The sequence below is a fragment of the Pseudomonas bharatica genome (genome assembly GCF_048586865.1).
Taxonomy (GTDB): domain Bacteria; phylum Pseudomonadota; class Gammaproteobacteria; order Pseudomonadales; family Pseudomonadaceae; genus Aquipseudomonas; species Aquipseudomonas bharatica.
Window position 1 is genome coordinate 286,858 of the sequence record NZ_JBMAWR010000003.1, and the last position, 54,934, is coordinate 341,791.

54 protein-coding genes, 1 tRNA gene and 3 pseudogenes (2 of these 58 running past the window's edge) are annotated in these 54,934 nt (G+C 60.4%); 24 read left to right on the plus strand and 34 right to left on the minus strand.

Going from position 1 to position 54,934, the window contains the following annotated elements:
- Both ACKLLE_RS06205 and ACKLLE_RS06210 read left to right on the plus strand, forming a co-directional pair.
- A protein-coding gene (locus ACKLLE_RS06205) for a 5-oxoprolinase subunit B family protein (protein WP_420057237.1) crosses the window boundary here: on the plus strand, positions 1 to 160 show its final stretch. Its footprint begins 713 nt before the window's first position; the window shows 160 of its 873 coding nt (coding positions 714-873); its start codon lies off the left edge, out of view; it ends in the stop codon at positions 158 to 160.
- A complete protein-coding gene (locus tag ACKLLE_RS06210; RefSeq protein WP_420057238.1) occupies positions 157 to 1,131 on the plus strand; it encodes a 5-oxoprolinase subunit C family protein in 975 nt (324 codons plus the stop codon). The genes ACKLLE_RS06205 and ACKLLE_RS06210 overlap by 4 nt, the downstream gene beginning before the upstream one ends.
- Before the next feature lie 323 nt (positions 1,132 to 1,454).
- On the opposite strand, the gene nikE is transcribed toward ACKLLE_RS06210, so the two are convergent.
- From nikE to nikA, 5 genes are read right to left on the minus strand one after another with little or no spacing between them, the layout of a single operon-like run.
- Complete coding sequence (nikE, locus tag ACKLLE_RS06215; protein WP_420057239.1) at positions 1,455 to 2,270, minus strand: nickel import ATP-binding protein NikE; 816 nt, start codon at positions 2,268 to 2,270, stop codon at positions 1,455 to 1,457.
- A complete protein-coding gene (locus tag ACKLLE_RS06220) occupies positions 2,267 to 3,037 on the minus strand; it encodes an ATP-binding cassette domain-containing protein (protein WP_420057240.1) in 771 nt (256 codons plus the stop codon). Before ACKLLE_RS06220 ends, nikE begins: the two co-directional genes overlap by 4 nt.
- Positions 3,038 to 3,883, minus strand: coding sequence for a nickel ABC transporter permease subunit NikC (nikC, locus tag ACKLLE_RS06225; RefSeq protein WP_420057241.1), 846 nt, complete (start codon positions 3,881 to 3,883; stop codon positions 3,038 to 3,040). It lies immediately after the preceding gene.
- Entirely contained in the window at positions 3,880 to 4,821 is a 942-nt protein-coding gene (gene nikB, locus ACKLLE_RS06230; protein WP_420057243.1) for a nickel ABC transporter permease subunit NikB, read from the minus strand. The genes nikC and nikB overlap by 4 nt, the downstream gene beginning before the upstream one ends.
- 1 nt (position 4,822) lies before the next feature.
- Positions 4,823 to 6,397, minus strand: a complete 1,575-nt coding sequence (nikA, locus tag ACKLLE_RS06235; protein WP_420057244.1) for a nickel ABC transporter substrate-binding protein — start codon at positions 6,395 to 6,397, stop codon at positions 4,823 to 4,825.
- An 87-nt stretch (positions 6,398 to 6,484) separates the two neighbouring features.
- On the opposite strand from nikA, the gene nikR reads away from it, so the two are divergent.
- Positions 6,485 to 6,904 (plus strand): nickel-responsive transcriptional regulator NikR, encoded by a 420-nt coding sequence (nikR, locus tag ACKLLE_RS06240; protein WP_420057245.1) that lies wholly within the window; start codon positions 6,485 to 6,487, stop codon positions 6,902 to 6,904.
- Between the two features lie 33 nt (positions 6,905 to 6,937).
- Here nikR and ACKLLE_RS06245 read toward each other — a convergent pair.
- From ACKLLE_RS06245 to ACKLLE_RS06255, 3 genes and pseudogenes are all read right to left on the minus strand, one after another.
- Positions 6,938 to 7,075, minus strand: a pseudogene (locus ACKLLE_RS06245) (integrase); the annotation flags it as partial.
- A 192-nt stretch (positions 7,076 to 7,267) separates the two neighbouring features.
- Entirely contained in the window at positions 7,268 to 7,882 is a 615-nt protein-coding gene (locus ACKLLE_RS06250; protein ID WP_420057246.1) for a DUF6198 family protein, read from the minus strand.
- Complete coding sequence (locus ACKLLE_RS06255) at positions 7,869 to 8,054, minus strand: hypothetical protein (protein WP_420057247.1); 186 nt, start codon at positions 8,052 to 8,054, stop codon at positions 7,869 to 7,871. Before ACKLLE_RS06255 ends, ACKLLE_RS06250 begins: the two co-directional genes overlap by 14 nt.
- Positions 8,055 to 8,251: 197 nt before the next feature.
- On the opposite strand from ACKLLE_RS06255, the gene ACKLLE_RS06260 reads away from it, so the two are divergent.
- A complete protein-coding gene (locus tag ACKLLE_RS06260; protein WP_420057248.1) occupies positions 8,252 to 8,716 on the plus strand; it encodes an Lrp/AsnC family transcriptional regulator in 465 nt (154 codons plus the stop codon).
- A gap of 45 nt (positions 8,717 to 8,761) precedes the next feature.
- Here ACKLLE_RS06260 and ACKLLE_RS06265 read toward each other — a convergent pair whose 3' ends face one another.
- From ACKLLE_RS06265 to ACKLLE_RS06285, 5 genes and pseudogenes are all read right to left on the minus strand, one after another.
- Positions 8,762 to 8,944: a diguanylate cyclase domain-containing protein gene (locus ACKLLE_RS06265; protein ID WP_420057249.1), complete on the minus strand. Its 183-nt coding sequence runs from the start codon at positions 8,942 to 8,944 to the stop codon at positions 8,762 to 8,764.
- Positions 8,881 to 9,274: pseudogene (locus tag ACKLLE_RS06270) on the minus strand (GGDEF domain-containing protein). Before ACKLLE_RS06270 ends, ACKLLE_RS06265 begins: the two are co-directional and overlap by 64 nt.
- A 264-nt stretch (positions 9,275 to 9,538) precedes the next feature.
- Positions 9,539 to 10,426 carry a hypothetical protein gene (locus ACKLLE_RS06275; RefSeq protein WP_420057251.1) on the minus strand — a complete coding sequence of 296 codons (888 nt, stop codon included), beginning with the start codon at positions 10,424 to 10,426 and terminating at the stop codon, positions 9,539 to 9,541.
- Positions 10,427 to 11,060: 634 nt separating this feature from the next.
- Positions 11,061 to 11,497 (minus strand): annotated as a pseudogene (locus tag ACKLLE_RS06280) (transposase).
- Positions 11,498 to 11,595: 98 nt separating this feature from the next.
- Complete coding sequence (locus ACKLLE_RS06285; protein ID WP_420057252.1) at positions 11,596 to 12,537, minus strand: aromatic alcohol reductase; 942 nt, start codon at positions 12,535 to 12,537, stop codon at positions 11,596 to 11,598.
- A 98-nt stretch (positions 12,538 to 12,635) separates the two neighbouring features.
- Between ACKLLE_RS06285 and ACKLLE_RS06290 the strand changes: the two genes are divergently transcribed.
- On the plus strand, positions 12,636 to 13,085 hold the full coding sequence (locus ACKLLE_RS06290) for a winged helix-turn-helix transcriptional regulator (RefSeq protein ID WP_420057253.1): 450 nt from the start codon (positions 12,636 to 12,638) through the stop codon (positions 13,083 to 13,085).
- A 141-nt stretch (positions 13,086 to 13,226) separates the two neighbouring features.
- Here the strand turns inward: ACKLLE_RS06290 and ACKLLE_RS06295 are convergent, their stop codons facing one another.
- A complete protein-coding gene (locus ACKLLE_RS06295) occupies positions 13,227 to 14,423 on the minus strand; it encodes an MFS transporter (RefSeq protein WP_420057254.1) in 1,197 nt (398 codons plus the stop codon).
- Positions 14,424 to 14,517: 94 nt separating this feature from the next.
- Here ACKLLE_RS06295 and ACKLLE_RS06300 point away from each other — a divergent pair, with 94 nt between their 5' ends.
- On the plus strand, positions 14,518 to 15,411 hold the full coding sequence (locus tag ACKLLE_RS06300) for a LysR family transcriptional regulator (protein ID WP_420057255.1): 894 nt from the start codon (positions 14,518 to 14,520) through the stop codon (positions 15,409 to 15,411).
- 258 nt (positions 15,412 to 15,669) lie between these two features.
- Here ACKLLE_RS06300 and ACKLLE_RS06305 read toward each other — a convergent pair whose 3' ends face one another.
- Positions 15,670 to 16,614 carry a GlxA family transcriptional regulator gene (locus ACKLLE_RS06305; protein WP_420057315.1) on the minus strand — a complete coding sequence of 315 codons (945 nt, stop codon included), beginning with the start codon at positions 16,612 to 16,614 and terminating at the stop codon, positions 15,670 to 15,672.
- A 105-nt stretch (positions 16,615 to 16,719) separates the two neighbouring features.
- On the opposite strand from ACKLLE_RS06305, the gene ACKLLE_RS06310 reads away from it, so the two are divergent.
- The 6 genes from ACKLLE_RS06310 (at position 16,720) to ACKLLE_RS06335 (ending at position 22,029) form a co-directional block, all read left to right on the plus strand.
- Positions 16,720 to 17,514, plus strand: a complete 795-nt coding sequence (locus ACKLLE_RS06310) for an SDR family NAD(P)-dependent oxidoreductase (protein ID WP_420057256.1) — start codon at positions 16,720 to 16,722, stop codon at positions 17,512 to 17,514.
- A gap of 25 nt (positions 17,515 to 17,539) precedes the next feature.
- Complete coding sequence (locus ACKLLE_RS06315) at positions 17,540 to 18,304, plus strand: SDR family oxidoreductase (protein WP_420057258.1); 765 nt, start codon at positions 17,540 to 17,542, stop codon at positions 18,302 to 18,304.
- 38 nt (positions 18,305 to 18,342) lie between these two features.
- The gene (locus ACKLLE_RS06320; protein ID WP_420057259.1) at positions 18,343 to 18,861 is read left to right on the plus strand and encodes a carboxymuconolactone decarboxylase family protein; all 519 of its coding nucleotides are present in this window, start codon (positions 18,343 to 18,345) and stop codon (positions 18,859 to 18,861) included.
- A gap of 180 nt (positions 18,862 to 19,041) precedes the next feature.
- A complete protein-coding gene (locus ACKLLE_RS06325; RefSeq protein WP_420057260.1) occupies positions 19,042 to 20,049 on the plus strand; it encodes a zinc-binding alcohol dehydrogenase family protein in 1,008 nt (335 codons plus the stop codon).
- 81 nt (positions 20,050 to 20,130) lie between these two features.
- On the plus strand, positions 20,131 to 21,228 hold the full coding sequence (locus tag ACKLLE_RS06330; RefSeq protein WP_420057316.1) for an L-dopachrome tautomerase-related protein: 1,098 nt from the start codon (positions 20,131 to 20,133) through the stop codon (positions 21,226 to 21,228).
- A gap of 12 nt (positions 21,229 to 21,240) precedes the next feature.
- Positions 21,241 to 22,029 carry a glycine betaine ABC transporter substrate-binding protein gene (locus ACKLLE_RS06335; protein WP_420057261.1) on the plus strand — a complete coding sequence of 263 codons (789 nt, stop codon included), beginning with the start codon at positions 21,241 to 21,243 and terminating at the stop codon, positions 22,027 to 22,029.
- 39 nt (positions 22,030 to 22,068) lie between these two features.
- On the opposite strand, the gene ACKLLE_RS06340 is transcribed toward ACKLLE_RS06335, so the two are convergent.
- Entirely contained in the window at positions 22,069 to 22,959 is an 891-nt protein-coding gene (locus ACKLLE_RS06340) for a LysR family transcriptional regulator (protein ID WP_420057317.1), read from the minus strand.
- A gap of 394 nt (positions 22,960 to 23,353) precedes the next feature.
- Between ACKLLE_RS06340 and ACKLLE_RS06345 the strand changes: the two genes are divergently transcribed.
- On the plus strand, positions 23,354 to 24,139 hold the full coding sequence (locus ACKLLE_RS06345) for an L-dopachrome tautomerase-related protein (RefSeq protein WP_420057262.1): 786 nt from the start codon (positions 23,354 to 23,356) through the stop codon (positions 24,137 to 24,139).
- An 88-nt stretch (positions 24,140 to 24,227) separates the two neighbouring features.
- On the opposite strand, the gene ACKLLE_RS06350 is transcribed toward ACKLLE_RS06345, so the two are convergent.
- Entirely contained in the window at positions 24,228 to 25,163 is a 936-nt protein-coding gene (locus ACKLLE_RS06350) for a DMT family transporter (protein ID WP_420057263.1), read from the minus strand.
- 138 nt (positions 25,164 to 25,301) lie between these two features.
- On the opposite strand from ACKLLE_RS06350, the gene ACKLLE_RS06355 reads away from it, so the two are divergent.
- The gene (locus tag ACKLLE_RS06355; RefSeq protein WP_313855009.1) at positions 25,302 to 25,805 is read left to right on the plus strand and encodes an Lrp/AsnC family transcriptional regulator; all 504 of its coding nucleotides are present in this window, start codon (positions 25,302 to 25,304) and stop codon (positions 25,803 to 25,805) included.
- Between the two features lie 379 nt (positions 25,806 to 26,184).
- Here the strand turns inward: ACKLLE_RS06355 and ACKLLE_RS06360 are convergent, their stop codons facing one another.
- Positions 26,185 to 26,535 carry a putative quinol monooxygenase gene (locus tag ACKLLE_RS06360; RefSeq protein WP_420057264.1) on the minus strand — a complete coding sequence of 117 codons (351 nt, stop codon included), beginning with the start codon at positions 26,533 to 26,535 and terminating at the stop codon, positions 26,185 to 26,187.
- Between the two features lie 415 nt (positions 26,536 to 26,950).
- Positions 26,951 to 27,841, minus strand: a complete 891-nt coding sequence (locus tag ACKLLE_RS06365; RefSeq protein WP_420057266.1) for a LysR substrate-binding domain-containing protein — start codon at positions 27,839 to 27,841, stop codon at positions 26,951 to 26,953.
- Between the two features lie 112 nt (positions 27,842 to 27,953).
- Here ACKLLE_RS06365 and ACKLLE_RS06370 point away from each other — a divergent pair, with 112 nt between their 5' ends.
- Complete coding sequence (locus ACKLLE_RS06370; protein ID WP_064303034.1) at positions 27,954 to 28,394, plus strand: PACE efflux transporter; 441 nt, start codon at positions 27,954 to 27,956, stop codon at positions 28,392 to 28,394.
- Between the two features lie 120 nt (positions 28,395 to 28,514).
- Here the strand turns inward: ACKLLE_RS06370 and ACKLLE_RS06375 are convergent, their stop codons facing one another.
- The 4 genes from ACKLLE_RS06375 to ACKLLE_RS06390 all read right to left on the minus strand — a co-directional run bounded on the left by ACKLLE_RS06375 (position 28,515) and on the right by ACKLLE_RS06390 (position 32,494).
- A complete protein-coding gene (locus ACKLLE_RS06375) occupies positions 28,515 to 29,513 on the minus strand; it encodes a transketolase family protein (protein WP_420057268.1) in 999 nt (332 codons plus the stop codon).
- Positions 29,510 to 30,358, minus strand: a complete 849-nt coding sequence (locus tag ACKLLE_RS06380) for a transketolase (protein ID WP_420057269.1) — start codon at positions 30,356 to 30,358, stop codon at positions 29,510 to 29,512. The genes ACKLLE_RS06375 and ACKLLE_RS06380 overlap by 4 nt, the downstream gene beginning before the upstream one ends.
- A gap of 18 nt (positions 30,359 to 30,376) precedes the next feature.
- Positions 30,377 to 31,675: an MFS transporter gene (locus ACKLLE_RS06385; protein WP_037060767.1), complete on the minus strand. Its 1,299-nt coding sequence runs from the start codon at positions 31,673 to 31,675 to the stop codon at positions 30,377 to 30,379.
- A gap of 69 nt (positions 31,676 to 31,744) precedes the next feature.
- On the minus strand, positions 31,745 to 32,494 hold the full coding sequence (locus tag ACKLLE_RS06390; protein WP_420057271.1) for an SDR family NAD(P)-dependent oxidoreductase: 750 nt from the start codon (positions 32,492 to 32,494) through the stop codon (positions 31,745 to 31,747).
- Between the two features lie 193 nt (positions 32,495 to 32,687).
- Between ACKLLE_RS06390 and ACKLLE_RS06395 the strand changes: the two genes are divergently transcribed.
- Positions 32,688 to 33,608 carry a LysR substrate-binding domain-containing protein gene (locus ACKLLE_RS06395; protein ID WP_420057318.1) on the plus strand — a complete coding sequence of 307 codons (921 nt, stop codon included), beginning with the start codon at positions 32,688 to 32,690 and terminating at the stop codon, positions 33,606 to 33,608.
- A 46-nt stretch (positions 33,609 to 33,654) separates the two neighbouring features.
- On the opposite strand, the gene ACKLLE_RS06400 is transcribed toward ACKLLE_RS06395, so the two are convergent.
- From ACKLLE_RS06400 to ACKLLE_RS06410, 3 genes are all read right to left on the minus strand, one after another.
- Positions 33,655 to 34,902, minus strand: coding sequence for an OprD family porin (locus ACKLLE_RS06400; RefSeq protein ID WP_420057272.1), 1,248 nt, complete (start codon positions 34,900 to 34,902; stop codon positions 33,655 to 33,657).
- A gap of 116 nt (positions 34,903 to 35,018) precedes the next feature.
- Positions 35,019 to 36,305 (minus strand): CitMHS family transporter, encoded by a 1,287-nt coding sequence (locus tag ACKLLE_RS06405; protein ID WP_420057274.1) that lies wholly within the window; start codon positions 36,303 to 36,305, stop codon positions 35,019 to 35,021.
- A gap of 105 nt (positions 36,306 to 36,410) precedes the next feature.
- Complete coding sequence (locus tag ACKLLE_RS06410) at positions 36,411 to 37,343, minus strand: SMP-30/gluconolactonase/LRE family protein (protein WP_420057275.1); 933 nt, start codon at positions 37,341 to 37,343, stop codon at positions 36,411 to 36,413.
- 389 nt (positions 37,344 to 37,732) lie between these two features.
- Between ACKLLE_RS06410 and ACKLLE_RS06415 the strand changes: the two genes are divergently transcribed.
- The 4 genes from ACKLLE_RS06415 to ACKLLE_RS06430 all read left to right on the plus strand — a co-directional run bounded on the left by ACKLLE_RS06415 (position 37,733) and on the right by ACKLLE_RS06430 (position 42,159).
- Positions 37,733 to 38,674: a hydroxymethylglutaryl-CoA lyase gene (locus ACKLLE_RS06415; RefSeq protein ID WP_420057276.1), complete on the plus strand. Its 942-nt coding sequence runs from the start codon at positions 37,733 to 37,735 to the stop codon at positions 38,672 to 38,674.
- On the plus strand, positions 38,671 to 39,873 hold the full coding sequence (locus tag ACKLLE_RS06420; RefSeq protein WP_420057278.1) for a CaiB/BaiF CoA transferase family protein: 1,203 nt from the start codon (positions 38,671 to 38,673) through the stop codon (positions 39,871 to 39,873). Before ACKLLE_RS06415 ends, ACKLLE_RS06420 begins: the two co-directional genes overlap by 4 nt.
- A gap of 65 nt (positions 39,874 to 39,938) precedes the next feature.
- Positions 39,939 to 41,258, plus strand: coding sequence for an MFS transporter (locus tag ACKLLE_RS06425; RefSeq protein ID WP_420057279.1), 1,320 nt, complete (start codon positions 39,939 to 39,941; stop codon positions 41,256 to 41,258).
- Between the two features lie 136 nt (positions 41,259 to 41,394).
- Positions 41,395 to 42,159 (plus strand): IclR family transcriptional regulator, encoded by a 765-nt coding sequence (locus ACKLLE_RS06430; protein ID WP_064303043.1) that lies wholly within the window; start codon positions 41,395 to 41,397, stop codon positions 42,157 to 42,159.
- A gap of 122 nt (positions 42,160 to 42,281) precedes the next feature.
- Here ACKLLE_RS06430 and fdhE read toward each other — a convergent pair whose 3' ends face one another.
- The 4 genes from fdhE to fdnG are packed head-to-tail and all read right to left on the minus strand — an operon-like array spanning position 42,282 to position 47,761.
- Positions 42,282 to 43,172, minus strand: a complete 891-nt coding sequence (gene fdhE, locus ACKLLE_RS06435; protein WP_420057281.1) for a formate dehydrogenase accessory protein FdhE — start codon at positions 43,170 to 43,172, stop codon at positions 42,282 to 42,284.
- Positions 43,169 to 43,810 (minus strand): formate dehydrogenase subunit gamma, encoded by a 642-nt coding sequence (locus ACKLLE_RS06440; RefSeq protein ID WP_420057282.1) that lies wholly within the window; start codon positions 43,808 to 43,810, stop codon positions 43,169 to 43,171. Before ACKLLE_RS06440 ends, fdhE begins: the two co-directional genes overlap by 4 nt.
- Positions 43,807 to 44,700, minus strand: a complete 894-nt coding sequence (gene fdxH, locus ACKLLE_RS06445; RefSeq protein WP_420057283.1) for a formate dehydrogenase subunit beta — start codon at positions 44,698 to 44,700, stop codon at positions 43,807 to 43,809. Before fdxH ends, ACKLLE_RS06440 begins: the two co-directional genes overlap by 4 nt.
- A 10-nt stretch (positions 44,701 to 44,710) precedes the next feature.
- Positions 44,711 to 47,761, minus strand: coding sequence for a formate dehydrogenase-N subunit alpha (gene fdnG, locus ACKLLE_RS06450; RefSeq protein ID WP_420057284.1), 3,051 nt, complete (start codon positions 47,759 to 47,761; stop codon positions 44,711 to 44,713).
- A gap of 302 nt (positions 47,762 to 48,063) precedes the next feature.
- On the opposite strand from fdnG, the gene ACKLLE_RS06455 reads away from it, so the two are divergent.
- Complete coding sequence (locus ACKLLE_RS06455) at positions 48,064 to 48,411, plus strand: hypothetical protein (RefSeq protein WP_420057285.1); 348 nt, start codon at positions 48,064 to 48,066, stop codon at positions 48,409 to 48,411.
- 119 nt (positions 48,412 to 48,530) lie between these two features.
- Positions 48,531 to 49,433, plus strand: coding sequence for a universal stress protein (locus tag ACKLLE_RS06460; RefSeq protein ID WP_420057286.1), 903 nt, complete (start codon positions 48,531 to 48,533; stop codon positions 49,431 to 49,433).
- A 42-nt stretch (positions 49,434 to 49,475) separates the two neighbouring features.
- Here the strand turns inward: ACKLLE_RS06460 and ACKLLE_RS06465 are convergent, their stop codons facing one another.
- Positions 49,476 to 51,182: an amidase gene (locus tag ACKLLE_RS06465; RefSeq protein ID WP_420057288.1), complete on the minus strand. Its 1,707-nt coding sequence runs from the start codon at positions 51,180 to 51,182 to the stop codon at positions 49,476 to 49,478.
- Between the two features lie 304 nt (positions 51,183 to 51,486).
- A tRNA-Gln gene (locus ACKLLE_RS06470) sits at positions 51,487 to 51,561 on the minus strand.
- Between the two features lie 326 nt (positions 51,562 to 51,887).
- On the opposite strand from ACKLLE_RS06470, the gene ACKLLE_RS06475 reads away from it, so the two are divergent.
- On the plus strand, positions 51,888 to 52,514 hold the full coding sequence (locus tag ACKLLE_RS06475; protein ID WP_420057290.1) for a LysE family translocator: 627 nt from the start codon (positions 51,888 to 51,890) through the stop codon (positions 52,512 to 52,514).
- Positions 52,515 to 52,615: 101 nt separating this feature from the next.
- Positions 52,616 to 53,485 carry a helix-turn-helix domain-containing protein gene (locus ACKLLE_RS06480; RefSeq protein WP_420057291.1) on the plus strand — a complete coding sequence of 290 codons (870 nt, stop codon included), beginning with the start codon at positions 52,616 to 52,618 and terminating at the stop codon, positions 53,483 to 53,485.
- 121 nt (positions 53,486 to 53,606) lie between these two features.
- Here the strand turns inward: ACKLLE_RS06480 and ACKLLE_RS06485 are convergent, their stop codons facing one another.
- Positions 53,607 to 54,902 (minus strand): NAD(P)/FAD-dependent oxidoreductase, encoded by a 1,296-nt coding sequence (locus tag ACKLLE_RS06485; RefSeq protein ID WP_420057319.1) that lies wholly within the window; start codon positions 54,900 to 54,902, stop codon positions 53,607 to 53,609.
- A gap of 14 nt (positions 54,903 to 54,916) precedes the next feature.
- Positions 54,917 to 54,934, minus strand: the end of a protein-coding gene (locus ACKLLE_RS06490; RefSeq protein WP_420057293.1) for a polyamine ABC transporter substrate-binding protein. The gene runs 1,068 nt beyond the window's last position; the window shows 18 of its 1,086 coding nt (coding positions 1,069-1,086); the start codon falls outside the window, past its right edge; its stop codon occupies positions 54,917 to 54,919.

The window sequence follows — 54,934 nt, forward strand, 5'->3', positions numbered from 1 at the left end:
GCAGTTCAAGCCGATGGACCGCGAAGCCTATGACCATGCCGTCGCCGAGGTCGAAGCCGGGCGCTTCGACCTGCGCATCCGTGCAGTGGAGTTCTCGCTCGATGCGTTCCTCGCCGACCCGGTCGGCTATCCCAAGTCGCTGCAGGAGGTGCTGGCATGATCAAGGTACTCAAACCCGGTCTGGCCACCTCGGTGCAGGACCTCGGCCGCGAAGGCTACTACCACCTGGGCATCCCGCCATCCGGCGCGCTGGACCAGTACGCCCTGAGCGCCGCCAACCAGCTGGTCGGCAATCCGGCCAATTCGGCGGCGCTGGAGTGTACGTTGCTGGGGCCGGAGCTGGAGTTCCAGCAGGATGCGCTGGTGGCAGTCTGTGGCGCGCAGATGACCCCCAAGGTCGATGGCGTGGACATGCACCTGGACACCGCGTTCGAAGTGAAGGCCGGGCAAGTGCTGCGTTTCGATTTCCCCAAGGCCGGCGCACGGGCGTATCTGGCGGTGGCCGGCGGCATCGATGTGCCGCTGGTGCTCGGCAGCCGTTCCACCTACGCGCTGGGGGCGCTGGGCGGTTTTCAGGGGCGCCGGCTGGCGATCGGAGATGAACTGCCGGTAGGTGTCGCCAGCGGCAAAGGGCGTGTCGGGGCGAGCCTGCCGATGGCGCTGCGTCAGTCGCTGGGCGGAGAGATTGTCCTGCGGGTGGTGCCGGGGCTGTACTACGAGCGCTTGACTCCGGCGGCGGCGGACAGCTTCTTCGCCGAAGCCTGGACCGTCGGTTCGGAAGCGGATCGCATTGGCTATCGCTTCAAGGGTGGCAGCCCGCTGAGCTTCCAGCCGCGCGAGCAGCCGTTCGGCGCAGGCTCCGATCCGTCGAACATCGTCGACAGCTGCTACCCGATCGGTTCGATCCAGGTACCGGCAGGGCTCGAGCCCATCGTGCTGCACCGCGATGCGGTGTCCGGGGGCGGCTACGCCATGATCGGTACGGTGATCAGTGCCGACCTCGATCTCATCGGCCAGATGCAACCCAACCAGAAGGCGCGCTTCATCGCGGTAACCCTGGACGAGGCGCTGCAAGCTCGACGCTCCTACAAGAAGAAGCTCGCCTGCCTGAGCACGCTGTTCCCTTCCTGATTTGCCCGCCGCAAGTCGCGGATCAACCACAAGGCAAGCCAACGCCGCACTTCGGTGCGGGGGCGGCTGCCCGCGTTTTACCTCTGGCGGTTCAGCCAACGTTATCCGTCCGGGTCGAAACCTTTCATCTGTCATGAGAAACCTCCGCCGCCGGATCTCGCCCATGAACGAACGCCACCCTCATCCATAACGAGGCCGAGCGCCACCGATCCCAAGACACTTGGTCATCATGACCCTTCGACGCTCTCTATTTGCCCGCGGCGCAGTATTTTCCCAATACGCGCTGTTCTGTATCCCTGCCCAGGCGGCAACCCTGTGGTTGTTCAGACGAGAGATCCATTGGGCCGAACGCTGGTCCTTACCGGGCGCTCAGGCAACACTGCCGCTTGCAACTGCTGCCCCACGGGGCCATCGAACGACAGGTCACCGTTCACTGCGCGGTCTTCGGCAATGCGCCCCGCATCGAGCACGACGACCCGCTGACAGAAATAACGCACCAGGCTCAAATCGTGAGTGATCAGCAGGAAGGCTGTGCCGCTTTCGCGACGCAGTGCCTCAAGGCGTTGCAGCAGTTGCAATTGCAGTACCCGATCGAGGTTTGATAACGCCTCGTCGAGCACCACCAGCTTCGGTGAAATCACCAGTGCCCTGGCGATGCTGGCCCGTTGCAGCTGGCCGCCGCTGAGTTGCTGCGGCCGGCGCTCGGCATGCTCGGCGCGCAGGCCCATTTGCTCCAGTAATTCAACGGCCCGTGTGTGCCGGGCTGCCTGATCCAGATTGGTCAAGTGGCGCAATGGCTCGGCAATGCTCCAGCCGATGCTGCGCTGCGGGTTGAAGGCCCCCGGCGCGTCCTGGAACACCAACTGCACGGTGCGCTGGAAGGCACGCGCTGATTCGCCACGTAGTTGGCTGACCGCTTGTCCAGCGAAGGTCACCTGGCCTTGGCTCGGTGTTTCCAGCCCAAGCAGCAGACGAGCAAGCGTGCTTTTGCCGCTGCCGCTGCTGCCCAGCAGGCCGACCGACTGACCTGGCTCAAGCCTCAGGTCCAGACTGTCGAGGACTTGCAACCAGCCGCGTTTGTGCAGGATTCCGCCCGTGCGGTAGCGGTGGCTCACCTGTTGGACATGCAGCAGACTCATGGTTGGCTCCCGCAGAGGATTTGATGGGCTTCAAGCATCGTGCGCGCGGTGGTGCTGATCGGATGGGTGAACAGTGAATGCACCGGTTGCTGCTCGACGATACGCCCAGCCTCCATCACCGCGACCTGGTCGGCACAGCGTGCGACTACGCCCATGTCATGGGTCACCAGCAGCACGCCCAGGCCCTGCCGTTCAACCAGCTCCATGAGCAGATCGAGAAAGCGTGCCTGGCTCAACAGGTCCAGGTCGCTGGTGGATTCGTCAGCCAGCAGAAATGGCGTCTCGGCCATCAGCGCCAGGGCTATCATCATGCGCTGGAGCATGCCGCCACTGAGCTGGAAGGCAAACGACTGGAGTACCCGCTTGTGCTCCTTCAGGCCTACGACTTCCAGGCAATGGGCCAGGCGCTCACGGGCAGCGGCACCGGTCATGCCGCGCTGGCGTAGCGTTTCCAGGCCGTGGCTGGCCATATCGCGTACAGGGTTGAACGCACTGCGCGGGTTTTGCAGGACCAGGCTAGCCAGGCGACCGCGCACCTGGCTGGCGCCCAGCGATTGGCCGTCGAGCAGCAACGCGCCCTGCGTGCGCACAAGCCCCGCAGGTAACAGGTCAAGCATGCCCAGGCAGCTCAGCGACTTTCCTGAACCACTGGCTCCAACCAGGGCGCTGACTTTACCGCGACGCAGTTGCAGATCGACGCCATGCACCAGCACACCGGCATTGGTTTCGATACGCAGGTCACGCACTTCAAGAGTCGATGGGCTCATCTAGTGGCGCTCCCGGGTTGGGTCGAGGCGGTCACGCAGCGCATCGCCCAGCAGGTTGAAAGCCATCACCGACAAAAAGATCATCAGCCCCGGCAACAGCAGCAGGTGTGGGTTCGTCCAGATGAACTCCTTGGCATCGTTGATCATCACGCCCCATTCGGCGGTTGGCGGTGTCACGCCCAGGCCAAGGAAGGAGAGGCCCGAGACGTGCAGCATCATGTGGCCGATGTCCATGGTCGCCAGCACCAGCAGGGGACCGGCGATATTCGGGAGCACGTGTTGGCGCAAACGTGTCCAGCGCGACGCACCGGCCAGTCGTGAAGCCAGCACGTACTCGCGACCACGCTGGGCAATCACCATGCCGCGCACCATGCGCGCGTACCAGGCCCAGTGCGAGAGGGCGATGGCGATGATGACGTTGGTCAGGCCGGTACCCAGCAGGGTGACGAAGAAGAACGCCAGCACCAAGGTCGGGAAGGTCATGAACATGTCGCACAGACGCATCAGCAGCAGATCGGTACGCCCGCCGACGAAGCCTGCGAGTCCACCCACGGCAAGTCCAAGGGCCAGCACCAGCGCCAGGGTCAGCATCACGCTGCCCAGCGACAGTCGGGTGCCGACGATCAAGCGTGAGAGCAGGTCGCGCCCCAGGTGATCGCTGCCCAGCCAGTGGCCGGCGTCGGGAGGCATCAGGCGTTGGCTGAGGTCGACCAGGTCGGGATCGTGCGGGGCCAGCCAAGGGCCGAACACTGCCAGCACAACCAACAGCCCAACCAGAACCAGGCCCAGAATCAGGCCAGCATTGCCAGCAAACGCCGGCCGACGAATTGTCGCGAGAACGGTCATGCGCTTGCGCCCTCCAGGCGGCTGCGTGGATCGAGCCAGGCGTAGCACACGTCCACCAGCAGGTTGCAGACCATCAGCAGGCCGGTCAGCAGCAGCGTGAAACACTGCATCACCGGGAAATCGCGGTTGAGCACCGCCGAAACTGCGAAACGCCCCAGGCCAGGCCAGGCAAAGATGGTTTCGATCACCAGCGCACCACCGATCAGTTCGCCTACGTGCATGCCGGTGGCCGTGACAAAGGGCAGCCAGGCGTTGCGCAGGACATGATCACGCCACACCAGCCGCTCGGGCAGGCCGCGGGCGCGGGCGAAGAGCACATGGCGTTGGCCGCTGACCTCAAGCAGGCTGGCACGCAGCAGGCGAGCATTGATCGACATCGACATCAGTGCGATGGCCAGCACGGGCATCACCAGATGCCCGGCCGTGCCGCGCCCGAGCGGCGGCAGCCAGCCCAGCCACAGCGAGAACAGGGCGATCAGCAGGAAAGCCAGCCAGAAGTTGGGCATCGACACGCCAAGAAAGGTGACCGCCCGCACCGCATGGTCGGGCCAGCGCCCCTGCCAGCGCGCGGCCAACAGTCCCAGCGGGATCGACAGCAACAGCGTACAGGCCAGTGCCAGCCCGCCCAGTTGAAGGGTTCCAGGCAGATAGTACAACAGGTCATCCAGTACCGGCCGACCGGTCAGATAGGAAATCCCGAAGTCCAGGTGCAGGGCCTTCCACAGCCATGTCAGGTACTGCGCGTACAAGGGGCGATCCAGGCCCAAAGCGTGGCGGACTTCGGCGATGGCGGTATCGGTGGGTGGGATATGCGACAGGCGCAGGTAATCCAGTGCCGGGTCTGTGCTGCCCAGGTGCAGCAGGACGAACACCAGCAGTGACACACCGAGCATCACCGGCACCAGCAGTATCAGGCGCAGCAGTATGTAGCGCAGCATCTCAGCGGCCCTGCTTCGGCGTCATGGCCTCGAACGGCACATCGAACAAGGTGCTACCGAACTCGACGTGAGCGACCGAATCACGGCGTACGCTGATGGCGGTGAGGTGCGAGATGGGCAGGTACACCGCTTGCTCATGCAGCGTGCTCAGGATGAAGCGGTACTGCTCGGCGCGTTGTTGCTCGTCAATGCTTGCCAGCAGCTCGCCGATACGTCGATCCAGCTCGTCCTTGATCGCCAGGCCACGCTGGGCCATGTAGTCGGCGTGGCCGGCATAGCGCATGGAGCTGATGAACGAGTGGGGGTCGTAGGGTGCGCCCCAGGTGTCGGCGAAGATCATGCCGAAATCGCCGTCGCGCTGCCGGCGTACCAATGCACCTTCCTCCACGGCACGTAGCGCGATCTGGATGCCGATCTTGGCCAGTTCGCCTTGCAGCACTTCGGCGAGGCTTTTCTGCAAGGCGCTGGTACCAAGGAACACGAGTTCGATCGAAAGCGGCTCGCCGGCCTTGCTGCGCACACTGGCTCCGGGGGCAAGCGTCCAGCCTGCGGAGTCCAGCATCTGCTTCGCTTGGGCAGGGTCGTACGGATAGGGCTCCAGTCCGATGTCGGCATACGGCATGTTGCTGGCGAACAACGTATCAGCCTTGGGTTCAAGGCCGTAGAGGATCTTGTCGATAATTGCCTGCTTGTCCACCGCCTCATTGATCGCCTGGCGTACAGCCAGGTCGCGAGTGGCGCCACGGCCTGTGTTCATGGCCAGCATGCGTGTGGCCAGCGGCGCTGAAAGTGCGGTGGCGTAGCCCTGGTCACGCAGGCGGACGAATGTGCCTGCGGTGATTTCGCCGGCTGCCCCCTGGGTCAGATCGACTTCTCCGGCCTGTAGGGCCAAGGCGCGGCTGTTGGGGTCCGGAATGACCTTCACCATCACTTCGCCGTAGGCCGGCTGTGGCCCCCAGTACAGGGGGTTGCGGACGAAATGATCGTATTCGCCCAGGCGCGACTCGGCGCGCATCCATGGCCCGGTACCGACGGGCTGCCCGGGCTTGGCGTCAGGAGCACCGAAGCGCAGCGGGCGGACCTGGGCCAGCTCCATAAGGGTCGGGTAATAAGGGTGCTTGAGCACCAGGCGCAAGGTCAGGCGGTCGGGGGCTTCGATGTGATCAAGCGTGGTCACCAGCTCCATCCAGCGGTGGCGTTGGCTGTTGGCCAGGACAGCGTCCAGGTTGGCCTTGGCGGCCGCAGCATCGAACAACGTACCATCGCTGAAGCGTACGCCGTCGCGCAGAGTGAATGTGTAGGTCTTGCCGTCTTCGGAGACCTTCCAGCCCGTGGCCAGCCACGGTTGCACGGAGCCTGTGTGGGTATAGCGAACCAGAGGTTCGTAAACCATGGCCTGGGCGTACATCTGGTTGGGTGAATAACCGCGGGGATCAAGGGGACCGGCGTTGACGGGCCAGGAGTACACCAGTGTCGGACCTGGCTGCCCGGTGTCCGCGGCCTGGGCGATGGCACTCGCCACGAGGAGAATAACGCCCCACAGGGCAGGCTTTCGTTTACCAGGCTGCTGCTTCACACTGCGTCCCCCACTTCAACGGAGGCCGTAGGCTAAAGAGTGGGGGGTATGATGTCTATGTAAAATCCTCTTACCGGAAGTTACAAAATGCAACGGATCACCATCACGCTGGATGAAGAGCTGCTCGATCTCATCGATCGGCGAGTGGAAGTGCAAGGCTACCAAGGGCGGTCCGAGGCCATTCGCGACATGCTGCGCAACGGCCTGCGCGAGGCAGAGCCCTTGCCGGATGATGCCCCGTGCGTGGCGGTGGTCAGCTACCTGTATGACCACGCCACCCGCGAACTCCCCAAGCGCCTCAACCAGACATTGCATGCCCACCATGAACTGACGCGCTCGACACTGCACGTGCATCTGGATGCGGGCCATTGCCTGGAAGTCTCGGTACTTCAAGGCCCAAGCGGCCCCATCGGCAAGCTGTCTCGCCAGTTGATGGTCGAGCGGGGCGTCGAGCATGGGCAGGTGCAAGTGATCCCGGCTCCTTGTCACACACTCACGACTCGATGAAGTGGTGTCAGGCTAAGCGCCACCCCTGGCTTGAGCTAGGTCACGGGTTTTCTCTCCAATTTGAAGCCTTACTTGGATAGCCCAGATATCTCTCAGTCGGGGCGGGGCGTTCTGTCCGATCAATTTTCCTGTGCTCCAGGGCTGACGGCCGCAGGTTGCGATGATGTTCATGGCAAATCCTCCACGGTGCGAGAACAAGGATGGTTAGCCAGAGCAGCGGTCGCTCTCGGCCAGGAGCGGTAAGCGGCTGCCGAACACACCCACCGAACCCCACCATCGCCCGGAACAGCTTCGTGCCTTGGCAGCACAGGCATTGCAGTTGCAGTCCCGGGTCGTGGCGTTGGGCAAGAAGATTCAGCTCGCTTACCCGCGATAACGTCCAGGCTTATGCCAGATGATGAGCACGAGGTTCATCGCTACGGTTCCCACCAGAGACCAAATCATCTTATCGACTGGCAGGTAGAAACTCGCAACAAGGAACAGGATGCAGTCACAAGCAAGCTGAGAGATACCCGCGTTAATCCCAAAGCGCTTCTGCACCCAGAGGACGACCGATCCGGTTCCGCCCATGGATGCATCGTGTCTCGCAAGGCACAGGATACCCATCCCCAGGAGTGTCCCGCCGATCACCCAACCGACCGAAGGATCCACACCGGAGACATTGAGAGCCGGTGTGATGAGCTTGACGCCCGCACCTAGGGCGAAACTCACAAGGACGCTTTTGAGGGTGAACGCTCGGCCCATGGTAAACAGAGCAAATAGAAGAAACGGGACGTTGATCGCTGGGACAAGAGTCGACGCAGGATAAGGACTGATGAACGACCCCAACAAGGCCATCCCGGCGATGCCTCCTGTGATAAGTCCAGACTTCCCCAGGATGGCGATTCCAGTTGCGGCCAGGGCGATCCCAGTAAACAGGCCGTAGGCGTCATCAAGGGCCGTGTGTCGAGGATATAGGGCGCCGTCATTGGTGCTCATGTGTCGCCTCCAATGAAACCGAGCGGCGCTTCGTGAGGCCCTCAACGGCTGTCACGCGGGCGATCTCCACGCCATCCCGAGCGATGATGACCTCGGTTCCGTAGATAACTTGTTCAAGGATGAATTCGAGACTCTTCAGAGCCTCTGGCATGTCGTATCTCACTTTGCGCATCTCGCTGTATTCCTTTTGGGAGTCCAGCCCTCACGTGATCGGCCGTCGGTGGATTGCACACGCCGGCGCACCTTATGACGTAGCTTGCTGCGCTACCGGGCTGCGATGAAATTATCTCCCTCCGAGTACAGAAAGTGCTTTCGTTTTGTTCGGCCAAATACCTATCATTCAGAAAATATTTCTTAGGTTTGCAGAGTATGCAGAACAATCAATTGGATGGCATGGACAGGAGGATCCTCGGGGTTCTCACGCAGGATGGCCGAGCGAGTCTTCAGGAAATCGGGAGGCAAGTAGGACTGTCCTCAAGTCCTTGCTGGCAGCGCATCAAGCGCATGGAGGAAGCGGGGATCATCCAGGGATACCAAGCGAGAATCGACATGGCGTCTCTCGGGTATGGGGAAGGCCTGATCGTTATGGTGACTCTCGACCAGCACGGTGATGATGTGCTCGCTACGTTTGAGAAGGCCCTCGCTGAGATTCCTGAGGTCATCGAAGCGTATCTCGTCTCCGGGGAATACGATTACTTTCTCCGTCTCGCAGTGAAGGACACACGGGATTACGAGAGGCTCCTCAGGGAGAAGCTCTACAAGATCCCAGGTCTACGACACTCGGTCTCCAGCTTCGTCCTTAGGCAACTCAAGGCAGCGAGTGTGCCGCTGTGACATGCAGATCGAAGCACTTGCGCCGGGCGTGGGCTATGGTCAGGCTCAACCAACGCAGCGCGTTCCCGAACACACTCGATCCTTACCTGCGCGTTTAGCGTTGTACAAGTTGCGGTCGGCATGAATGAGTATTTCGGAAATGTCTCGACCCTGGGCAAAAGGTGCTAAGCCTGCACTGAACGTAAGCGCAACCGGCGCCTCTCGGCAAGTGCGTATCGCTTCCAGCATTTTTCAGCCAGTAGCCGCGCTTTCTCAGGATCTTGCGCATCAATGATCAGACCCAATTTCTCGCCACCCAGCCGCCCTACGCAATGCCCAACAGCCATTTCATTCAAACGGCGGGCTAACACTTGAAGTACCTCATCGCCAACGGCGTGCCCATTGATCATTAATGCTTTTAAAATCATCGACATCAATCATCATGAAATAGCCACCAGGGTAGGTCTCGACAAAATCAAGCAATCGATCTATCAGTGCACGACGGTTGTACAGTGATGTCAACTGGTAGATGCTCCCACCACCCCCAGCACTGTCAACGGCAGTGAATCTAGTCGACACACTATCGGGTGATTTATAACTATCAGCTTGAAACCCACTATTCCCGCGTACACGAACAGCCGACCTGAAAAACGCCAAACCTGGTCTGACGGTGTAAACATTTGCAGCAGGAAAACTATCATGGCTAACAGAAAAGTTATCCAGGCAGCAGGACTTCCAGCTCGCTCTGCCAGCATCACATGAATCAAAAGCCAACGGGCGAGCCCCCGTAACGGAACGGCGATAATCCCGTCTCGTAACAACAATCTGATACGTTGCCCTTGGCTAGCTGACAGATTCAGAACCTCGCGAGAACGACTTATCTTCTTTAGCATGTGTCCCTAGCTCTATACTGATCCGTGCAACCGCGAAGTTAATGGCCATCGTTTGTCTCACTGTATCTGCGAAAACTGGCCGCATCTGGACTGCACTACCGCAGCAACGAAAATAGCCTTTGGCCTCGCCGTCACGAACTAATCTCATCACATGTGTCTTGGATACATGCAGGCGTGAGGATAATTCTGCATAAGTCGAGACCTTGTAGCGCCCGTTACTTGATCGATACCTTAACGCATCCAGATATAGCGCGAGCATGGGCAAGTGGCCGCCATCCCTGTTCATAATCCACTTGGCCTCTGGCAGCAGACTATCAAGCAAAATGTCGGCGTCCAAAAGCCGTACGAATCCTGTAAAGAAACACTTTAGCAGCGCGGTAGCATCTGCGTACGTGACCGGCCCATCCTTCCGCGCCAACAACAGATCTCCAGCTATCAGATACGCTTTAATGAACCTTGCGGCCTCATCAATAGCAGACGTGCTTGGCGTATAGATGCGAAAGCGTGCATCATCCGGGTGCACTTCAATGTGCATATAACCAGTTACAAGGAGGAACGAGAAATAGGACTCAAGGCTATTACGCGACAGATATCCTCGCCTGACGCAAAACTCCCGAACCTGGGACAAAGGTGTTAGAGGGCTACGATAATGAAATGCAAACAATGTCATGACTACCATTAAGCGATCATGCTTCATCAGTGCTTTGCAGAAAAAAGGTTTGCGCTCGTAGTGCTCAAGCATCAGGTCAAAATGAAGAATTATGGCGTCATCGATTTCACGTGCGTAGAAAGCGTCCTTCGTGCTTTGCAAATAATCCAGCAGTTTTTCTCGCTTCATCGATTTTTGACTACCAGAAAAGTCGCATTATTCGGCCATGCCTCTAGTAAAGCGATTATAGGTACCTCGACAAAGACTTTCGAATCACCCCAAAAATGTTTCAGTTAAGCTTTGCCTGCCGCCCACATCCAAGCCTAATCAAATTCATCACTTAATGCGCCGATCCGCAGAGTGCAGTCTTTGTCCTCCTGGTCGATTTATACGCGCCGAACAGCATCGCTACTGCACCTTCAACATCGGTCATGCGCGGTAGTTGGTAAAGGAAGGGTCCATTGCGTCCCCTTCGCGTACGAGGCGGACATCGACCATACGCACTGTCACCCTTGCCGACCGTCATGTTATATCGTGCATTGCTGCACCAAGTGGCCTGGGTTGCGCTTCATCTGCGTTCATCTGTGCTGGTCGGACTTTCAGCTTGCACCAGAAAACGCCCCCCTGCAGAAACTGACAAAAATGTAATGTCGATGTCAGCGTCCTAACAGTTCCGGAAACTCATTCGACCTTGTATCTGTCGCCATGACAGGCAGCCTACTTGAAAATTCCAGATGAAATTCTCCCTGAGCTCAACGCCGGTTCATCCGGTTTTTAATGCGCGCACTACACAAAAAACCAGAGACGCCTCTGGTTTTCTGCATTACAGACGCACCGCTCCCGTCACGCTCAACAGGTGGCGTCGGGCGATCCGCAGATTCGACAACGCAACTAGCGTGGTCAGTTGCGCCGTGTTCTTTGTCAACTCGGAGAAAGGCGCTTTCACGTAACCAAACTGCTGCTTGATGACACGAAATGGGGGGGCGACCTTGGTTCCTGCCTGGGCTTTGACCGTTTCAACCCTGCGTCCGATCTTGTACGGGGCGCTCAGTGAAAACCGGTTTTGCAGCAGATGAATGCGCAGCATGGCTTTCACTGGATAGGGTTTGCGACCGCAATCTGCTTTTGGATAATGCGGCTCGATCAACGCGACCCGTCCGCTCCACTGCACGATCTGCTCCATCTCGCAAGGCAGCGCTCACGATGGGTTTGCTTGCGCTTACCGGCGTGCTCGAAATCCGAAAAGCTCATCTGACTCATGGGGTGGAGGCTTGCTCGGACTGGGGAGTTGGGCGGTGGGCTATTTAGCACTGTCGAGCCCAGGGGTTTCTCGGCAAGTCAGCTATGTGTCGTCGCGCTCACTTGCCCCCAAGGTTCGCCCGAGCCCATTGCTCAGCGGTGGTTACTGGAATCGACTGCTGTTGGTTGAAGGTTCCCGATTTAGGCCATGCCACACCTCTGCCTTGGGCGAATACAGCACGGTACTTTTTGATGTGATGGGTAGGGTCTTTTCTCAGCTCATCCATCAGGTACGGAACAGTCCACACATGAGTTTTGAATGGACGACCCAGCGCATTTTCGAGGATGTTCGCGACTTGCCCATACGACACCGTGTCGCCTGAGAGATAGACAATCTCGTTGCGCAAGCGAGGTTCGAAGAAGACGATTTCCGCCGTGAGAGCGCCGATGTCGTCTGGTGTAGTGAGCGTCACGCTGTTCTCAAGACTGCCGAGAGCGTTAACGGTGTCATTGTCGAAGTCGACGACCTCAAATACGGGCTCGAAAAGGAAGCTGGTGAACATGCCGGTCGAGATAATGACCCATTCAGTTTTGTCTTGCGCACGAAGCGCCTCGCGTACATCGAGTTGAGAATCGAAAAGATCTTGGGGGCTGCCCCGACCGATCACTTCGAAATCCACGCCAAACTGCCACGGGAAGTAGCGCTTCACCCCCGACCTTAGCGCTGCTGTTGCCAGTTTCATGGGGGTTTCTCGACCCGCGACCATACCGGCACAGCCTATGACGGTATCGAACCGGGCGAACACTTCAGCTAACTGTTCAATTGAATCGTTCACCAGGTCCGCTGCGACCATCTGAATGCCCAGCCCGCGAAGCTCATCGATTTCGGCCTTTTTCTCCGGTACCTGGGTGTTGATGGTCGACTCCCGGAGAAGAACGCTGATTTGGGAACCAGGTGCGCGTTTGGCCACTCGCGCGAGATTGCGCAAAACCGGGAGACCAAGTTCCCCAGCGCCGAGAACAAGAATGGATAGAGGGGAAAGCGGGGTTGCTTCGGTCATGATTTCTCCTGAGGCGTGATGCCTATAACATGAGCGAATGCTGGCATGATCAGGCAGTACTCGTAAGAAGGCACACGCGTGATACCTAGGAGGAATAAATGACCAATCAGGACGCTCTGAGCCAGGCAGAAGCCATCTGCCAAACGCTCCGGGAAGACGATGATGGCGTCAGGCGGGAAGTCCTCGCTCACGCAGGTAGCCGATGGTCATTGGGCATCCTGCATGCTTTGGGCGTGTACGGCACGATGCGCCACGCCGAGATAAAAAGACAGATGACTGGGGTGACCCAGCGAATGCTCACCAAGACGCTACGCGCCATGGAGCGAGATGGATTACTGCTTCGACGGGAGTTCGAGGAAATTCCGCCGCGCGTCGAATACGAGCTGACTCCGCTGGGTAGGGAGCTGTTGGTTCGGATGTCCCCCGTTTGGATGTGGGTGGTTGAAAATGCTGAGGAATTCCGCGAGGCGCGTCGCGCTTTCAACAGCCAAGGTGAAAAGAAGCCCGCCTGGCAAATCCCTACCCCCGCACGTTTTGATCCAGAGTAATCGATAGCGTGCACCTTCATTCAGATAAGTAGCACTCGATTTGACCTGGCAAAATTGAACTGTGGGAGCCGGCGTTGCCGGCGATGCGCCGCGCGGGCGGCGTCGATCTCAAGGGCGCCAAAAAAGTCATGGCAAGCCCTGTCAGCCCTGATGCGATCCACCGACGGCCGAGGGCGAGGTACCCACGTTCGATCTGAGCGACCGCCACGCAAACCCCAACACCATCAACAACCCCAACCCGGCCATCGCCGCCCCCGCCAGGGAAATCGCCGGATAACCCAACCCCGCTTTGATCACCGCGCCTCCCAGCGCCGCGCCAATCGCGTTGCCAAGGTTGAACGCACCAATGTTCACCGCCGAGGCGAGATTAGGCGCGTCCTTGGCGGCTTCCATCACGCGCATCTGCAGCGGCGGCACCAGGGCGAAGCTGGCGATGCCCCAGATCAGGATGGCTACGGCGGCCGGCAGCGGCCAGCGCATCAGTACGCTGAACGCCAGCAGGACCAGGATGAGCACGCTCAGCGAGACGATCAGGGTGCGGTCTATCGAGCGGTCGGCAGCTTTGCCGCCCCACATGTTGCCCAGCGTCAGCCCTACGCCGAACAGCACCAGCATGGCGGTGATGAAGGCGGTGGAGGCGTGGGTCTCGCTGCTGAGGATCGGTGCGATGTAGGTGAAGACGGTGAACATTGCGCCCGAGCCGACGACGGTCAGGGCCAGCGCCGCCAGCACCGGGGCACGGCCCAGCACCCGGACTTCGGCCATGACACCGCCGCCTGGCGGTGCCTTGAGGTCGGGCAGGGCGAACCACAACGCGGCCATGGTCAGCACACCGAGGCCGGTAATGCCCCAGAAGGCGGTGCGCCAACCGAACAGCTCGCCAAACCAGGTGGCCAGCGGCACACCGCCAATGGTTGCCAGGGTGAGGCCCATGAACATCGCCGCTACCGCGCCAGCACGCTTTTCAGGAACCACCACGCTGGCGGCGACGATGGAGCCGACGCCAAAGAATGCGCCGTGGTTCAGTGAGGTCACCACCCTGGCAATCATGAGGCTGTAGTAGTCGGTCGCCAGTGCGGACATGAGGTTACCCAGGGTGAAAATCGCCATGAGGCCGATCAGCAGATAACGCCGGGGAATCTTGCCGGTGGTCAGGGTCATCAGCGGCGCGCCAAGCAGTACGCCCAGGGCGTAGGCACTGATCAGCAAGCCCGCAGCGGGAATCGAAACGCCGAGGTCCGCAGCGATGCCCGGTAGCATGCCCATGGGAGCGAACTCGGTAACGCCGATGCCAAAGGCACCAATGGCGAGTGCAACAAGGGGTGGATTGATACGCATAAGAGGCTCCTTATCTATGCCGCCAATGCTACGATCAAGCGCTTTCAGGCGGTAGACGGCATTTTTGGCAATCACCTTTGCGTAAGAGGCACAAGTGGATTTCAACGGTAGATCAGGTGAAATGTTTGTGTTCGCCACCGTAGCGCAGCAAGGCAGCCTGTCGGCTGCCGCGCGTGCATTGGGGCTCACGCCCTCGGCGGTCAGTCGAATCATCGCGCGTGCCGAACAGCGCCTGGGCACCCGGCTGCTGCTGCGCACCACGCGGGCGATCACCTTCACCGCCGAAGGCGAAGCCTTTCTGCGCGGCGCCCGGCGCATCCTGGCCGACATGGATGAGGTCGAAGAAGCCATTGCCGACCAAGGCGTACCCAAGGGGCGATTGCGGGTCAGCGCTGCCCTTGGCCATGGGCGGATGTCTATCGTTCCCCTGGTCGCGGCCTTCAGCGAGCACTACCCGAACATCGTCGTCGACCTCACCCTGGGCGACGAAGTGGTCGACATCCTCGGCGGCCAGGCCGATGTGGCCATACGTTTCGGCCACCTGCCCGACAGCCCGCTGACCGCGCGCAGGATCGGCGATACCGGCCAGGTGGTAGTGGCATCGCCCCAGTACCTGCAACGCCACGGCACCCCCCAGGAACCGGAAGACCTGTTACGGCACAACTGCCTGCGCTTCAACTTCCGGCGTGCCGAACCCAACTGGCCGTTTGTGCGCGATGGCAAAGCGTTTTCCCTCAATGTCAGCGGCAACATCGAATGCAGCAGCGGTGAAGCGCTGGCCCAACTCGCGCGGGTCGGCGCCGGGATTGCGCGTATCGGCGAGTTCACTGTCAGTGAGGACCTGCGCCGGGGCGACCTTGTATCGCTGTTGCAAGCCTGGAACCCCGGTGACCGGGAGCCGATTCATGCGGTTTTTGTGGGTGGCCCGACGATGCCGGCGCGGGTGCGGTTGTTCGTGGATTTTTTGGTGGAGCATCATCGGATGTAGGGGAGGGCGGTGGCTGGTTTTTTCCGGTGGGTAATGTTGAGTGGTTCCAGGGGCCTAGCCTTATTGACGGGTGTAATCGTGAGCCATTGGGTTGATGTTTGCGCACCTCAGCAGAGGTCGGGATGAGGCTGTCTTCGACCCTAAACAGTCATACAAATCAAGCCTTTCGCATGCGGGTACAAACCGTCCCATTTTCGGTACCTAAACGATCGACATGAGCCCAGTATCGAACCGTTCGGTTTAATAGGAAAGCGAGTTCTACTCGACTCGCCTAGCGTCGCGGCGAACTGCTTGCGGGGGAACCCCAAAACCTCGGATGAATACCTCGCGCATGTGTCGACGATCCCTGAACCCGGTTTCCCTTGCTACCGTGTCCAGGCTATGGCGACTCTGCTCGATCATTAGCCGAGCTGCCTCTAGTCGTAGGCTCTCCACCGCTTTCGCAGGTGATTGACCGGTTTCGGCAGTGAAGACCCGCGTGAATTGCCTAGGGCTCAGATGAACAACCTCCGCGAGCTCTTCGACACTCAGTGCCCTGTTCAAATGCTTACGTGCATAATCCAAAGCGCTCTGAATGCGATCAGACTTGGGCGCCAGAGCAAGCAACTCAGAGTGCTGAGACTGCCCTCCCGATCGGCGTTGGTGCATTACGAGCTTATGAGCAACCGATTTGGCAAGCTCCGTTCCCAAATCCTTCTCCACCATCCCCAACGCCATGTCGAGGCCTGCGGTCATTCCCGCAGAGGTCCAAACAGGGCCGTCCACGATGAAGATTCGATCCTCTTCCACCTCAATGCTCGGGTGCATGCTTTGAAGAGTCTTGGCATATGCCCAGTGAGTAGTCGCACGCCGGTTATCGAGGACACCCGCTTGAGCTAAGACGAACGCTCCTGTGCAGATACCCGCGATGCGCCTGGAACTCTGGGCAAATCCCTGCACGCTGGACAGAACCTCAGTAGCGGGAGGCGTAAGCGGAGTGAGTGTCCCTGTGATCATCCAGCTATCTGCAAGCCCTGGATCATCCAAAGCCAGCGTATCGATGTGCATACCCAAGGATGATCGAATGCTCCCTCCTAACACCGAGTAGTTCTGAATCCGGTACACAGGCTCGCCCGCGACCATGTTTGCGAATTCAAAAACTGCCTGGGTGGCCAGAGACATCACCTGAAATCCATCCGTGACCAAGTAGCCGATTCGATGCATAACCGTGCTCCGATTGTGATGTCTTAAAACATGACCATATGCGTCGTTTAAGACAAATCTGATTTTTTGCATCATGGCTCCACACCCAAACAACGGAGCTGGATCATGACTCAGGAATACAAAGGCACCGCCCTGATTACAGGCGCATCCACCGGCATCGGCGCAATTTTCGCAGACCGCCTGGCTCAACGTGGCTATGACCTGATACTGGTCGCCCGCAATCGTGATCGCCTGAACGCTCTTGCTAGCCGCATCACCAACGAGACTCAGCAGAGCGTTGAAGTCTTCCCCGCAGACCTGGCCAACGCAGCGGACCTGGCGCGAGTGGAACGCAAATTGCGCGAAGACGCCAGCATCAATCTGTTGGTTAACAACGCAGGCATTGGTACTCACACCCGTTTGCTGGACAGCGACGTGGAGCGAATGGCCGAGATGATTAGCCTCAACGTCACGGCACTCACTCGACTGACCTACGCCGCAGTTCCGGGCTTCATCGCTCGCCAACAGGGCGCACTCATCAATATCTCATCAATCGTCAGCCTGGCACCGGAAATTCTGAATGGCGTGTATGGCGCAAGCAAAGCCTACGTCACGGCCTTCACTCAGTCGTTGCACAAAGAGCTGGCAGAACAGGGCATCAAGATTCAGGCGGTACTGCCAGGAGCCACGGCGACCGATTTCTGGGAGATCGGTGGGCTGCCCGTCGAGAACCTTGATCCCAGCATCGTGATGTCAGCAAGCGACCTGGTGGATGGCGCCCTTCAAGACTTCGACAACGGTGTCCTGATCTCCATCCCTTCCATGCAGGACATACAGCATTTCGAGCTGTACGAAACCAGCCGCAAGGCGCTGTACGGACATCTCTCCAGCAACAAACTCGCTCCGCGTTACAACGTTTAATCAATCAATTGAAAGGATACAGATCATGAAAACCAGCGCAAACACCATCTTCATTACTGGCGGCACCTCGGGCATCGGTCGCGCTCTGGCCGAAGCGTTCCACCGGCGTGGAAACAAAGTCATCATCGCGGGCCGACGCCAATCGCTGCTGGATGAAATCGCCAGCTCCAATCCCGGCATCGACACTGTTCAGCTTGATATCAATGATCCCCAGCAGATCAAGGATGTCGCACAAGAGGTTATCCGTCGCCATCCCTCGCTGAACGTCATCATCAACAATGCCGGCATCATGCCTTTCGACAACCCAGGCTCTGGCGATTATGACGATGAGCAGGCTGTAGGGCTGCTGCAAACCAACCTGCTGGGCCCGGTGCGGGTTAGCGCAGCGTTTGTAGAACACCTCAAGCGCCAACCCGATGCCTACATCATCAACAACAGCTCGGTACTGGCTTATCTGCCACTGGCCGCGACTGCCCTCTATTCAGCGACCAAAGCTGCGATTCACTCCTACTCGCTGTCGCAACGTTTTGCCCTGCGCGACACCAGCGTCAAGGTTCTGGAAATCGCGCCGCCATGGGTCGACACCGATCTGATTCACAAAAGTGGTGATGAACGCGCCATGCCACTGGACGAATTCATCCAAGAGACCCTGGAAAAACTGGAGACAGCGACAACCGAAGTCCTGGTTGACCGCGTCGTACCGGTACGCGCCAACCAAGGGCCCAACGAGCATGGACTGATCAACCAGTTCAACGAGGCATTGGCCGAAAACCCTATCCCTGTCGCCTGAACAGAAACGAATTGGACAACCTAGAAGGAAGCAAAATCATGACCCGAATTGCTGCTTTGACCATTGACCAAGCTCCAGACGCTGCGCGCGCTGCCCTTCAGGGCATTGAAAAAGGCTTGGGTTTTATCCCTAACGCTTTCGCTACGCTGGCTCACTCTCCAGCAGCCTTGGGAGGATATCTCGCTCTGGCACAGGCGCTTGGCAAGAACAGCCTGACACCTGCCGAACGTGAAGTAGCGGCACTGGCGGCCTCGGAAGTTAACGGATGCGATTATTGCGTCGCGGCTCACAGCTTCTTCGGTGGGAAGGCCGGACTGAACGCTGATGATTTGCTGGCAGCACGCGCTGGCACGCTGAATGGAGTCGCTGCACTGGCTCGGGCAGTCACGCTCAACCGCGGCCAAGTGAGTGACGAGCATCTCTCAATCGCACGGGAAGCAGGGTTGGACGATGCAAAAATCGTTGACGTCATCGCGCAGGTCTCGCTGCTGACCTTGACGAACTACCTGAACAACGTGGCGAAAACGGATATCGATTTCCCACCGAAAGCGATCTGATCTGACGCCTGACTTGAACGACGTACGCGCTCCTTCCAAGGCGATCAGCCATTCCTTGAATGGCTGATCGCCTCAACCTTCAGCGAAACGGCGAAAGTCTTCCTCGGGTTAGCTGGTTTTTGAGGCTTACGAAGGGAGTTAGCCTGACATCACTCTCTGACCTGTAAAGGACAACCTCATATGAAAGCCGTAGTTTTCCAAGAAGCTGGTTTGCCAATCCAAAACGCTCGTTCCCTGTTCGAAACGGACCTGCCGAAGCCCACCCCAGGTGCTCGAGATCTGCTTGTCGAAGTGAAAGCGATTGCGGTGAATCCGGTAGATACAAAGGTGCGAGCCCGCAGTACCAGCCAAGAGGTCCAAGTGCTGGGTTGGGATACTGTTGGTATCGTCCGTGAAGTCGGCAGCGACGTTTCATTGTTCAACGTTGGCGACGAAGTATTTTACGCCGGCGCGATCGATCGCCCTGGTAGCTACAGCGAATTTCACTTGGTGGATGAGCGCATCGTCGGTCAAAAACCACGTAGCCTGGACAATGCCAGTGCCGCAGCCTTGCCGCTGACCTCCATTACTGCCTGGGAGCTGTTGTTTGATCGACTGGGCGTTCAGGAGAACGGTGGTAAAGGACAAAGCCTGCTGGTCATCGGCGCCGGTGGTGGGGTTGGCTCGATTCTGGTCCAGCTGGCCCGCAAACTTACCCGACTCACCGTCATCGGTACGGCGTCGCGGCCAGAGACTCAGTCCTGGGTACAAGAACTGGGCGCCCACCATGTGATTGATCATTCCGCTTCGATCCCGCTGCAGCTTGAGAATCTGAAGCTCAACCCGGTCGACTACGTTATCAGCCTGACCCATACCGAAACCTACCTGCCGCAGATCGTCGAAGTGCTTCGCCCACAAGGCAAACTGGCACTGATTGATGACCCCGCACGACTGGACGTCATGCCACTCAAGCGCAAGTCGCTTTCGCTGCATTGGGAACTCATGTTCACGCGTTCTCTGTATCAAACCGCAGACATGATCAAACAGCATGAGTTGCTGAACAGAATTTCCGAGCTGGTCGATAACGGCGTCATCCAGACCACCATTGGGGAACACTTCGGCAAAATCGGCTCAGATAACCTGAAGCGCGCCCATGCTCTGATCGAGAGCGGCAAAACCAAAGGCAAGATCGTTCTCGAAGGCTTCTAACCCGCTGATAGGCTCAAGGACAAGCATATGAAAGCTTTCTTCCAAGCCACTGGCCTGGCTGTCGCGGTCTCGCTCAGTGCAATGGCCATGGCCGATACCGCCTCGGGCACAGGCACCAACCCCGAACGTGTTTTCGCTTTCAATGGCGCCATGCCTACAGGCGTGACCGTTACCGAAACGGGTCGGATCTTCATCAACTTCCCTCGTTGGGGAGATGACGTACCCTACACCGTGGCAGAGATTAAACAGGGCCATTTGGTTCCTTACCCGGACCTGAAAACGAATGTGGAAAACACCAAGGATCCGGCCGCCGGGTTCATCAGCGTGCAGAGCGTGGTAGCTGACGGTCAAGGGCGTGTCTGGGTATTGGATACAGCCGCTCCCGCCTTCTCCGAGCCCAAGGCAGGTGGAGCCAAGCTGATCGCAATCGACTTGAACACCAACAAGATCGTGAAAACAGTTGTGTTCCCGCGTGAAGTGATTCTGCCAACTACCTATGTGAATGACGTCCGTTTTGATTTTCGCGTAGGTAAAGAAGGTACCGCTTACGTCACCGATTCGTCGGTAAAAGGGCCAGGCGGAATCATCGTCCTGGACCTGGCCAGCGGTACCGCAACCCGCCGCCTTAGCGGGGCCAAATCAACTTCCGTAGACCCTGAGTTCCGACCTGTCATCGAAGGGAAACCAGCACTCATCACCCGCGACGCGCAGGGTAGATCAGGGCTGCTGACCGTAGCCTCGGACGGCATCGCCCTGTCGAGCGATGGTAGGACGCTGTATTTCTGTCCGCTTTCGAGTCGACACCTGTATGCGGTTCCAACGGCTTTGTTGCGAGACCCCAATGTAAGCGAAGCCGAACTTGAACAAGCAGTTGTAGACCTTGGTGAAAAAGGCGCCTCCGACGGTCTTGAGGCTGATGCTAACGGTGCAGTCTATGCGGGGGATTATGAGCACAACTCCATCCGCAAACGCCTTGCCGATGGCACTTGGCAAACCGTGGTTGAGGATTCGCGAGTCCTTTGGCCGGATACCTTGTCGATCGGCCCAGACGGATATCTGTATTTCACTGCCAACCAGCTGCACCGCTCACCTGGCTTCAACGATGGCCAAGACAAACGGGTGAAGCCTTACAGCCTGATGCGCGTCAAGATCGACGCCAAGCCTGCGCAAACGCATTGATAAGGAAATGACATGCAAAAGCACATTCGCTTGGGCTACATCGACCTCAGCTTCCATGCCGCTAGTGCAGCGCTTGTGCAGCGCACGCTAGAGCGACATGGTTATCTGGTGGAAGTCAGTACAGCTCCTCATGAGGAGATGTTCCGGTTGTACAGCGAAGGACTAGTAGAGATGCTCGTATCAGCCTGGCTGCCTGCCAGCCATGGTGCCTACCTGGCAGCTTGCAAGAAATCGAGCACTTCCCTTGGCGTTCTTTACAACCCATTCTGCATTTGGGGGGTGCCTGATTATGTACCGGAGGATCAGGTCGCTACGATTGCAGACCTGCTGAGGCCGGATGTTGCCCAGCGGATGAGCCGCCGCATCCAAGGCATAACCCCTGGTGCTGGTATCAGTCGCTTTTCCAAAGCCATGGTGACGCAATACGGGTTGGACGCTGAAGGCTATTTTTTTGCGCAAGGCACCGAGACTGATTGCTTCAATCGTTATGAGCAATCCTATGCCGAGCGGGAATGGTTTGTCGTGCCGCTGTGGCATCCTCAATATCTGCACCATGCCTACAAAATCCGAGCCCTGGATGAACCGCTCGGGCTGTTGGGCGGTGAGGATCAAGCCACGCTCATTGCCGCCAGTGACGTTGTGCAAGCGATGCCGAAAGAACTGATTGAGGATCTGGTCTCGCTACAACCTGGCAATGCCGCGGTCAGTGAGCTTGATTTTCTTATCCGTCACAAAAAGCTTTCAGCCTTGGAAGCTGCAGACATTTGGCTCGCACGTCAGTCGGCACCGGCGGAAGCTTGAATCAGTAGCGGGGCCCCGTGCCCCGCCACTGAGCCCCGACTAGCTTTCGAAACGTTTTGCTAGAAAGGCTCTAAGCGATTGGATGGCCGGCGTGAGCGATGTGCGATGGGCACATACCAGCTGAAGCGGTGCCGACTGCCCATAGCTTTCCGGGAATAGCTCAACCAGGCGGCCGCTACGAAGATCCTCAGCAACATCGAGCCTGGACTTGTAAACGATCCCCAATCCGGCGACAGCCCAGCGTCGAACAATATCGGCATCATCGCTGATTCGATCACCTGTCACCTGAACCGTCCGCACTCCCTGTGGGAAATTGAAGCTCCAACGCTCGTAGGTTTGCTCGCCCATCACATATCTCAGGCAATTATGCCCGCTCAACGCCTCAGGAGATTCCGGCATACCATGACGCGCGAGATACGCCGGCGAGGCGCAGACTGTTCTGCGGTTCATCGGTGCGAGTGCCAGGGACACCAGGCTCGAGTCACTCAACTGTCCATACCTGATACTAGCGTCCAGATGTTCCCCCACTAGATCAGCCACCTGATCACTAACCCGCAATTGCAGACGTACCATGGGGTGCGTTTGCTGAAACTCATCAAGCCATGGGAGCAACACGTTCCTGCCGATATCAGATGGCATCGACAAGCGAATAGTGCCAGCGATCTCGTCACGGCCCTGGTTCAGCGCTACCTCGCCATTATCAAGTGCTTCCAAGGCTTGCCGCGCGTGCGGCAAGTAGCGCTCGCCATCATCGGATAATCTCAACCGACGCGTCGAGCGAACAAACAATCTCACGCCCAGGTTGCTTTCCAGACGCTGAATGGCACCGCTCGCCAAGGCGGGCGAGATGTCAAGCAACCGCGCCGCGGCGGAGAAACTACCCGCAGCAGCCGTCGATACGAAGACCTGCAGATCATCGATTCGTATGATTTTCTTCACGTTGACGAAATTCTTTACGTGATGGCGAGGTTTTTCAGCGTAATGGGAAAAATGATCATTGCCCAGCCCTTCAAACAGGAACTTGCAATGACCTTCCCTAAACGATTTGTACTAACAGCTCTGATGGCAGGCTTTATCGGTGTAGCCAACGCCGAGCTGCCGCCAACCCTTCATGTGGTAGCCCAATCGGCGAATGCTGTATGGAATGCGGTGGCCGTGGACGGCGCCGGAAGCCTATACGTATCGGGCCCAAAATGGACTGGCTCAGCGGGGCCATCCGTATCGAAGCTAGACCAAGCTGGAGCCCCATCCCTTTCCAAATGAGCGATGGAATAGCAATGACGCGACCATTCCAGCCGAACAGCGCTTCGTCAATGTCAATGCCATGCGCGTTGATGACAATAGCCGGCTGTGGATTGTCGATGCAGGCGTAACTGACTTCGGCGGCAAAGTCATTGCAGGTGGTGCAAAGGTCGTGGTCGTTGACCTAAAAAGCGGCGAAGTGATCAAGGTCATCCCATTCGACAGCAGCATCGCTCAAGAACATAGCTACATCGACGATATCCGCCTCAATGGCAAGCATGCCTACCTGACGGACGCTGGCGTTCCTGGCATCGTTGTCTTGGACTTCGAAACCAACAAAGCCCGGCGCGTCTTAACGACCAGTCCTGCTGTACGCGCGCCCAAGAACCGCGACATTATCCTGAGCGGCAAAGTAGTCAGAGCGCCAGATGGGACAGCATTGAGGGTGCATTCCGATCCCCTTGAGGTGTCCCCGGACGGGAAATGGCTCTACTTCGCACCGTTGGAAGGCCCTTGGCACAAGATTGAAACGCGCTGGCTGGATGATGCCAACCTGCCTGAAATTGAGCTCGTCAAACATGTCGAGTTCTGGCGAGATCTGCCGCCGGCCGGTGGGACAGTCATGGACAGCAAGGGCAATTTCTATTTCAGTGACCTAGCTGAAGATAGCGTCAAGCGAATCGCCACTGACGGCACCCTTCAGACCATTGCAAAGGACACTCGCCTGCACTGGGTCGATGCACCTGCGTTCGACAACCAGGGCAGATTGTACTTGCCGGCAGCGCAAGTCGATCGAGTAGGCTTGTTCAACAATGGCGCATCGAAGGTCGAGCGACCACTGAGCGTCTATCGCATAGACTCTAAGTAACCTCACTGCACCCGTTTCAGAGCTAATGCCTTACGCATTGCGAGCTCTGAAACGGGTTTATCGAAAAGCCTCCGCCAACCTTTATGGTTCAGGTCCGGCGGGAGCGCGAAGCTAACGCAGAGACCACGACCCCCAAAACCACCAGGCCGAGCCCGGCAAGGAACATGGTGGAAACGGTCGCACCAAAAGCCAAGCAAGAGAACACTGTTCCAATCAGGGGTACCCCAAGGGTGAAATTTGACATGCCAAACGTCGAAATTCGCCGTCCGTACTCCGTAGAAATCACAAAGCACGCCGATGTCGCAATCGGACCAATGAAGAACAATTCCTCAGCCAGTTTCCTATCCAAGACAAGGGATGTCGGTGAGCCTTCGCTGACATAGGCTGCAATCGCCAACGGTATGGTAGCCAAGAGCATCTGCCACGGGGCAAGCGCCAGAGGTGGGGTCACCCACCGATGACGTTTCACATGAAGGATGACAATCGCCCAGCTGACCGCTGCAAGAAGCAGGAATATTGCCCCCAACACTGTTTCCTGATTTGTCCATTCGAGCTCTTCTGGGGAGCACACAGCCGCGACCCCTGACATCCCTATGACAAGCCCTGCAATCTGCAACCTAGAGGGCATTTCACGGAACATGACCCAGGCGACAACCACACACCACAGTGGGGTTGTGTATGCCAAGAGCACAGCGCGGCTAGTGTCGACATGAACCATCGCTACCATACCCAGACCTGTGAAAGCCATCATCTGCAACAAACCCACGCTTGCGATGATTGGCACATCCTCTCTAACGGGAAGCTTGAGCTGTCCTCTCGCGACCAGATAGGCAAAAAGACAAACCGCGGCAGTGGCGAAACGAATGGTAGCCAGCCAGAGCGGAGGCACGTCATGCAATGCAAGCTTGGTAACCGGCCAGCTACTTCCCCACAGAAGCACCATGACACCAAGCCAGACGTAAGTCGAAGATATCCCGAAATTTTTGGAGCGAGTCTTAAACACTTGCTGAGTTGAAGCGCGCATGGTGCCACCTCGTTGCAATTTAGTTACGTAGCACCATGATATTTTTGGGCATGCGAAAAAACGTACCTATCTCTTCCTCAGAAGTAGAAATGCCGGTACATTTCATTGGAAAGCTCTCATGCAGAGGAAAAATTTACCATGAGCCGCTCGAAGCTCGATGACGCTAGCCTGCGCATCCTTGATGCACTCCAAGAAAATGCGGAGTTAAGCAATGCCGAACTCGCTGAAATTGTAGGGCTTTCAACTTCGCCGTGCTGGCGACGTGTCTCAGAGATGAAGGAAAGTGGGGTCTTGCGAGGCGCCGTAACGCTAGTTGATCCTGCAGCGCTCGGCCTTGCAATAAATGTATTCGTACACGTGTCGCTCAAACTTCAGGACAAGCAGTCGCTAGAAGTATTTACGAACGCAATCAGGGAGCGCCCAGAGGTGATGGAGTGCTATTTGATGAGCGGCGAGGCGGACTTTATGCTGAGGGTGGTAAGCGAAGACCTGACAAAGTATCAGGCGCTACTGCTTGACTGTTTGACCACCATACCTGTTGTGGCAAGCATTAAGTCGAGTTTCGCACTTAGCCAAGTTAAATATACGACTGCACTGCCCACGAATCATTTGAGAGGGCGCGCTTCAGCGGGCAACAACTAACGCCATACTTTCTTTCACTCCTCAACCGAGGAGTGAAAGGTAGTTTCTGATTGGCTGAGCTTGCTCGTGCCGCCTGCTCACCAAACCTAGCCAAGACACTTCCTCCAAACAATTAACGGGGTGGAAGGTAACTCCAGGTAGACTCACTGCGACGGCTGCCGATTTCGGCACGATAGAGACCCCTTGGCCCAGTGCTACCAGAGCCAATACCGTGACTAAGCTCCCGGGCTGGGGCCCAAGCTTTGGGACGAACGCTCCCAAACTACTGGCTGTGATCGTCCCGGAGACCTGCTCTGGCAATATGAACAACTCATCACCCAGATCCCGCACGGCGCGTTGCGCTTGCTCTTGAGCGATATCCGTTACGTTAGCTTAAAGCTCATGGCAAACCGTTTCCGAGCCAGAAGTTTGGGTTTACAACAGACTCCACCTGTACAGCAGAAGCAGCCGGAGCCAAGCGGAAAACCTCAACACTCGCTTTGCCGTCGATAGCCGCGCTTAAAGTTTTAAACGCCTCACCGAGTGTATGTTGAGTCAGCGCATCATCATTCTGCCAAAGCTCAAGCATGGTCCAGTGGCCTTGAGTGTCCATGTTTTCAAAAAGACGATAATGAAGACACCCGTACTCTGACTGCGTCGCTTCGACAGCTATTAGCAGGGCGCTGTGAACCTCTGCTACTGATGATGGATCTGCGGTGATATGCGCTACAACGGTAATCGTACTAGTCATGGCGAGCACTCAGTGTGTTGATGCCTTAGCTTGATCACTTCCACTAGCACGTGAAACCCAAGGGGTAGTGAAACAGTTTCAACAAATTGACGAAAGTCCCGGAAAACCTTCTAGCGCGGGCCAGCGCACAGCCGTCATACCTACGTTAGTTGTTAGCTAACGAAATCGTTCATCGATGAGAGTTTTTGATCGATTACTGCCAGATAAACTCGAGGACTGACCATCCAGCAAAGCGAAAATTGGATAGTAAACCGACCTACGAACATCCAGGATTTATCCTCTCAACGGCAATCTGGAGAATGAGAGAGTAAGTGGTTAGGTAGCCCTCCCGCCCCCGAGCCAGCGCTACGCGGTAAGTAGTGACCGGCGGCTTTCGACCCATAGCGTCCATACGCATGACAAGAACCGAATATGCTCATCCATCCCGCAGCGCCGCATCTACCAGCCACCTCAGGAACGCACTCACATGCGCCTGCCGCTCCTTCCCTGGCACGCACGCAGCAATATAACGTGGCCCCGGCAGGCTTATTTCCGGCCTATAGGCCACCAATTCCCCGCGCCTGAGGCTGTTAGCCACCAGCACATTGCTTGCCAGCACCAGTCCATGCCCGGCGATCGCGGCGCTTAAAGCAAAATGCTCATCATCGAACTCACGCATCTGCGCCGTTTCAAGCCAGGCCTGGCAAGCAGCCGCCGCACACCAGCTTTCCCAATTCACCGAGAAGGCGCCTGGAATTTTCCAGCGCAGGTTGATCAGCTCGATCTGCTCCAGGTTGAGCGAAGCGACCAGGTCCGGGGCACCGTAAGCCGAAAATCGTTCGTGCATGAGCGCTTGGGAGAACAACTTGGGGTCATCGCGGCTGACCGAGCGAATGGCAACATCGATACTGGAGTCACGCAGTAGATCGACGAGTTCATTACCTGTATCGACCCGCACATCGAATTGCCCAAAGCGCTTGTAAAAGCTACCCAGCCGCGGAATCAACCAGGCTGCGGCGAAGCCCGGAGTAGTGGTTATGGTCAGGGTCTGCTGAACGGTGTCTGGATAGAAAGCCTCCAGGCTGCGGCGAATGTCCGATAAGGCGCGATGCGTCTGGCGATAAAGCGACTCGCCTTCTTCGGTCACTGTCACGCCTTGTCCGGAACGATGGAATAGCCGCGCTCCGAGGTGGGTTTCCAATGTCCTGATCTGGTGGGAAATGGCCGCCGGGGTGACTGACAGTTCCTCAGCGGCCGCCTTGAAACTTCCCAGCCGCGCCGCCGCCTCGAAGGTGCGCAGCGCGTTGAGTGGCAGAGTCGAAAACACGCAGGGTTCCCTGATGAATTGAATTGATGTGCAGGCAATTTATCTCATTTTTCCTGGAACGCATGGGCAGATACCGTCCTGGTGTTCAATTACCCGATCTTCGGAGTCCACCATGCAAGGCCCTTCCAGAAAAATCCTTCAAGCCGTCCTCTATGAATCCATCGCCATTACGGTGCTGTCGCCCAGTATCGCGTTTATATACGGCAACGGTCTGGCTCATGCGGGTGCGCTGTCGGTGATGTTGTCTGCAAGCGCGCTGCTGTGGAACGTGCTGTACAACTCCATGTTTGAGTGGTGGGAAGCGCGTCAACCGCAGCGTGCTCGCACATTGGGCAGGCGTTTGCTCCACTCGCTGGGTTTCGAGGGAGGGCTGGTCGTGTTGTTGGTGCCACTGGTGGCATGGTGGCTGGGGATTTCCTGGTGGGCCGCACTGGTCACCGATATGGGCTTGTTCGTGTTCTTCTTCTTTTACTCGCTGGCGTTTCAGTGGGTCTTCGACCGCGTTTTTGATCTACCGGAGTCCGCGAAGGAAGGGGCTTCGGTTAATCCATGATGTTCTGCGGCTGGGCAGCGGCCTTGAACCCTCAGCGCTACCGTTGAAACAAACAAAAGCCCGATGCACTGCATCGGGCCTTGGATTGAACCGCTGTCAAACTGTTCCAGAACCCAGCATTTACAGCCAGGCCTTGATTTGCGCAGCCACTGCCTGGGTCGAGATGCCGTAGCGGTCGTGCAGTGTCGGAAGCGCCCCGGCATCCAGGAAGGCGTCGGGCAGGGCGATCTGGCGGAAGGTCGGGGTGACACCATTACGCAGCAGCACACCCGCTACGGCTTCCCCGAGGCCGCCGATGATCGAGTGGTTTTCCGCGGTAACCACCAGCCGTCCGGGTTTACGCGCTTCAGCCAGGATGGTTTGCTCGTCGAGCGGCTTGATGGTTGGCACGTGCAGTACCGATACATCGACGCCGTCCTTGTGCAATTGCTCGGCCGCCTCCAGGGCGCGCATCGTCATCAGGCCGCTGGAAACCAGCAGAACGTCTCGACCACCGCGCAGCACCTGGGCTTTGCCAATCTGGAAGCGGTAATCGTAGCGATCCAGCACCAGGGGCACGTTGCCGCGCAGCAGGCGCATATAGACAGGCCCTGGGTGGGCTGCGATGGCCGGCACGGCCTGTTCGATTTCCAGGGCGTCGCAGGGGTCGACGATCATCAGGTTGGGCATGGCGCGGAAGATGGCCAGGTCATCCGTGGCCTGATGGCTCGGGCCATAGCCAGTGGTCAGGCCAGGCAAGCCACAGACGATTTTCACGTTCAGGTTTTCTTCGGCGATCGCCATGCAGATGAAGTCATAGGCACGGCGCGAGGCGAACACGGCGTAGGTGGTAGCGAACGGGGTGAAACCTTCGCGCGCCATGCCGGCAGCAGCACTCATCAACAGTTGCTCGGCCATCCCCATCTGGTAGAAGCGCTCGGGGTGTGCCTTGGCGAAGATGTGCAGGTCGGTGTATTTGGACAGGTCGGCACTCAAGCCGACGATGTCTTTTCGTTCGTCAGCCAACGAGGTCAATGCGTGACCAAAGGGCGCCGGTTTCGTGGGTTGGCCTTCGGCGGCGATGGACGCGATCATGGCCGACGTGGTGAGGCGTTTCTTTGCGGCGATTTCAGTGCTCATGCTTGGCTCCCGGCGTCGAGGGCTTCCAGGGCGAGTGCCCATTCGTTTTCGTCGACCCGAATGAAGTGGGTCTTGTCGCGGTTCTCGAGGAAAGGCACGCCTTTGCCCATGCGGGTGTCGCAGATGATCACCCGAGGTTGCGCGGCCTGATGCGCGCGCGCCTGGTCGAACGCGGTAACGAGCTGTTCCAGGCTGTTTCCGTCGACCCGCTGCACATACCAGCCGAAGGACGCCCAGCGCTCCACTATCGGCTCGAAACCCAGCACTTCGCTGGAGTGCCCGTCCGCCTGCTGGTTGTTCACGTCGACGATGGCGATAAGGTTGTCCAGTTTCCAGTGACTGGCCGACATCACCGCCTCCCAGGTCGAGCCTTCGTTGAGTTCGCCGTCCGACAGCAGGTTGTAGACCCAGCTGGAGGACCCCTTGAGCTTCAGGCCCAGGCATGCGCCGACGGCGATGCCCAGCCCGTGGCCCAGCGAGCCGCCGGTGATTTCCATGCCGGGGGTGTATGCAGCCATCCCGGACATCGGCAGGCGGCTGTCATCGCTGCCATAGGTTTCCAGCTCTTCTTCCGGAATCACGCCGGCTTCGATCAGGGCTGCGTAGAGGGCGATGGCGTAGTGGCCGATGGAAAGATAGAAACGGTCCCTGTCTTCCCAGTCCGGATCCGCTGGATCCAGGCGCAGCGCGTGGAAATACGACACGGCCAGCAGGTCGGCGGCACCGAGTGCCTGGCCGACATAGCCCTGGCCCTGGACTTGACCCATGCGCAGGGCATGGCGGCGAATATTGCGGGCGCGCGCTGCCAGCGACGGCGCCTCGTTATGCGTAGGCACAGCAGTCATGCAAGACTCCTTGTTGAATCAACGATTGACCAGGTTTGCGGGAACCCGGGACACCAGGAAGGCGCCAAACACCAGCACTGCGGTGATCAGGTACATCCCCACGGCATTGCTGCCCAGGGTGGTGGTTACCCAGCCGATCAGGTAGGGCGAGCAGAAACCTGCGAGGTTGGCGAAGCTGTTCACGGCTGCGATGCCCGCCGCGGCCGATACGCCGCCCAGCAGCGTGGTCGGCAGCATCCAGAAGAGTGACGAGGCCGAGAGAATGCCTGCCGCAGCCAGGCACAGGCTGAGGATCGACAGCGTCAGGCTGCTGCTCAGCGCTGCAGCGAGGCTCAGGCCCAGTGCACCGAACAGCATCGGAATCGCCAGGTGCCAGCGCCGCTCGCGGTGACGGTCGCCGCTTCGACCGGCAAGCAGCATTGCAACGATTGCGGTCATATACGGGACGCTGGTCAGCAGACCGATGTGCAGCGGTTCGCTTACACCGGCGTTACGCACCAGGGTGGGGAGCCAGAAGGTGATTGCGTACTGGCCCATTACCACGCAGAAATAGATTCCGGCCAGCAGCCACAGGCGGCGATCCTTGATGAAGTCGCCGATGGAGCCATGCTTGACCTTGTGTTGCTCGTCCTCGGCCAGCTCCTGGCGGACCAGGGCCTTTTCTTCGTCCGTGAGCCAGTTGGCCTGGTCGACGCCATCCTTCAGATAGCTGAGCACCAGAATGCCCACCACAACGGTCGGAATGGCCTCGAGCACGAACATCCACTGCCAGCCCGTCCAGCCATGAACGCCGGCGAAGCGCTCCATGATCCAGCCCGACAGGGGGCCTCCGATCATCCCCGACAGCGGGATGGCAATGAACCACAGCGCGGTCATTTTGGCGCGGCGGTAGGAGGGGAACCAATAAGTGAGATACAGCAGCAGCCCGGGGGCCAGGCCGGCCTCGGCGACGCCCAGCAGGAAGCGCAGCGCATAGAACTGCCAGGCGGTTTCGACGAAGGCGAACAGCGCCGAGATGATGCCCCAGGTAATCATGATCCTGGCGATCCAGCGGCGGGCCCCGACCTTGTGCAGGATGATGTTGCTGGGCACTTCGCAGAGGAAGTAGCCGATGAAGAACATGCCGGCGCCGAGTCCGTACACAGCCTCGGACAGCGCAAGGTCATCCATCATCTGCAGCTTTGCGAACCCGACGTTGACCCGGTCCAGGTAGGCACAGAGGTAGCAGAGCATCAGGAAGGGCATCAGGCGCCAGGCAGTCTTGCGGTACGCGCTGCTGCGGGCAGCCGAAAGCGCATCCATCGTTAAGGTAGTCATGTCGATCTGATCTCTTGTTGTTATTGAGAGCCCGGCTTGGCCGGGCCCGGATACAGAGCGCAATCGAAATCAGTGGATCAGCATTCCACCGTTCACGTCCAGGGTGACACCGGTCAGGTAACTGGACAGGTCACTGGCCAGGAAGAGGGCAGCGTTGGCCACGTCGCGAGCTTCACCGAGCCGCCCCAGGGGAATGCCTTCGATGATTGCGTGACGTCGCTCATCCTGCATCAGCCCGCCAGTGATATCGGTATGGATCAGCCCTGGGGTAATGGCGTTGACCCGGACATTGTGCGGGCCCAGCTCCCGTGCCATGGCCTTGCCGAGGCCCAGCACGCCGGCCTTGGCAGCGCTGTAATGAGGGCCGCCGAAGATGCCGCCTCCACGTTGCGCAGAAACGGAGGACATGCAGATGATGCTGCCGGCGCCTTGGTTGCGCATGCCTGGAATGACCGCCTGGGACATCAGCAGCGTGCCACGCAGGTTTACGTTGAGGATCCGGTCGTAGTCTGCACCGGTAATCTCCAGGGTCTTGACCGGCTGGGTAATGCCGGCGTTGTTGACCAGAACGTCGATGCGGCCGAAGCGCGCCAGAACCTGGGCCACGGCGTCACGAACCTGGGCTTCGTCGGCAACGTTGGCGCCCAGGCCAAGATGACCCTCGCCCAGGGCCGCAGCTGCTTCGGCTGCGGCGTTCGCATCGAGATCGAAAATCGCGACTTTGGCGCCATGGTCTGCGAACAGCTGCGCGGTGGCGCGGCCGATGCCTCGTGCAGAGGCGGCGCCGGTGACGATTGCGATTTTGCCAGTGAGTAGCATGAAGAGTGCTCCGATTGATTGTTGTTGTGAGCGGCAGTTCCACGGGAACCGATGGCGTCAGAATCAACCCGGGGTGCTTGGCGAGCAACGCAGCGCCATTCAACTAATGCTGAAAAAAATTCAGGGGTGGGCAGGGGATTTTTTTCCGGTTTCCGATAGCATTGCGTGCAATCCGCAGAAATCGGGGCTTGCAATGATCGGCGACTCGAATAGGAAAATGCAGCAGATACCGCCGCTGAAATCGATTCAGGCCTTCGAGCAGGTGGCGCGGTTTGGAAACGTGGCCAAGGCGGCCGAACAGTTGAACCTGACCCCTTCGGCGGTCAGCCACCAGATTGCGAATCTGGAAGCGCTGATCGGCCGTGCCCTGTTTGTCAGGGAAGCCCGCGGCATGTCCCTGACGCCCGCTGGCGAGCAGTACCAACGGGAAATCTCCGGAATCCTGCAAAGCCTGGCGCTGGCCACCGAGCGGGCGGGGAGTGCCGTGGGCTTCGATTGCCTGCGACTGCATGCGGCGCCCAGCTTCGGTCTGCTCTGGCTGCTGCCGCGCCTTGATCACTTTCGCAGCTGTCATCCGGAGATTCAGATCAACCTGTCGTGTTCCTATGAAACACTCCATTTCGGCCGCCATCAGATCGATGTGGACATCCGCCACGGCTACCCTGACTGGCCAAGCCTGGAGGTGCGCACCATCCGTCACGAGCGTGCCACGGTGCTCGCATCCCCCAGCCTTCTTGAGCGCATTCCCGTCAGCCAACCCAGCGATCTGCTCGGGCAGAACCTTATCCTCTCCGAAGCGGCATTGGTGCAGTGGCCGCAGTGGTTCGCCCAGCAGGGCGTGGCGCTTCCGCAAGCCCCGTTCGCGCTGGGCTTCGACCGCTCGTACATGAGCCTGGAGGCCGCCAGGCATGGCTTCGGTTTTGCCCTGGAAAGCTCGTTGCTGTCCCAGGACTATGTCAAACGCGGCGACCTGGTGCCGGTATTTCCCGCCGAGTTGTCCACCCCCGTAGGCGCGCACCACCTGGTGTTCCCCAGGGGGCACGCGGAGATGTCCAGGGTGCGGCACTTCCTGGAGTGGGTGCAGGGTCAGTTAGGGCATGTGTTCAATTACTGAGCTTGCACTCAGGGCGAATGTGAACGCCGCGGAAGCTTGCGCAGGTCTACAGCAATGGAATGCTGTAGCTGATGATGAGGCGGTTTTCGTTCGCGCCCCTGGCGAAGTCCGAGCGATAGCTTGCATTGCGCCAGCGGATCCCCAGGTTCTTGAGCGGGCCGCTGGGGAACAGGTACTGCAGCTCGGTGTTTCGCTCCCACTCGTTGCCGCTGGCATTGCCCGCGAGCTCGACGTCCTGGCCTTTCACGTAGCGCGACATGAAGGTGAGGCCCGGCAGCCCCACCGTGGCGAAATTGAAGTCATATCGAAGCTGCCATGATTTTTCCTTGGCGCCGGCAAAGTCGTTGATCTGGACGAAATTGATCAAGTAGGGGTCGGTGCCATCGATGTAGGGGAAGGCTGTGTCCCCGGACATCTGTTGATAGCCAACGCCGAAGCCGTGGCCCTTGAGGCTGTAGGTGAGCATGCCGTTGGCCGAGCGGTTGTCGATTTTTCCTGCCGCCGCGTTGCCGCTGTCTCTGCTGACAGCCAGTCGCAGGTCTGCCTTCAACTGGCCTGCAGGCAATGCAACAGACCCGACAAGTCCGAAGAAATGCTGGGTATAGACGTCTTCGAGTTCGCCGTACTGATACGAACCCACCAGGTTTTTCGAGAAGCTGTAGTCGAAGCCGGCCAGGTCGAAACGGTCTGCGCCGATACCGGCCTGGAAGCGGCGGTTCTTGTTGTTCAGCATCAGGTCCTGGGCGGCAGTCTGGTCGCGGTCGGTAACTTTCGTGAGGCGACCCGCCACGATATCGAGGGCATCGATTTCTCCGATGCTCAGCAGCCCACCCCTGAAGGTCTGCGGGAAGATTCGCCCGTTGTTGGCTTTAACGGTGGGCATGTCGGGGATCAGCGTTCCTGCTTCGAGCAGGCTTTTCGAGAACCGAGCCTTTGCCGTCAAACCTAGCTTGGAGTATTCGTCCGGTGCCCTGCCATCATCATGCACGGGGAGAAGCCCGGTACCTGTGCGGTCGGGGCTGGAGTCCAGCTTGATACCGAGCATGCCGATGGCGTCCACGCCAAAACCAACGGGGCCGGGCGTGAAGCCCGACTTTGCGTCGAGAATGAAGCCCTGGGCCCATTCGTCACGCTTGTTCTGGCCAGTACCGTCCCGAAAGTCCCTGTTCAAATAGAAATTCTTCGTTTGCAGGGAGATTTTGGAGTCCTCGACGAAGCCCTCCGCCAGTGCGGGAGTGGCAAGATTGCCAAGGCCGAGCAAGGTGCAGACCGGGATTGCGTTATGTGCCTTCATGTTTACTCCAGGCGTTGCCTGCGCGCTCAGCAGATGAGCACGCAGGAAGCAGCCATTGTTTTTGTGGGTTGGAGTTACGCGGTGTTGCTACTGGGTTGGCCGTTCGAAGAAAGGCCTCAATTGAAAACGTCGATGGTGCCGAGCGCGATGGCCGCCACGAACATCACCAGGCATGTACCGATGCTCCAGCCGATGGAGGCTCGCTGGTTGTCCCCGTAGTCCAGGTCGAGCAGGCCACAGAGAAGGTAGGTCGAGGCCACCAACGGGCTGAGCAGGTGTACCGGCTGTCCGATCAAGCCGGCGATGGCCATTTCCTTCGCGCCAATGCCGTAATGGCTGGCGGTCTCGGCCAGGATCGGGAGGATCCCGAAGTAGAACGCGTCGTTGGTCAGCACGTAGGTGAAAGGCATGCTGAGGAACGCCGTGATCACCGACATGAAATGGCCGGCAGACTCGGGGATCACATGGATCAGGCTTTCCGAGATCGCCTTGATCATCCCGGTGCCGGACATGATTCCGACGAAGATGCCGGCGGCGAAGATCAGCAGGGTGACCGCCATTACGTTGTCGGCGTATTTACCGATGACTTCCTTCTGCGCCTTAACGCTCGGGAAGTTCACCAGGACGCCCAGGCCGAAGGCGAGCATGAACAGGATTGGAAGGGGCATGATGCTGAGCATCATCAGGGTGATCAGGGTGATGGTGAGGACCGCGTTGAACAGGAAGCGCCAGTCTGTCAGCCTGAATTCGGTGAAATGGCTCATCACTTCATCGTGATCAAGCTCCACGACACCCAGGCGACGGCGCTCCCTGCTGCCCAGGTAGAACGCCGCGAAAATCACCCAGCCTGCGCCCGCGATCATCAGCGGCAGCATTTCCAGGAACAGCTCGGTAATGTCCACGTGCATGGCGCTCGCCGCACGTGAGAAGGGCCCCGCCCAAGGCAGGATGTTCATCACCCCGTTGGTCAGCAACAGAACGGTGGCCAGCACCTGGAGGCTCATCCCTGTGCGCCGGTACAGTGGAAGCAGTGCGGCGGTGGTGATGATGTAGGTCGTGGCGCCGTCGCCATCCAGGCCTACGCAGATGCCCAGGATGGCCGTGCCGATGACGATCTTCAGCGGGTCGCCTTTCACGCACTTGAGGATCAGCTTGATCAGCGGGTTGAACAGGCCTGCGTCGGTCATCATGCAGAAGTACAGAATCGCGAAGGTCAGCATGATCCCCGTCGGGGCCAGCATCTTCACGCCATCGAACATCATGGGGCCGAGCTGGGTTGCGAACCCGCCGAGGCTTGCGAATGCAACCGGCACCAGGATCAGGGCAACCAGCGGTGACAGGCGTTTGCTCATGACGAGGTACATGAAGCAGACGATCATTGTGTAGCTCAAGAGAGTGAGCATGCTGTCCTCTTATTATCTGTTTTGTATGAGTAATAACCTTCGCTGGCCGTTTTCGGGCCAGGCAGGGCCCGTGCGCCATGTGCACAGGGCCGCGCCACGAAGTCGTTAGGCTGGGGCGTGCGAGAACATCCGCTTGCCCGGGTGGCCGGGGTCGGCCTTCAGGATGTGTCCTGTCGACGAGTCGGTGATGAACAGGCTGCGATTGGCGTCTGCACCAAAGGCCAGGTTGGTGAGCGTGCGGCCTTCGGTGCAGGACCTGAATCGATAGAGCGGCACGGCGTGGGCGTCGAATGCCCACACGCAGCCATTGCCCGCATCGCAGACGTACAGGTTGCCCGACTCATCCAGGGCCATGCCGTCGGCGCCACTCACGCCTCCGGCCATGGCGGTGAAGACACCCACCTTGGATGTTGTGCCATCGGCTTGCAGGGGAAGTCGCCATACGGCATTTCCACGGGTCATTGCCACCAGCAGCGCCTTTTCCTGGAGATCCATGACCAGGCCGTTAGGGCTGGGGCCGTTGTCCAGCAAGCAATCCAGGCGTTGCTGCTCCAGGTCGTAGCGGAAAACCCGGCCGGATGGATCGTGCATGCCGGTCTGGCCTTGATCGGTGAAGAACAGGTGCCCCTGGCGGTCAAAGAACAGATCGTTCACACCCTTGAAGCTTTCGCTGCGGCGATGCGTCAGGAAGGGTTCGATGCGTTTGCTGATCGGGTCGAGAACGAGGATCCCGTGCTTGTAGTCGGCAATGAAGACGCGCCCGTCACGATGGATTTTCAGGCCGTTCGGCCAGCCGTCGTATTCAACGACCAGGTCCCAGTCTCCCTGTGCAGAGATGCGAAAGATCCGGCCGTACGGGATATCAGTGACATAGAGATTGCCGGCCTGGTCGAAGGATGGCCCCTCCAGGAAGCTCGTAACCTGCTGGCCTGGTTTGTTGGCTCGGACCCAGTCGGAGTCCCCATCACGCCAGAATTCTCTTGGCAGCCTGCTGAAGACTTCTGTTGGGCGTTCTTCGGGAGGGGCGTACAGGCTCATGGCAAATCTCCATGTGAAAACAGACACACGACGCTGAGGCTCAAACGGCAGGGTCTGGGCCAATCTCATCAGTGTACGTTGCCTGGGCTATCTTGTTGTTTCGAGCATTGTTCTATCAGGTAGAACATAGTTGCTCTTGGTAGAACACTTTCCAAGCTATTTTTCCCTCTGTCAAGTCTCACTCGAGACCTGTCCAGCCATTCAAAACTCAAACCATGGGCAACTGCTTCCGTTCATCGTTGGCCTCGTTGACAGCCGTGAAAATGTCGGTAGATACTAAAACAGAACGTAATTCTGCCTGACAGAACAATCATAAAAACAGCGCCACGCCTCGCAGCTGCACTGCATGAATGTTCGGACAGGCTCTCCCCAGCAACAGGAGAACCTCCGTGAAAGAAGCGACAGACATCGACATCCTCGTCAGCGAAGTCGGGCCCAGGGATGGCTTGCAGAGCGTCAAGGCCTGCATGCCCACCGACCTGAAGCTGGAGTGGATTTCGGCACTGGCCAAGGCTGGCTTGAAAGAGATCGAGGTCGGCTCGTTCGTATCGGCGAAACTGCTGCCGCAGATGGCCGATGCCGCCCAGGTCGTCGCCCATGCCCTGACCCTGCCTGGTCTTTTCGTCACGGCACTGGTGCCGAATCTCAAGGGCGCGGAGGCCGCATTCAACGCTGGCGTGCACAAGATCACCTTGCCCATCTCGGTGAGCGAGCAGCACTCGGTCTCGAACATCCGCAAGACCCATGCCCAGGTTTTCGCCGAAGTCCAGGCGGTGGTTGCCTTGCGCAACGAGCGCTTCCCGAACGTCCAGATCGAAGCCGGCCTTTCCACCGCCTTCGGTTGCACGCTGCAAGGCGTGGTAACCGACGACGAGACGATGGCGATTGCCGTGAAGATGGCGGAGCTGGGGGTAGACGAGGTGGGGCTTTCCGACACGGTCGGCTACGCCAACCCCACCCAGGTTCGTCGGCTGTTCACCCGCCTGTTCCGGGAGCTCGGCGCCCTCGCAGGCAGTGCTCACTTTCACAACACCCGCGGCCAGGGCCTGGCCAACGTCGTCGCTGCATTGGAGGCCGGGGTGAAGACCTTCGACGGGTCGCAGGGCGGTCTGGGCGGCTGTCCGTACGCGCCCGGGGCTTCGGGCAACATCGTCACCGAAGACCTGGTGTATCTCCTGGAATCCATGGGGCTGAAGACCGGCGTCGACCTCGATCGCCTGGTCGCTGCGCGTGAAGTGCTTCGCCGTGGGCTGCCCGGTGAACCCCTGTACGGTTTCATCCCCGATGCCGGGGTCGGCAAGAATTTCACCTATGCGAAGGAGGCCGTATGAGCCAGCACGAAGGGAAGCCTCTGCCTCTTGCAGGCATTCGCGTAGTCGAGTTCGTCCACATGGTGATGGGCCCGACCTGCGGCTTGCTGCTTGCGGATCTCGGGGCCGAGGTCATCAAGGTGGAACCCGTGCCGGAGGGCGACAACACTCGCCGTCTCATGGGCTCCGGCGCCGGCTACTGGATGACCTACAACCGCAACAAGAAGAGCTTTGCGGTGGACATCAAGTCGGAGGAGGGCATGGCCGCGGTGAAGAAACTGCTCGCCACGGCCGATGTCGTCACCGAGAACTTCCGCCCCGGCGCGATGGAGAAACTGGGCCTGGGCTACGAGCAGGTCAAGGCCATCAAGGCGGACATCATCTACAGCTCGATGAAGGGCTTCCTGCCTGGCCCTTATGAGAAGCGCACGGCACTGGACGAGGTCGTGCAGATGATGACCGGCCTGGCCTACATGACCGGGCCCGTGGGGCGCCCGCTGCGGGCAGGCGCCTCCGTCAACGATGTGATGGGCGGCATGTTCAGCGCGGTCTCGATTCTCGCTGCGCTGCTGCAGCGCAAGGAGACCGGTCGTGGCCAGTTCGTGCAGACCGGCCTGTTTGAAAACTCGGCGTTCCTGGTTGCCCAGCACATGATGCAGAAAGTCGTGACCGGCAAGGCGGCGGCGCCTATGCCGAGCCGGATTTCAGCCTGGGCCATCTACGACGTGTTCGAGACTGCCGAGGAAGGTGAGCAGGTCTTCATGGGCGTTGTCAGCGATAGCCAATGGGTCTCCTTCTGCCAGGCGTTCGACTTCGCCGAACTTGGCGCAGACCCTGGGCTGAGCCGGAACAACCAGCGCGTACAGGCCCGCGACCGAATCATCCCGAAGGTGCGGGAGCGCCTGTCTGGCATGGACAAGCAGACCGTCATGGCGCTGTGTGAAGACGCCGGCTTGCCGTTCTCCCCGATCCAGCGACCCGAGGACATGTTCGAAGACGAGCACCTCAACCGATCCGGCGGCATGGCCGAGCTGACGCTGCCTGGCGGCGAGCAGGTCAAGGTACCGATGCTGCCCTTCGAGATGGACGGTCAGCGCTTTGGTGCCCGATTGAATGTGCCGGACCTGGGCAGCCACTCCAGGGAGCTTCTTGCCCAGCTGGGCTATGGCGACGACGAGATCACCCGGCTCGCGTCCAGCGGAACGATCAAGACCGCTTGATCGGCTCGAATGCGGGCCGCCTCACCAACCACGGTATTCATAACAACAAAACCGAGGATACAGTCATGGCTAACGTCACGACCCCGGATACCCCTTTGTCCATGCCGCAGCCTGAAGTCGCGTCGGCGCTACAGCAAAGAGCAATGAAGAAAGCCGCCTGGCGTCTGATCCCGTTGCTTGCCCTGGCCTACTTTTTCAACTACCTGGATCGTACCAGTGTCGGTTACGCCGCCCTGCAGATGACCGACCAGCTCGGGCTCACGGCAGCACAGTTCGGCCTGGGTGCAGGGATCATGTTCGTCGGTTACTGCCTGTGCGAAGTGCCGAGCAACCTTGCCATGTACCGGTTCGGCGCGCGCGTCTGGATGGCCCGCATCATGATTACCTGGGGGCTTGCCGCAGCTGCCACGGCCTTCGTGATCGGCCCCTACAGTTTCTATGTCGTTCGCTTCCTGCTGGGGATTGCCGAGGCGGGCTTCTTCCCCGGCGTAATCTTCTTCCTCACCCTGTGGTTCCCGGTTCAATACCGCACCCGGGTGCTGGCATGGTTCACGGTTGCAACGCCGATCTCGTTCCTCGTCGGCGGCCCGCTTTCCATTTATCTGTTGCAGATGCATGGTGCCTGGGGGCTCGCGGGTTGGCAGTGGATGTTCATCATCGAAGGCTTGCCGGCTTGCGTCCTGGGGCTCATCACCCTGAAGGTGCTTGCCAACCGGCCAAGCGAGGCCAGGTGGCTATCCCAGGAAGAGAAGGACGCCCTTGCCGGCATGCTGGAGAAGGAGAGGGCAAGCACCAGGAAAAGCCACGGTTTCGCCGCGGCACTCAAGGATCCACGCGTCTGGATCCTGAGCTCCATCACCTTCAGCTTCACCATCGGCACCTACGGTATCGGTATCTGGCTGCCGCAGATGCTCAAGGCCCAAGGCGTTGAAATCAGCCTGATTGGCTGGGTTGCAGCCGTACCCTACTTCTTCTCGACCGTCGGGCTGCTGTTCTGGGCCAGGCATGTCGACCGAAGCGGTCGGGGCATTCTCAACCTTATCATCGCGCTGGTATTGGCCGGCCTGGCGTTGATCTTCGCGGTCAACATGAATGCCCTGGTTCCCGCATTGGCCGGTATCACCCTGGCCCTGGTGGGGACGATCTCGGCGAAGACGATCTTCTACACGCTGCCGGCGAAGTTCCTGACGGGCCAGGCTGCCGCAGGCGGTATCGCTCTTATCAACTCCATTGGCGCATTCGGTGGGTTCGTCGGGCCCTATCTGATGGGGTTCCTAAAGGATTACACGCAGTCCTTCACCGCAGGCCTGATGGTCATGGGGTGCATCCTGTTCTTCGCCGCGCTCATGGCGCTCTCCCTGCGGTTGTTCATGCGCGATGCCTGACCTGCGCTGCCGGTAAAGCAGAACGCTGTTCCGGACAGTGGACTAGCTGCTTTGCGCACTCACAGGTAAGGTATCGGTCATCCGCACGGCCCCCTTCGAGGGGCCGCTTTTCATGATTGCGCCGGGAACACGTCTGATGTCATCGAAAAACGAGCCTGCTGATGCTGCCAAGAACACTGCAGACGGCGGGGTGGCCGCGGTTGATAGAGCCTTTGCGATTCTCGGGGCTTTCGAGCCTGATCGAAGCAGCCTGCCACTGGCCGAGATCGCACGGCGCACCGGCCTGTACAAAAGCACCATCCTGCGGCTCATGAGTTCACTGGAAAGGGCCGGGTTCATCAGGCGCCTGCCCGACGGGCAGTACGCAGTGGGGCATGAGCCCTTGCGCCTGGCGCAGATCTACCAGGCGTCTTTCCGTCTGCGGGATACGATCTACCCGGTGCTTGAGGCACTGACCGAAGAAAGCGGAGAGACCTCTTCCTTCTACGTGATCGAAAACGACATCCGGGTGGTGCTGTTTCGGGTCGAGCCCAAGCGCGCAGTGCGCTTCAGCATCCACGAAGGGGATCGCTTCCCGCTGCATGCCGGGGCTTCCGGGAAAATCCTCCGGGCCTTCGGCCCGCCGGCCGATCGCGCTTTGTCCGAAGTACGGGAGCAGTTCTGGGCAACGTCATTCGGTGAGCGCGACCCGGATACATCGTCTATCTCGGCCCCGGTCTTTGGCGTCGGCCATGAGTTCAAGGGCGCGCTGACGCTGTCCGGCCCATCCGAGCGCTTCAACAAGGATCAACTGCAAGCGGCCCGGGTCATGCTGCTCAAGCGCGCCGCCCAGGCAACCAGCCTCCTCGGAGGAAGCAACCAGGAATTACTTGCCGCTTCGCAGAAATACGCGGACGCATAGCACCGTTCTCAAAAGCTCGACGCGTACCCTGTGGGAGCGGGTTTACCCGCGATTACGATGGTGAATTCACTAACGCAATCGCGGGTAAACCCGCTCCCACAGGGTACGCGTCGGGCTTTGGATCACCCCGGAAACAGGAACGGACTGACCCCGCTGCGCCCGAAGCCCTGGCGCTCGACCTCGGCGTCCAGCCCCAGTGTCGCCAGGTCGTCCGCCAGCACCTCGAGGCCGCGCTCGTGCTCCGGGTAGAACACCTTCAGGTAACTGCGGCATTCGCCACAGCTTTCTGCCTTCACCGGCGCCTTCGCATCCTCCAGCGACCAGTAATCCAGCCCGCCCGTGGCTTCGCAGTTGCTGCACTTGAGCCGCACCATATGCCAGCGACTTTCGCACAGACCGCAATGCAGGTAGCGCAATCCGGCCTGGGCGCCGGTGAGGATGCTGCTCGCCACCGGTGCGCTGGCGCATACCGGGCAGAACTGCCGCTCTTCACCTTGGGCGATGCCCACCGCGGGCAGGTGCGCCGCCAACTGGCTGAAGTACAACGATAGCGCCGACCAGATGAACAGCGCTTCGCCACTGTGCACCTCATGAAAGTCCCCGCGCAGCAGGGAGTCGGCACAGGCCTCGAGTCGCCAGTCCTCTTCCTGCAGCAGTTCCTCCAGCGCCGGGTGCTCGAGGGTTTCGCCAAGCCCGCGCAGCAGCACCAGCCAGTGCCCGTGCCGCACATGCCGTCGGCAATCCAGCGGCGCGCCATCTGCACCCAGCGATGCCGCCAGCCCGGCGAGCAAGGCCGGGGGCAGGGGCCTGTGCGTGAGCAACAGTTCCTGGCTTTCCACGATCCCGGCGACGAAGCCCAGGTAGTCCGCCATCGGATGTCCGACCGCCAGTTCCCGCAAGCGCGCCGCCCGCCGCGCATGATTGCCCTCGCGCGACGGCAACAACACCGGCGCGATAGCCCCGACCGCCGCCTGCCCGGCCCCCTGCGGCGTCATGCGAATACTGCTGTTCATTTGCTTTTCCCGTCCTGCCGGGCACTGATCTGCCGGTACCAGCGGCCATGGTGGGCCTTGGCCCAACGGTGGCTTACATAGCCGGTGACCATCCCGCGAATCGAGCCTTTGACCCAGAACGCCAGGTACGCATGCCCGATTACCAGCAGGATCAGGGCGACCCCGGCCAGAGCGTGCACCAGCAGGCCGATGCGGATAGCAGGAATGGAAAACAGCGGGGCGAAATAGGGCCGCCAGATCACCACGCCGCTGACCAGCAGCAGGCTGATCAGGCCCATGATTCCCCAGAACATGACCTTCTGCCCGGCGTTGTACTTGCCGATCTGCAGCGCCGGGTCATGCTTGCCGGCGAGCACGCCGGGCAGGTTCCTGAACCAGAGGCGGTCCTGCGGCTCCGGCAGGTTGTAGCGCACGAAGCGGATGAACAGGAACATCAGCAGCAGGAACACCACCACGCCGAAGAACGGGTGGAGGATGCGGGCCATCTGCGGTGTGCCGAAGACGCCATTGAGACCGTTGAGCGAGGGGAAGAACCACGACAGCCCCGACAGCGCGACGGCCAGGAAGCAGATCACCATCAGCCAGTGGCTGGCGCGCTCGATGAAGCGCGTGCGCAGGATCATCCTGTCCTTGTTCATGCGTGGGTCTCCTCGTCGTTTTTCTCGTCCTCGTCCACTTCGTTCGGCCCGACGCCGACGTAGTGGAACATCGTTCCCGCCAGGGTGGCGAAGAAGGCCACCGCCGCCGCAGGCTTGAGCCAGCCTTTCCAGCCCTGCACCGCACTGCTGATGCGCGGGTCGGTGGGCAGCTTGTGGTACAGGTGCGGCTTGTCGGCGTGCTGCAGCACGTACATCACATGGGTGCCGCCGACGCCTTGCGGGTCATACAGGCCGGCTCCGGCGAAACCGCGGCCCTTGAGCTCCTGGACGCGCCCGGCCGCCAGGTGCTGCATCTCGCTCTTGGCGCCGAAGTTGATCGCGCCGGTGGGGCAGGTCTTGACGCAGGCCGGCTCCTGGCCGACGGCTACGCGATCGACGCAAAGCGTGCATTTGTACGCCTTGTTGTCTTTCTGGCTGATCCGCGGCACGTCGAACGGACAGCCGGCGATGCAGTAGCCGCAGCCGATGCAGTGCTCGGACTGGAAATCGACGATGCCGTTGGCGTACTGGATGATCGCGCCCGGCTGCGGGCAGGCCTTGAGGCAGCCCGGGTCGGCACAGTGCATGCAGCCATCCTTGCGGATCAGCCATTCGAGGCGGCCGCTTTCGTTCTGCACTTCGTCGAAGCGCATCAGCGTCCAGGTTTCTGCCGACAGGTCGGCAGGGTTGTCGTAGACGCCGACGTTGTGGCCGACCTCGTCGCGCAGGTCGTTCCATTCGTTGCACGCTACCTGGCAGGCCTTGCAGCCGATGCAGATGCTCACGTCGATCAGCTTGGCGACCTCGGCCTGGTGGTTGCGTGCTTGCGGCGGCGGGGTCAGCGAGCTGGTGGCCGAGCGTTTGATGATGTCCTGGGATTGGTATGACATGAATGCTCCCTCAGACCTTTTCCACGTTCACGAGAAACGCCTTGTATTCAGGCGTGTGGGTATTGGAGTCGCCGACGCCCGGGGTCAGGGTATTGGCCAGGAAGCCCTTGCGCGTGCTGCCTTCGTAGCCCCAGTGGCAGGGGATGCCGATGGTGTCCACCGCCTGGCCGTCGATGGTCAGGCGCTGGATGCGCTTGGTCACCACCGCCCTGGCCTTGATGTAGCCGCGCTGGGTGCTGACCTTGACCCGGTCGCCCTGGGCGATGCCTTTCTCGGCCGCGAGGGTTTCGCCGATCTCGATGAATTGCTCCGGCTGGATGATCGCGTTGAGCCGCGAGTGCTTGGTCCAGTGGCGGAACAGCTCGGTGATCGAGTAGGTGGTGGCGACGTAGGGAAAGTCCTCGCGCTTGCCCATCCGTGAACGGTCGTGCGGGTAGATCCGTGCGGTCGGGCAGTAGGTCACGCCCGGGTGCAGCGGGTTGCTCGCCAGCGGGCTTTCGGTCGGCTCGTAGTGCTCGGGGAACGGCCCGTCGTTGAGGGCACCTACCGAGAACAGCCGGCCCACGCCTTCGGGCAGCATGATGAACGGGCTGGTGGCGGTGCCGGGGGCGATGGTCGGGGCGAAGTCGGGCACGTCGATGCCGCTCCAGCGCGCGCCGTCCCAGGCGATCAACTGGCGTTCCGGGTCCCACGGCTTGCCCGCCGGGTCCGCCGAGGCGCGGTTGTAGAGCACGCGGCGGTTCTGCGGCCAGGCCCAGGCCCAGCCGGGGGTGTTGCCCAGGCCCACGTCGGTGTTGTCGCGGCGGGCCATCTGGTTGCCCTGTTCGGTCCAGGAACCGGCGAAGATCCAGTTGAAGCACACCGTGCTGCCATCGTCGCGCAACTGGCCGAAGTCGTTGAGCAACTGACCCTTGCGCAGGATCAGGTTGCCCTGGTCGTCGTGCAGGTCGGCCAGGGCGCGGCCGTTGGATTCCTTGGCCACTTCCTCGGGCTTGGGATCGCGCGGGTCGGCGTAGTCCCAGGCCATGTTGAGGATCGGCGCAGGATTGGCGCCGCCTTCCTTTTCGTACAGTTCGCGGATCTTCATGAACAGGTGGCCGAGGATCTTGCCGTCGTGCCAGGCCTCGCCGGGCGGCGCGGCGCCGGCCCAGTGCCATTGCAGCCAGCGCGAGGAGTTGACGATGGAGCCGTCTTCCTCGGCGAAGCAGGAGGAGGGCAGGCGGAACACTTCGGTCTGGATCGCCGCGGTATCGACGTCATGCTCCTCGCCGTGGTTCTTCCAGAAGCTCGAGGTCTCGGTGGCCAGCGGGTCGATGATGACCAGGAACTTGAGTTTCGCCAGTGCCTCCTGGGCCTTGTTCTTGTCCGGGAAGGCCGCCACCGGGTTGAAGCCCTGGGCGATGTAGCCGTTGACCTTGCCTTCGTACATGCGGTTGGTGAAGTTGATGACGTCGTAGCTGTCGTCCCACTTCGGCAGCCAGTCGAAGCCCCAATCGTTGTCCTTGGTGGCCTTGTCGCCCCAGAAGCTCTTCATCATGCTGACGAAGAATTTCGGGGTGTTCTTGTAGTAGTTGACCTGGTCGGCCTGCACTGCGCTCGGGGTGGTTTGCTTGAGGTAGGTGGCAAGGTCCGTCTGCGCATCGGACGGCAGGTTCATGTAGCCCGGCAGGCGCAGCGAGAGCAGGCCGAGGTCGGTATAGCCCTGGATGTTGGAGTGGCCGCGCAGGGCGTTGACGCCGCCGCCGGCCATGCCGATATTGCCCAACAGCAACTGGAGCATGCCCGCGCCGCGGATCATCTGCGCGCCGTTGGTGTGGTGGGTCCAGCCGAGGGCGTAGAGGAAGGTGGCGGTCTTGTCCGGGGCGCTGGTTTCGCCAATGATCGCGCAGATCTGCAGGAAGTCGTCCTGCGGCGTGCCGCAGACCTTGCTGACCATCTCCGGCGTATAGCGCGAGACGTGCTGCTTGAGCAGGTTCCACACGCAGCGCGGGTGGCTGAGGCTCGGGTCGCGCCTGGCGAAGCCGTTCTCGTCCAGTTCGTAGTTCCACGAGGCGCGATCGTAACTGCGCTTGCCCGCGTCGTAGCCGCTGAACAGGCCTTCGTCGAAGCGGTAGTCCTCGCGCACGATCAGGCTGGCGTTGGTGTAGGCCCGCACGTACTCGTGCTGGACCTTATCGTGGCTGATCAGCCAGTTGACCATGCCCATCAGGAAGGTCACGTCGGAGCCGGCGCGGATCGGCGAGTAGATATCCGCCACCGCGGCGCTGCGGTTGAAGCGCGGGTCTACCACGATGACCTTGGCGCCGTTGCGGATCTTCGCCTCGATCACCCACTTGAAGCCCACCGGGTGCGCTTCGGCGGGGTTGCCGCCCATGATCATGACCACGTTGGCGTTCTTGATATCGACCCAGTTGTTGGTCATGGCGCCGCGGCCGAAGGTCGGCGCCAGCGCCGCGACGGTCGGCGCATGGCAGACCCGGGCCTGGCTGTCGGTGCCGAGGATGCCCAGGGCGCGGGTGAAGCGCTGGTCGAGGGAGCCGGTTTCGCTGCTGGCCGCCGAGGAGCAGAGCATGCCGGTGCTGAGCCAGCGGTTGACCGTGGTGCCCTTGGCGTTCTTCTCGATGAAATTGGCGTCGCGGTCGTCCTTCATCAGGCGGGCGATGCGTTCGATGGCGTATTCCCAGCTGACCCGCTGCCATTTGTCCGAGCCCGGGGCGCGGTACTCGGGGTACAGCAGGCGCTGTTCGCTATGGATGTAGTCCACCAGGCCGGCGCCCTTGGGGCACAGCGAACCGCGGCTGACCGGGTGATCCGGGTCGCCTTCGATATGGAAGATCCGCGCCTTGGCGTTCTTCGCGCCGTCGCCGAGGCTGTACATCAGCAGGCCGCAGCCCACCGAGCAGTAGGTGCAGTTGTTGCGGGTTTCCTTGGCCCGCAGCAGCTTGTACTGGCGCGACTGGGTCGCCTGGGCCATGCCCGGGGCAAAACCCAGGGTGGCGCAGGTCGCGGTGGCGGCGCCCACGGTGCACAGTTTGAAGAACTGTCGTCTACCCAGTCCCATGATCATCTCCTTGTTACGGCCGGGCCGACGCGACAGCCGCGCACAGGCGTGCGCGCCGGTCAAAGCGGCGGGATCGGTCAGTGGTGTTCAGGCCAAAGCAGGCAGGAAAGGCGGCCCGGCCCATTCTTTCGAGGGCCTGGGCAACGCATTCGCGGGGAGTCTATGTCCATATCTTTTGTGTGACTAATCGAGTGTGACGATCAGTTGATCGATGTCATCTATTGGCACAAAAAAACAAGGGTTTTCGGGGCGGGCGGTGGCGGTGCTAAAGTCGCTCCTTTTTTGCGTCGAAGAGGTGAAACATGCGTAGTGCCCTGGCTTTGCTCGCCGCCACCCTGCTGGCGGGCTGCGCCTCGTCGGCGATGAACACGGCCCGTTCCGGCCAGCCGGACCGGATTATCAATTCGACCAAAGAAGCAGCCAAGGTCGCCGAATGCGTGCAGTTCAGCTGGCAGGACGAGGCGGTATTCGGCGTGGATGCCAGCGGCTACCTTGAGCGTACGGCCCAGGGCATCACCGTCTCGACCCGGGGTGGCGAGTATTTCACCGATATTTCGCCGTCGGGCAGCGGCAGCGTGGTCAAGTTCTACGCGCAGAAGGACGATGCCCTGGCCCGGCGCCGTATGGCGGCTCTGGCTACCTGTCTGTAAACCCCGGCTTATACTCAGGCTGCGACACCGGCGGCATGCCGGTGTCGTCGCTTCGGTCGTCCTGGCCGGAGCGCGTTGATCGTTCCGCGGCAAACGGACAACCCGCCAGGAGGTGTCTTATGAGCCCGTATCAACGCCTGTTCATGATCGCCTCGCCGACCCTGCGCCATACACCGGCCATGGAGCGTGCAGTGGCGATCGCCAGGGCCACCGACGCGGCCTTGCATATCGCGGTGTTTCTCGAAGAGGGTGACCTGCTCGGGCGCATGGCCGCAGGCACGGCGCTGCGCCAGGCGATGGAGCGTGACGCCTGGACCTGGCTGCGCGACGAGGCCGGGCAGTTGCGTCATGACGGCCTGGAGGTCAGTTGCGAAGTGCAGGTGAGCCGGCAGGTGATCCGCGACATGCTCGAACATGTCGAAGACATGCAGCCCGACCTGGTGATCAAGGACGTGCACCACGAATCGGCCTTGCGCCGGGTTTTCCTCACACCGCCGGACTGGCAGTTGCTGCGTGACTGCACGGCGCCGCTGCACCTGATCAGCGATCTGCGTTGCCCATTGCCCAGGGTGGTGATCGCCGCGCTGGATACCCTGCACCCGGACAGCCAGCACACGCGGATCAACCAGTGGGTGATGGCGCAGGCCAGCGCCCTGGCGATCCAGTGCGAGGCCGAACTGCATCTGCTGCATGCCTGGGACGTGGCGCAGACCCGGGTCGCCGATTTCGGAGCGGGTGCGGTGACCATGCCGGGATTCAACCATGAAGTCAGGCGTTCGGCGCAATTGGCCTTCGAGCACCTGGCCCAGGCCCACGGTGTACCGGAAAGCCACCGGCACTTCGTCAGCGGGCCGGCGACGCTGGCGATCGCCGAGTACGCAGGCCTGCATCGGGCCGACGTGATCGTCATGGGCAGCAGCCAGCGCCGGGGGGCGGCGGGGCTGCTGGGCAGTACCACCGAGCATGTGCTGCAGCATCTGCCGTGCAATGTGCTGGCGGTGCGGAGGGAGCCGGGGGATTGAAAGGCGGGCTCCCGCAAGGAAATGACCTTGCGGGAGCGGGCCTTAGCCGCGCAGTGGCGGGGTACGCGGCGGGATCATCCGGCGGTTGCCGGTGGCCTCGAACGCCGCCCCCAGCTTCAGCAGGTTGGCATCGTCATAGGCCTTGCCGGCGAAGGTCAGGCCCACCGGCATGCCGATATCGGCCATCACGCCCATCGGTACGGTAACGGTCGGCACGCCCAGGTGACGGATCGCCAGGTTGCCGTTGGCGACCCAGACCCCGTTGCTCCAGGCGATGTCCGCCGACTCCGGGTTGACGTCGGCGTCCGCCGGGCCGACATCGGCCACGGTGGGGAACAGCACGGCGTCCAGGCCGTTCGCGTCCATCCAGTCTTCCAGGTCCAGCTTGCGGGTCGCCTCCAGGCCGCGCAGGCCGTCCGGCACGGTCGGGATCTCGTTCCACGGGGTGATGCCGCGTTCGGCCATCTTCACGTATTCGTCCATGCCGGCGGCAAGGTCGCCTTCGCGGTTGGGCAGGGTGCCCGGGTCGTGCGGGAAAATCTTCGGCCCGTCGACATCCACCAGGCGATTCAACTTCGGATCGCCGTTGGCCCGCAGGAAGTCGTCGAAGGCCCAGGCGGTCAGGTCCCAGAGTTCATGATGGAGAAACGCCTTGGACACGATGCCGCGATTGAATACGGTCGGCGCGCCCGGACGGTCGCCCTCGCAGTTGGAGACCAGCGGGAAGTCCGTTTCGATGACCTCGGCACCAGCCGCTTCGAGGGCCTGGCGTGCCTGCTTCCACAGCTCGATCACCGAGGCGCGGGTGTGGATGCGCTGGCCGGTCGGGCCGCCGATCCCGGGTGCCTCGGAAGTACCCGCGGCTTCATCGGCATTGATGTACATGCGCGGCACGCCGAGGCGCTTGCCGGCCAGGGCGCTGCTGCCCACCGCCAGATCGGCATAGGACGCCGGGCGTACCGAGGCCACGCTCGGGATCGGCACCCAAGGCTGCAGGCGCCACAGGTCGCCGCGGGTGTCGGGGTCTTCGGCGACCACGACATCCAGCACTTCCAGCAGGTCGGCCATGGTCCGCGCATAAGGTACCACCACGTCCATGGTCGGCGTCAGCGGCCAGTTGCCGCGTACCGAAATCACCCCACGGGATGGGGTATAGGCACACAGGCCGTTGTTCGATGCCGGGCCACGACCGCTCGACCAGGTTTCCTCGGCCAGGCCGAAGGCGGAGAAGCTGGCGGCAGTGGCGGTACCGGCGCCGTTGGACGAGCCGGAAGCGAACGGGGCGGTCAGGTACGCGGCGTTGTACGGGCTTTCCGCACGGCCGTAGACACCGCGCTGCATTCCGCCGTTGGCCATGGGCGGCATATTGGTCTTGCCCAGGCAGATCGCCCCGGCGGCGCGCAGGCGCTCGATGGTGAAGGCGTCACGGTAGGCCACCAGGTCAGCGAAGGCCGGGCTGCCGGAAGCGGCGGTCAGGCCCTTGACCAGGTAGCTGTCCTTGGCGGTATAGGGAATACCGTCCAGCGGGCCGAGGGTTTCGCCACGGGCACGACGGGCATCGGAGGCTTCGGCTTCTTTCAGGGCCTCGGGATTGCGCACGACGACCGCGTTGAGCGCGGTGGCAGTGTCTGCGCCGTCGTAGGCATCGATCCGGGCAAGGTAGGCCTTGACCAGCTCGACCGCAGTGGTCTGGCCGGACTCGAGTGCGGCACGCAGTTGGGCAATGGAAACTTCGGTGACCTCGATCATGCAGCTTGCTCCGGTGGCTGACAGGTAACAGGGAAGAGGATTCCCTCACGCAGGGACATCACGCTTTTCAAATTGTTTTCTCGTTGGATACCCCGTTGTGCGGCTTTACACAACGGCTGGGCCTAAAGCGGGTGATATTTTTAACACTTGGCGATCAACAAGGGAATGGGGCGCGATGCAAACCCAATGATTTAGCCGATAGGCCGCACTGTACGTTGTGAGTGTGTCGAAAAATACGAACAGTCGATCGCCGTATGCCTAGGGCATCGGAATCAAGAGAGGAGGGAGGAACTAGAAGAGAAAATGGCAGGGGCGGCTGGATTCGAACCAACGCATGGCAGGATCAAAACCTGCTGCCTTACCGCTTGGCGACGCCCCTGTTGCGACGGACAAAAGCTTGTCCTGATGCATATCCCGCTGCTGGTCAACTGAGTGTCCGTCGCGGGATGGGCGGCAATTTAACAAGATTTGTTACGCCTGGGAAGTTTTTTTTCACGGAAAAGCGTTTTTAAACAGCGACTTAGTTGGAAGGGATAGAGCAGGTCCGATCTGCGCGGACTTTGTGGGAGCGGGTTCACCCGCGATTGCGTCGGTGAATCCACTACCGCAATCGCGGGTGAACCCGCTCCCACAAAGTCCGCGTTGCTTTGCAAATCAGGTAGAGTCCCATCACCCAGGACCTTTCCACACTTCAAGGAGGATGCAATGTTCCCCATCGACATCTGGCTCGCCTACACCGCCGCCTGCCTGCTGCTGGTGATTTCACCCGGCCCCGACAACCTCCTGGCCATCGGCCGCGGCCTGAGCCAGGGCCGCCTGGCCGCCATTGTCTCCGGCGTTGCGTCCGGTACCGGCATCCTGTTCCACACCACCACCGCAGCCCTGGGCCTGACCCTGCTGATGCAGACCTCCGCCGTGGCCTTTTGGGTAGTGAAGATCATCGGCGCCGGCTACCTGCTGTGGCTGGGGATCAAGGTGCTGCGCTCGCGCAACCTGATCAACTTCGCCCCGGCGGCCAGGCAACCGCTGCGCACCATTTTCCTCACCGGCTTCCTCTCCGCGGCACTCAACCCCAAGCCCGGGCTGTTCGTGCTGGCCTTCATTCCGCAGTTCGTCAATCCGCAACTGGGTTCGGTGACGGTGCAGATGCTGGTCTACGGGCTGTGGTTCGCCTTGCTCACTGCCGTCGGCTTTGCCCTGATGGGCGTATTCGCCTCGACCTTGACCCGTGCCATCCGTAATCGCCCCAAGGTGGTCAACGGCTTGAATATCGGCGCCGGGGTGACCTTTGTCGCCTCCGGCGTCTCGGTGGTGGCATTGAATCAGAAATAAGCGGCCGATCATCACGGCGGCTTTGACCGGGTTCACCCGCGTTCATTATTCTTGACGGCGTTTGGCCGATCAGTATTCGAATAAAAACCCAAGGTGCGTGCATGACAATCAAGGTCCTGGAGGCTCATGAGGTAAACGAGCACCGCGTTGCCCTGCCGGGCTGGCAGGAGCAGTACACGCAGATGTCGTCCGGGCGCTTCCAGGGGCGCCTGGTGCATGCCCAGAGCGCCGGCCTGGAGCTGTACGAGGAACGCATGAACCTGCGGGTCGAGCAGGAATTCCACGCGCCGGCCGATGCCTTGGTGTTCAGCTTCGACATGAGCGACAACGCCCTTTATCTGCTGGACGGCCAGACCCGCAATGCCTGGGTGACCCCCGAGAATTACCGCGAAGTGGCCGTGGTGCTGAAGCAGCCGGCGCGTTGGCAGCATTCGGCGGCGGAATTTCGCCGGTTGGTCCTGCAGCCGTTGCGTCCGACCCGTTGCAAGGCCTTCGCCAGCGCGCTCAGCGAGGTGCTCGCCGAAGCGGTACGCGGCCAGGTGGATGTGGCGGCGCCGGGGTTTGCCCGGGAGATCGCCGATGGCTGCTTCCAACTGCTCGACCAGGCCGTGGAGGTGGACGCTCGCGGACGTGCCGAGTGTCATATGCGCCGGGTGGTGGAGCGGGTCAAGGAAGTGGTCAACGACTGCCCGCAGGACAGCGTTGGCGTGCAGGACCTGGCGGATGCAGCCGGGGTGTCGGTGCGCCAGTTGCAGCAATCCTTCCTGCGCTATGCCGACATGCCGCCGACGGTATGGCTGCGCAACCGGCGCTTGAATGCGGTAAGACGGGACCTGCTGGCGGCAGACCCGGGGCAGGTCACCGTGGCCGAGGTGGCCATGCGCTGGTCGTTCTGGCACCTGGGGCGGTTTTCCCAGGCTTACCATGGGTTGTTCGGGGAATATCCGAAGGAGACGCTGAGGAAAGGCTGATAAAAGCCCAAAGCACAACGCGGACCCTGTGGGAGCGGGTTCACCCGCGATTACGATGGTGGATACACCGACGTAATCGCGGGTGAACCCGCTCCCACAGGGTCCGCGTAACGGAGGCCAATCAACCAACCATTTCTTTGACCCGATACCACAACATCCCCAGCGCCAGCAGCGGCGAGCGCAGCAGCTTGCCGCCGGGGAAGGTCAGGTGCGGCACTGCGCCGAATACATCCAGCCCCTTGCTCTGTCCGACCGATATGGCCTCCGCCAGCAGTTTCGCCGACCAGTGCGTGACATTCAGCCCATGCCCCGAATAGCCCTGGGCGAAGAACACGTTCGGGTGCTCTGCCAAGCGCCCGACCTGTGGGAAGCGGTTGGCGGTGATGCCGATCATCCCGCCCCATTGGTAGTCGATGCGCACGTGGGCCAGTTGCGGGAACACCTTGAGCATCTTCGGCCGCATGTAGGCGCCGATGTCCTTGGGGTCGGTCCCGGAATAGTGGCAGGCTCCGCCGAACAGCAAGCGCCGGTCGGCGGTGAGCCGGTAGTAATCCAGCCCGACCTTCTGGTCGCACAGCGCCAGGTTCAGCGGAATCAGGCTGGAGGCGACGTCTTCCGGCAACGGCTCGGTGACGATCACATAGCTTCCCGCCGGCAATACCTTGCCACTGAGCTTCGGCTCCAGCTCATCGAGGTGGGCATTGCAGCCCAGTACCAGGCTGTCGGCGCGCACCCGTCCGCGGGCGCAATGCACCACGACCTGGCTGCCATGCTCGATGCGCAGCACCGGGCTCTGCTCGAAGACCTGCACCCCGAGCCGGCCGGCTGCCCGGGCTTCTCCAGTGACCAGGTCAAGCGGGTGCAGATGCCCCGAGCCCATGTCGATCAACCCGCCGGCATAGCAATCGCTGGCGACCACCTGGTGCATGCGCCCGGGCTCCACCAGTTCGATCGGGTGCGGATACCCCGAACCCGCCAGTGACGCGTATTCCTCGCGCATCGCCGCGAACTGCCTCGGGGTATTGGCCAGCTCGCAAAAGCCCCAGCGCAGGTCGCAGTCGATGGCGAACTCGTCGATGCGTTCGGCGACCAGGGTCACCGAGTCCACTCCGGCTCGCTCCAGGTAGCGCACGCCATCTTCGCCGACATAGTTGCCGAAGCCACTGACATCGTGGCCAATGCCACGAATCAGTTGCCCGCCATTGCGCCCGCTGGCGCCCCAGCCGATGCGCCGGGCCTCCAGCAGCACCACCGAGTGCCCGCGCAAGGCCAGCTCCAGCGCGGTGTTGACCCCGGTCAGGCCGCCACCGATCACGCACACATCGGCCTGGATCTCGCCGTCGAGCACAGGGTAGGGCTGGCTGTCGCGGGCGGTGGCGGCGTAGTACGAGGCCGCATGCTCGGCACGTTGCATCATCAAGGGATCTCGACTCATTGGTTGAACTTGAC

What these genes read in the sequence shown, in the direction of transcription:
- ACKLLE_RS06210 (WP_420057238.1), top strand. Translation starts at nt 157, where the DNA reads ATGATCAAGGTACTCAAACCCGGTCTGGCCACCTCGGTGCAGGACCTC.
- nikE (WP_420057239.1), bottom strand. Translation starts at nt 2,270, where the DNA reads ATGAGTCTGCTGCATGTCCAACAGGTGAGCCACCGCTACCGCACGGGC.
- ACKLLE_RS06220 (WP_420057240.1), bottom strand. Translation starts at nt 3,037, where the DNA reads ATGAGCCCATCGACTCTTGAAGTGCGTGACCTGCGTATCGAAACCAAT.
- nikC (WP_420057241.1), bottom strand. Translation starts at nt 3,883, where the DNA reads ATGACCGTTCTCGCGACAATTCGTCGGCCGGCGTTTGCTGGCAATGCT.
- nikB (WP_420057243.1), bottom strand. Translation starts at nt 4,821, where the DNA reads ATGCTGCGCTACATACTGCTGCGCCTGATACTGCTGGTGCCGGTGATG.
- nikR (WP_420057245.1), top strand. Translation starts at nt 6,485, where the DNA reads ATGCAACGGATCACCATCACGCTGGATGAAGAGCTGCTCGATCTCATC.
- ACKLLE_RS06250 (WP_420057246.1), bottom strand. Translation starts at nt 7,882, where the DNA reads ATGAGCACCAATGACGGCGCCCTATATCCTCGACACACGGCCCTTGAT.
- ACKLLE_RS06255 (WP_420057247.1), bottom strand. Translation starts at nt 8,054, where the DNA reads ATGCGCAAAGTGAGATACGACATGCCAGAGGCTCTGAAGAGTCTCGAA.
- ACKLLE_RS06260 (WP_420057248.1), top strand. Translation starts at nt 8,252, where the DNA reads ATGCAGAACAATCAATTGGATGGCATGGACAGGAGGATCCTCGGGGTT.
- ACKLLE_RS06265 (WP_420057249.1), bottom strand. Translation starts at nt 8,944, where the DNA reads ATGCTGGAAGCGATACGCACTTGCCGAGAGGCGCCGGTTGCGCTTACG.
- ACKLLE_RS06275 (WP_420057251.1), bottom strand. Translation starts at nt 10,426, where the DNA reads ATGAAGCGAGAAAAACTGCTGGATTATTTGCAAAGCACGAAGGACGCT.
- ACKLLE_RS06285 (WP_420057252.1), bottom strand. Translation starts at nt 12,537, where the DNA reads ATGACCGAAGCAACCCCGCTTTCCCCTCTATCCATTCTTGTTCTCGGC.
- ACKLLE_RS06290 (WP_420057253.1), top strand. Translation starts at nt 12,636, where the DNA reads ATGACCAATCAGGACGCTCTGAGCCAGGCAGAAGCCATCTGCCAAACG.
- ACKLLE_RS06295 (WP_420057254.1), bottom strand. Translation starts at nt 14,423, where the DNA reads ATGCGTATCAATCCACCCCTTGTTGCACTCGCCATTGGTGCCTTTGGC.
- ACKLLE_RS06305 (WP_420057315.1), bottom strand. Translation starts at nt 16,614, where the DNA reads ATGCATCGAATCGGCTACTTGGTCACGGATGGATTTCAGGTGATGTCT.
- ACKLLE_RS06310 (WP_420057256.1), top strand. Translation starts at nt 16,720, where the DNA reads ATGACTCAGGAATACAAAGGCACCGCCCTGATTACAGGCGCATCCACC.
- ACKLLE_RS06315 (WP_420057258.1), top strand. Translation starts at nt 17,540, where the DNA reads ATGAAAACCAGCGCAAACACCATCTTCATTACTGGCGGCACCTCGGGC.
- ACKLLE_RS06320 (WP_420057259.1), top strand. Translation starts at nt 18,343, where the DNA reads ATGACCCGAATTGCTGCTTTGACCATTGACCAAGCTCCAGACGCTGCG.
- ACKLLE_RS06325 (WP_420057260.1), top strand. Translation starts at nt 19,042, where the DNA reads ATGAAAGCCGTAGTTTTCCAAGAAGCTGGTTTGCCAATCCAAAACGCT.
- ACKLLE_RS06330 (WP_420057316.1), top strand. Translation starts at nt 20,131, where the DNA reads ATGGCCATGGCCGATACCGCCTCGGGCACAGGCACCAACCCCGAACGT.
- ACKLLE_RS06335 (WP_420057261.1), top strand. Translation starts at nt 21,241, where the DNA reads ATGCAAAAGCACATTCGCTTGGGCTACATCGACCTCAGCTTCCATGCC.
- ACKLLE_RS06345 (WP_420057262.1), top strand. Translation starts at nt 23,354, where the DNA reads ATGCGCGTTGATGACAATAGCCGGCTGTGGATTGTCGATGCAGGCGTA.
- ACKLLE_RS06350 (WP_420057263.1), bottom strand. Translation starts at nt 25,163, where the DNA reads ATGCGCGCTTCAACTCAGCAAGTGTTTAAGACTCGCTCCAAAAATTTC.
- ACKLLE_RS06355 (WP_313855009.1), top strand. Translation starts at nt 25,302, where the DNA reads ATGAGCCGCTCGAAGCTCGATGACGCTAGCCTGCGCATCCTTGATGCA.
- ACKLLE_RS06360 (WP_420057264.1), bottom strand. Translation starts at nt 26,535, where the DNA reads ATGACTAGTACGATTACCGTTGTAGCGCATATCACCGCAGATCCATCA.
- ACKLLE_RS06370 (WP_064303034.1), top strand. Translation starts at nt 27,954, where the DNA reads ATGCAAGGCCCTTCCAGAAAAATCCTTCAAGCCGTCCTCTATGAATCC.
- ACKLLE_RS06375 (WP_420057268.1), bottom strand. Translation starts at nt 29,513, where the DNA reads ATGAGCACTGAAATCGCCGCAAAGAAACGCCTCACCACGTCGGCCATG.
- ACKLLE_RS06380 (WP_420057269.1), bottom strand. Translation starts at nt 30,358, where the DNA reads ATGACTGCTGTGCCTACGCATAACGAGGCGCCGTCGCTGGCAGCGCGC.
- ACKLLE_RS06385 (WP_037060767.1), bottom strand. Translation starts at nt 31,675, where the DNA reads ATGACTACCTTAACGATGGATGCGCTTTCGGCTGCCCGCAGCAGCGCG.
- ACKLLE_RS06390 (WP_420057271.1), bottom strand. Translation starts at nt 32,494, where the DNA reads ATGCTACTCACTGGCAAAATCGCAATCGTCACCGGCGCCGCCTCTGCA.
- ACKLLE_RS06395 (WP_420057318.1), top strand. Translation starts at nt 32,688, where the DNA reads ATGATCGGCGACTCGAATAGGAAAATGCAGCAGATACCGCCGCTGAAA.
- ACKLLE_RS06400 (WP_420057272.1), bottom strand. Translation starts at nt 34,902, where the DNA reads ATGAAGGCACATAACGCAATCCCGGTCTGCACCTTGCTCGGCCTTGGC.
- ACKLLE_RS06405 (WP_420057274.1), bottom strand. Translation starts at nt 36,305, where the DNA reads ATGCTCACTCTCTTGAGCTACACAATGATCGTCTGCTTCATGTACCTC.
- ACKLLE_RS06410 (WP_420057275.1), bottom strand. Translation starts at nt 37,343, where the DNA reads ATGAGCCTGTACGCCCCTCCCGAAGAACGCCCAACAGAAGTCTTCAGC.
- ACKLLE_RS06420 (WP_420057278.1), top strand. Translation starts at nt 38,671, where the DNA reads ATGAGCCAGCACGAAGGGAAGCCTCTGCCTCTTGCAGGCATTCGCGTA.
- ACKLLE_RS06425 (WP_420057279.1), top strand. Translation starts at nt 39,939, where the DNA reads ATGGCTAACGTCACGACCCCGGATACCCCTTTGTCCATGCCGCAGCCT.
- ACKLLE_RS06430 (WP_064303043.1), top strand. Translation starts at nt 41,395, where the DNA reads ATGTCATCGAAAAACGAGCCTGCTGATGCTGCCAAGAACACTGCAGAC.
- fdhE (WP_420057281.1), bottom strand. Translation starts at nt 43,172, where the DNA reads ATGAACAGCAGTATTCGCATGACGCCGCAGGGGGCCGGGCAGGCGGCG.
- ACKLLE_RS06440 (WP_420057282.1), bottom strand. Translation starts at nt 43,810, where the DNA reads ATGAACAAGGACAGGATGATCCTGCGCACGCGCTTCATCGAGCGCGCC.
- fdxH (WP_420057283.1), bottom strand. Translation starts at nt 44,700, where the DNA reads ATGTCATACCAATCCCAGGACATCATCAAACGCTCGGCCACCAGCTCG.
- fdnG (WP_420057284.1), bottom strand. Translation starts at nt 47,761, where the DNA reads ATGGGACTGGGTAGACGACAGTTCTTCAAACTGTGCACCGTGGGCGCC.
- ACKLLE_RS06455 (WP_420057285.1), top strand. Translation starts at nt 48,064, where the DNA reads ATGCGTAGTGCCCTGGCTTTGCTCGCCGCCACCCTGCTGGCGGGCTGC.
- ACKLLE_RS06460 (WP_420057286.1), top strand. Translation starts at nt 48,531, where the DNA reads ATGAGCCCGTATCAACGCCTGTTCATGATCGCCTCGCCGACCCTGCGC.
- ACKLLE_RS06465 (WP_420057288.1), bottom strand. Translation starts at nt 51,182, where the DNA reads ATGATCGAGGTCACCGAAGTTTCCATTGCCCAACTGCGTGCCGCACTC.
- ACKLLE_RS06475 (WP_420057290.1), top strand. Translation starts at nt 51,888, where the DNA reads ATGTTCCCCATCGACATCTGGCTCGCCTACACCGCCGCCTGCCTGCTG.
- ACKLLE_RS06480 (WP_420057291.1), top strand. Translation starts at nt 52,616, where the DNA reads ATGACAATCAAGGTCCTGGAGGCTCATGAGGTAAACGAGCACCGCGTT.
- ACKLLE_RS06485 (WP_420057319.1), bottom strand. Translation starts at nt 54,902, where the DNA reads ATGATGCAACGTGCCGAGCATGCGGCCTCGTACTACGCCGCCACCGCC.